Source organism: Spirulina subsalsa FACHB-351, from assembly GCF_026130165.1.
GTDB lineage: Bacteria > Cyanobacteriota > Cyanobacteriia > Cyanobacteriales > Spirulinaceae > Spirulina_A > Spirulina_A subsalsa_A.
This window is the reverse complement of sequence record NZ_JAIHOM010000037.1, coordinates 1-44673: the sequence shown is the minus strand read 5'-3', so window position 1 is coordinate 44673 and position 44673 is coordinate 1. Positions and strand designations below refer to the sequence as shown.

Sequence of the window (44673 nt, the reverse complement as noted above, 5' to 3'; positions counted from 1 at the left end):
GCAAATCTCTGGAACCTACTAGCTTTAAACTTCCAATCCCTTTCTGGTCGATAAAATTAATGTATTTTCGGTTTTCAGATAGTTTCCATCCTGAGACTTTGTATTCTACTGAACGAGTGTTTTTTTTGAATTTAGGATATCCTTTCTTGCCTTGAACTTGGTTTTTACAATTCTCATAAAAACGGTTAACTGCCTTGAGTGTCCTTTCTACAGCAGCTTGACAAGCGTGGGAGTTTAGTTGTTCGACAAACTTAAACTCTTTTCTCAAAATCGTGTTGTATCTAAACATTTCGGGCTGACCGATACCACGATTATCCATCCAATAACGAAGGACTTTATTTCGGACAAATTGGGATGTCCTAATTGCTTCATTAATGGCGGTTATTTGTTGTGGTTTAGGGTAGACCTTAAACTCGTAGACAAACACGGATGATACTGAGTTAATGGATATCAAATATTATAATAACATGGAATTGAAAAATGGGTAATAAAAAGCCGTCCTGAAGGACGGGGCTTGTATCCCATTATTTTCGGTCAACACCCCAACTCACTAGCCAGTCTTCGCAGTGATGACCGTCCCCCCCGAATACGGGAAACCGAAACGCAGATACCTTGTACAAGCAATAACAGACTGTACAAGGTATCCTAAACCCTTGATATATCCCTAAATCCTTGATATATCAAGGATTTAGCTTGAATGGCTCGGGGCAGATTTGAACTGCCGACCTTGGGCTTATGAGTCCCCTGCTCTAACCAACTGAGCTACCGAGCCGTAAAATTTCACTCGCAGTTATTAATCCTAACACAGACGTTTTAAAAAATCTACTAAATTTTTGGGAAAATTGGGCTTTGCGTGGAGAGGAGGTCAAAGATCCGATTCTTTTTTCTGGGCATCCTCAGCCAGAGGAAAGCCCCGTTTAATGCCTAAGCATTAAACGGGGAGACTCAACAGGATTGTATTTGCAAACCGCAGGCAATTCCTAACGATTTCTCGGTAAGAAGGCCATAGGATTCACAGCACCCCGTCCAGCGGGGTGGACTTCAAAGTGCAGGTGAGGCCCAGTGCTAAATCCGGTACTACCCATCAGAGCGATTTTCTGACCTTGCTCGACGCGCTGACCGGGACGGACTAACAGTCGGCTGTTGTGAGCATAACGGGTCATGCTGCCATCGGGGTGGCGGATATCGACTAGGTTTCCGTAACCGCCGGAGTTCCAACCTGCGGTAATGACTTCTCCTGCGGCGGCGGCATAGATGGGGGTTCCGGTCGGTGCGGCGATGTCAATGCCTCGGTGCATCCGTCCCCAACGAGGACCATAACCGGATGTCAGGACACCCCGTGCTGGCCAGATGTAGCCGTTGAATTCGGGGGGACGTTCGGGCAGGTATTGATCCCGATCCTGTAAGGGGGGCAGTTGAGGTTCAACGGCCTGACCAGAAGGCAGTTGTAATAAACGGTTGTAGCCTTGTACCGGAGCCGGTGCGGCGGCGACAACGCTGGGTTGAGGATTGGGACGCTGTACGGTAGTCCGGGTCAATTGAGGTTGACGGACTTCTTCGGCTACAACGGTAGTGGATGGAACTGAACTGGTGCTGGCTTGGGTGCGTTGACGCTGCCATTCGGGGTTAACTGGAGCCGCAGCAGGTTCAGGAGTGGCGGGTACTTGGATGCTGGACTCGTTGGAGTTTTCAGGATAGTTGCTGGTGGCTTGGCGATCGCGTTGAGCGCGATACTCTTCCCGCATCCGGCGAATTTCGTTGGCCATCCGCTCCACGTAGGGGTTAGCCGGATCTTCGAGGTTAGAAGCCACGGTTGCGGCAGGAGTTTGCGCCACAAGGGTGGATTCTGAATCGCTCGTTTCTTCCCCACTGTTATAAATCACAGTTGGGGTTTGACTTACTAAGGTGCGCACCATTTCGGAGCGGGGAATCCGAAGCTCCTGATTAATTTGCAGGTTATGAGGATTCCGGATGTTGTTCGCCTGCATTAATTCGGCGCGAGATACGCCATAACGACTGGCGATGACATCTAAGGTATCACCGGGTTGTACAAGGTACACGGAACCCGTAACGGCTGTAGGAGGAACAAAGACAGAATCGCGGGAGGTGGTGGAGCCACCGACTTGAGTTGCCGCCACAATCACGGATTCGGGATTTTGGGCGACGGGTTGTTCTGCCGTTGTTTCTACAACGGTTTCGGGAATCACGACGGAATCTTCTGCCGGGCGTTCTGTTTGGGTGAATGCCTCGGTATTAAAGGAAAAAGTAGGTGCAGATTCTGGAGAAGAGGAGGCAATGATTCTGGGAACATCCCCTTCACGGTTTCTAGTATTGGTGTCGGTGGAAAGGGTAGGGGTTGTGGGAGAGGCTACCGCTTCACCAATGGATAAAGACTCAAGGGTTGCCGCTTGTTCCTCTGTTGCTCCTTGAGGAGAGGTTAAGTCGAGTTCAGACGCATCCTGACGCGGGTTGAGGAGATGATCAAGGGTTCCTGGAACCACTACGGAATCTTCGGAGACAGATTCGGGAGTGGAGGAAACCAAAGCGCTGGCATCAGGCTGATGACGGGCAACAAGAGTTTCGGCGGGGCGGTCATCTTCGCTGGCAGCAATCCCGTTAACGGTGGGAATTTTCAGCGTTTGACCGATGGCGAGAACGGATTCAGATTGGATGGCGTTAGAAGCGGCGATCGCTTCGGGGGTAATACCGTAGTCTTGAGAGATGTCCCAAAGGGTATCGCCATCCTTAACCCGGTGTTTAATTAAGGCCGGGGTAATCACAGCCGGCGTGGTATTGGCGGTGACGGATTCCTGAACAATCACACTGTTAGCCGCCGCAACGGGGACAGTATCTTCTGCGTCAGAGTTAGCTGTGGTTTTGGTGGTAATCGGCAGGGTATTGAGGGAAGATTCTGCGGCTAGGGCCTCTTCTCCTTGACTGGGGAAGAAAACACCTGCGGAGAGGGCAGCAATTCCTAATACAGTGGCACGAGCGCGACGGGCGACATCATTGTTTAGTTTAGAATTTGTGTCTTCCTTTGCCGAGGGGTTGTTCAGGGTCTCAGGGGAGTCTGCTAGGCAGGGAGGAATAGTTTTGTTTTGTGTGAGTGAGCGTTTCAACAACGACCTCCTAGTGTGTAATAAGCGATTGACTGTCTAGATTAATCTGCGTTTGATGTTACTCCATAAATTGGGTTTTGTAACTTAACGCATTATCGCAAGTGACGACAATCACTGACAGTAAACTCACAGTGAGTAACCTAGGTAAGATTACTCTGCTTTTCCAATTTAGACAAGTCAATCGGAAAAAAAGTTGATTTGAGAGTGAAATTCCCTGATTGAGTTGCCCGAATTGCTCGGGATTCACCTGCTCGTGATTAAACGGCCAACAGCCCGCCAAAAAACCCAGCCCCCAAATTTTAGATGGTCTGAGGTTCTGGAGGTCTGTGCGGTTTAGGATCAGGTGCAACTCTTGGAATAACATACGACTACAGAATGTGGGCTTCCGGAATGACTGACAAACTCAATCGGAGATTATGGAGTGAGATTGTAGCACTGTTTCGAGAGGGGAGGGTAATCTTGAATTTCTTGATCCCTGATGGCAACGATAAGCAGAAACAATCAAGAAAGGGTTAAATGTTGATGGTAGAAAAAGCTCCAAACTTAGGTTATTAAATGCTTTCCCACAGTTCTATAGTTTGAAAATAGTTTTTTTGCACTAGGTGAAAATGGGAGGGTGAGGTCGGTTGGAGGGGGCGGTGTTGTGATAGAAATTTCTTATCAGGTTGCCCCTATTTTGTAACTTAGATAACCTAATTCAGATTGAGAGACACATTATTTATAGTTAGGTTTAAAGATCAGGGGACGAAACGAGGACTAGAACCGTTGAAAAAGCTAGGTTTTAGGGGTAGAGATGCTGGCTTTTTCTAGGTAGCCGAGTTGTCGCCGCGCTTCAAAAAGGGCGACGGCGGCACTGACGGATAGATTGAGACTGCGTACTCCGGTTTCTGTCATGGGAATGTAGAGGGTGCTGGTGCATTGCTGCAAAATCTCGGGGGGCAAACCTTGGGTTTCGCTACCAAACATCAGCCAGTCGTCTTCTTGAAAGGTATATTTTACATAGCTTTGGCGGCCACGGACGGAAAAACCGAGTAGGCGCCCGGTGCGAGTTTGCTGATAGCTTAAGAAGGTTTCCCAGTTTTCGTGATAGTGCAAATCAACGTGAGGCCAATAATCCAGACCAGCGCGTTTGAGATGGCGATCGCTAATTTCAAATCCTAAGGGCGCGACGAGGTGGAGAGGGGTTCCTGTGGCGGCACAAGTTCGGGCAATATTGCCTGTATTGGGTGGAATTTGAGGATAAACGAGGACAACATTGGGCATAGGTCGAGAATGGGGAAATGTGCTATAGGATACGACAGTTTGAGGTCATTCAGGATGGGGGGAGACATGACCTATACATTTTTCTGATATCACAGAATAACCCTCGATTGATTAGTTTTCATTAACTATTGTAAACAGAACCTTAAATTTAGGTGAGCGGTTAATCAGTCAGTCGTCAACACTGGATTTTACCAGCAATGACGGACAAGAGATGACAGGGGCAATTCAACTAGGGAGGTGGGAGTCATCAGTAGTATAGTAGTGTCTCCATTGAGTGACAGGCGACATCTTTGGCTGTCCCCAAGGCTTCCTAGCTGGCTTGACGACATTGTTGGGGTTTTCGGATAATCATCATTGGGAGGTGTGGGTTAATTTCTCTTCTCTCATCATCTACCTTGGGCTGGCATGGGTCTACCCCTAGCCGCTTTTCTTGCCTTTCGAGTCTAAACTTTAGTGATTCCTGTACCTATGTTAACTATTGCCTCTAACCTTGACCTTATTCAACAACAACGCTCTTTTTTTGCCACAGGTAAAACCAAAGATATTGAATTTCGGATTACGCAGCTTAAAACGCTAAAGGCGGCGATTGAAACCCACGAAAGCGAGATATTAGAAGCGTTGCAACAGGATTTAAATAAGCCATCCTTTGAAGCCATTGCCGCAGAATTAACTCTGTGTATTGAAGAAATTAACTATAGCTTGAAACAGATTAAAAAGTGGGCGAAACCGAAAAAGGCAAAGACTTTAATCACCCAATTTCCTGCTTCTGGTCGCATTATGGCTGAACCTTTGGGGGTGGTTTTAATTATTAGCCCTTGGAATTATCCCTTTCAGTTAGGTATTGCACCCTTAATCGGTGCGATCGCCGCCGGAAACTGTGCTATCCTGAAACCCTCAGAACTCGCCCCCCACACCTCTAGCATCATCGCGAAAATTCTCGGTAATAGCTTCCCCTCGGAATACATCGCCGTTGTGGAAGGTGATAAAGAAATTACCCAAGATTTATTACAACACAAATTTGACCATATTTTCTTTACAGGTGGGACAAAAATCGGCAAGATTATCATGGAGGCGGCCGCCCAATATTTAACCCCTGTCACCCTTGAATTAGGGGGAAAAAGTCCCTGTATTGTCACCCCAGACACCCACTTAGAATATACAGCAAGGCGCATTGTGTGGGGGAAATTTATCAATGCTGGACAAACTTGTATCGCCCCGGATTATTTATTGGTTCACCCTAGTATTAAACAGCCTTTAATTGAGGCAATGGTGGAACAAATTAAGGCGTTTTATGGGGAAAATCCGGCCGCCAGTTCTGACTATGCCAGAATCATCAGCGCGGGGCATTTTCAACGGTTAACGGGCTTAATTGAGCCAGAAAAGGTCATTTATGGGGGAGAGTCAGAGCCAGAAACCCGCTATATTGCCCCTACCCTGTTGGATGGGGTGACATGGGAGGATGAGGTCATGGCTGACGAGATTTTTGGCCCCATTTTGCCCATTCTAGAGTACGAGTCGTTGGAAAATGCGATCGCCCAAATTAACCAACGCCCTAAACCTTTAGCCCTGTATCTCTTTACCACCAACAAGAAAACGGAACAACAAGTGTTAACTCAAACCTCCTCCGGTGGGGTTTGTATTAATGACACCATTATGCACATTGCCTCTCCTCAAATGCCGTTCGGAGGGGTAGGAGATAGTGGTATGGGGGCTTATCATGGTAAGGCTACCTTTGACACTTTTTCCCACTATAAGAGTGTTTTAACGCGGTCTTTTCTGTTTGACCTCAAGTTGCGTTATCCACCCTATGAAGGAAAGTTGAAATATATTAAGATGCTTTTGAAATAAAGAATGCTATCTGTAGGTTGGGTGAAGCGACAGCGCAACCCAACAAAACAATTGATAATCAATGATTAATGATTGTTAATTGTTTCGCGATCTCTAGGTTGGGTGAAGCGGCAGCACAACCCAACAAACAACGAGACTCAACTAATTTACCCAATTAACCCAAAATCATCCAATTTCAATAAAAATTGGAGATAATTTGTAGCTGGCATTTCTCAAAAAGATGAAACATAACTGCTAAAAGCTGAGATAACTCGGCTGTTTTGTAATTCTTGGGTTCTCGAATAAATAAATCCCCTTTAAGTTGGCTAAATTGCCAGATTTCCCCGTCGGAAACAATGCCGAATAAAGTCCGTGTCCATTCACCTTGACTGATGCGTTGCACCTTAACCAGTTTGTTTAAACAAACCGCCCAAACATCATCAAAATTCCCTTTTTGTCCCTCACAAAGGAGTAAATAAGGCTGATCAAAAACCGTTTTTCCTTGTAAGGGGGAACGTCTCGCCACAATGTAACTGGGAATCATGGGTTGGGTAAAATTATCATCGGTGGTGACGTGATGCCAGAGGATTAAATGATCTCGGTAGTAATTACAAACCCCACGAATCACCATATCAATGAACAGTTTATTTCGGGCTTCGCGCTGGGAAATATTAACTTGATGATCTGCCATGATGCCTGTCAAGTTCTGGTAGAGTTCTTGACTAGAGAGGGAAGGTTTAAGGGAAGGAAGAAAAGACTGTTCTTGATAGTTTAGATAGAATTGTGCAGCAATTCTTGCACTCAGTGAATTGTTATTCATAACATTAAATCCCCCAAAATTAAGACAGGGTGGGATATATCTAACCTAGGGCGACGATATAGCGGAATAAATATTCCGCGATTTCCACGCGATTGTGAGCTTCTGTGGGGGAAGTTCCCCAGACGGTGACTCCGTGATGACGAATGAGGAGGGCTGGGACTTCGGGACAGGAAACCGAAAAGCGATCGCGGATGGCCTGGGCAATTTTCGGCACATCTAGATAATTCTCGAACACAGGCAGAGAAACTTGAGGATTTTCTTCCCAAATCCCCAACCCTTTAATCATTTCTAGGGGAGGTAAAGTTAAACTGTCTCCCTCACAAAATTGGGTGACTAAATTGGCCTCCACGGAGTGGACATGGTAACAAGCTTGAGCTTCGGGGAATAGGTCGTAAATCGCTTGATGAATGCTGGTTTCTGCCGAGGGGCGATTCTCCGGCAGAGGGCTTTCTAAAACCTGTCCGTGGGGAGCAAGTCGCACAAAATCCTGTTCACTGAGACGGCCTTTTGCCTTGCCACTAGCGGTAATCCAGAAACTCCCGTCGGGGTTTTTCGCCGATAAATTCCCGGCCGTGCCTAACATCCAGCCTAACTGATAAAATTGTTGGGCTGAGGTCACTAAATCGGCTCGAACTGTTGCTGTTGTTGTCATGATACCCCCCATCGTTCAGCTAGGCGATCGCGCACCTCCAGAAAATCCTGCCAAGGAATATAGGGCTTTTGTTCTTGCTCCAAGTAATCAATTAGGCGATCGCGAGCAAACACCAGATCCGCCTGCAATGCCATATTAATATCCGTCAGAGAATCCCCAATCACCACCCGTTCCCCGGCCCCATACTCTTCCATAACCTTCACTTTCGCCACCAATTCCGAACCCGCCTCAAAACGCTGAACCGGAACCGTTAAAAAAGCTTGACCCGGAATGGCGTCCACCTCTAGGGCCGTAATTGAAGCCACACCTTCTATTATAGGCATTTCCCCCACCCTTGTCCGACTCAAAACCCGTTCAACCATTCCCCGCAAGCCCCCAGACACCACATGAAACGGCACCCCCTGAGTCCCTAAAAACTGCAACAACTCCGGCAAACCCGGCCGCAAGGGTTTATCATCCCCATACTCCAACATCGCCTGATAACGAGTAGTCGGAATCGACTCCAACAGTTGCCGCACCCCCTCCCGTAGCGTTAACGTCCTTGCATACATCTGAGGCAAGATAATCGCCGACTGTTTTGGAGCAAACTCCTTTAACATCCCCACAAACGTTTCCACAGCCGTAATCGTGCCATCAAAATCACAAAAAACGGCTCGTTGCGTTGAACCGCCTTCTACTTCCTTAGACAAAGTATTGCCCTCAAACTCACAGATCCCATTTAAGCAGATTTAGCCCCCGTCTCCAATCGGCGCACCATCCCCATCCCCATTGTCGTTTTACGGCCTACCCCCGCATAGAGGGCAAAATCTGCCAAAGCGTTAAAATTCCTGATCTCTTGGGCATCCAACGAGCCGAAAATCCGGTAGGTTAAACTCCCCACACAACCGATAAACTTAGTCCGCCCATCATTAACCATCTCGCTGTGAACCTCAAAAAAACTGGGAAAAATGGCCTCCAAATTGAGAGATTCAATGGGAACCGAACTGTACTTATTCCAACGACTGCGTAAACTGTTAAACACCAACTCCGGCGAAGGAAACGCCGTGTCATATTTTCCTTGACGAAAAGCCATCGGTGTAGCGAAAGAAAAGGCCAAAATTTTATTATCCTCCGAGGCCTGTTCATAGAGTTGTTCATACAAACAAGCATTAGACCAAGGTTGTTGGGGTTGGGGAGTGCCGAGAATACTGGTAATTTTTAAATCCGCCGGGCCCAAATGCCACGGCCGTTCAGGATTGAGATTTAACCAGAGTTGGGTTAAGCGTTTGAATAACCCATCATCCAACAGCGACACCCGCCACCAACAGGGTGTTCCGGGGGGGATAAGGTCTTTATATTGCCATTGCAGGGGCAGTTTTCTCGGCGATTGGATTTGTAAGGGACTGAGGCTAAAGGGCTTATGGGCGGCGGACTCATGGAGATGGGCAGACAGTTCGGGATCCACCGCTTGGACTAAGTTGAGAAAGAGCGCGTGGAAGTGTCTCCCTTGGAGGAAATTGGGGTAAATGGGAGAGGTGGGAGTCAGGTTCAAAACGAGACTATAGGGCATAGTGAATCGGGGTGCAAAGACAACAAGTTAACTTGATATACTCTGAAAGTGCAAAACTTCAATCAAACATAATGGGAGAACAAAACCAACCCCCCTTGAGTAATAGTCAAGCCATTTACCGCATTTTAGATGCTAACCTAGACCGAGCGCGTGAGGGTCTGCGTATTATTGAGGAGTGGTGCCGTTTCGGGTTGAATGATAGCGACCTGACCCAACTCTGTAAACAAATGCGTCAACAACTCGGACAATGGCACAGTAGTGAGTTGCGCCAAGCGAGAGACACCCCCGGCGATCCTGGAACCCACCTCACCCATCCCCAAGAAGTAGAACGGACTGACATTGAACACCTACTCCAAGTCAATCTCTGCCGCGTTCAAGAGGCTTTACGGGTTCTGGAGGAGTATGCCAAACTCTACAACACCCAAATGGCCGCCCGTTGTAAACAGATGCGCTATGAGGTGTATAGCTTAGAAAGTGAGCTTTTGGGCAAGAAACGTCATTATCTGCTGGAAAAATCAGCCTTGTATCTGGTGACTTCCCCTTCTGGGAATCTATTCGCCGTGGTTGAGGCGGCCTTGCAAGGGGGGTTAACGTTGGTGCAGTATCGGGAAAAAAATGCCGATGATACGGTGCGTTTTACCCAAGCGCAAAAACTCTGTCAATTGTGCCATCAATACGGGGCTTTATTTATTGTCAATGATCGGATTGATCTAGCTCTAGCGGTCAAGGCTGACGGGGTACATTTAGGTCAACAAGATGCCCCCATTGCCCTAGCGCGTCAACTGTTAGGCCCCCAGCGTATTATCGGCCGTTCCACGACGAATCCGGGGGAAATGGAAAAGGCGATCGCACAAGGAGCCGATTATATTGGCGTTGGCCCGGTTTACGAAACCCCCACCAAACCCGACAAAGCCCCAGCCGGATTTGAATACATCCGCCACGCCCTCGAAAACTGCCCTATCCCTTGGTTTGCCATTGGGGGGATTAATAGCCAAAATCTACCCGACGTTCTCAAAGCCGGAGCGCGACGGATTGCCGTTGTTCGCGCTATTATGCAGGCGGAACAACCCACCTTGATGACTCAATACTTTCTATCTCAACTGCAACATCCGGTGCATTATGTCTAGTTCAACCTCGCTGATTACCTTAGAAGTCAACGGAGAAAGCGTTAGCTGTCCCGCTAATATTTCCCTCCCCCAACTGCTGACCCAACTGGACTTAAACCCCCGTCTCATTGCCATTGAGTACAACGGCGAAATCCTGCACCGTCAGTATTGGGAAGCCACTATCATCCAAACAGGCGATCGCCTTGAAATCGTGACCATCGTTGGCGGTGGTCTTTAACCTTCCTACCCCCCCTTGGCCATCATGACCCATCCCTCCCCCTCCCAAACCCTCCGCCAAAAAATTAACCTCTCCATCCTCCTCTTCCCCGCCACCTTTTGGCTCATTCTCTTCTTCCTCCTCCCCCTCCTCATCGTCCTCCTCTATAGCTTCCTTGAACGAGGCACCTATGGAGGAGTGAGTTGGGTCTTCACCCTAGAAAACTATCAACGACTCATTAACCCCATTTACTGGGGAGTCCTCACTCGTTCCCTCAATCTAGCCTTCCTCACCACAACCATCTGTCTCCTCGTCGGTTATCCCCTCGCCTTCTTCATTGCCACCCGTCCCCCCCGGTGGCAAAATACCCTACTCCTCTTAATTATCATCCCCTTTTGGACCAACTTTTTAATCCGAATTTACGCTTGGATTATCATTCTGCGCAACGAAGGCGTCATTAACACCCTCCTACAAAGTTTAAACCTCATTAATCAACCCCTTGACCTCCTTTTTAACTCCTTTGCCGTCAGTATTGGCTTAGTTTATGGCTATTTACCCTTCATGGTTTTACCCCTCTATGCCACTCTTGAAAAATTCGATTTTTCCCTCATCGAAGCTTCCCACGACCTCGGCGCAAACGATTTAAAAACCTTAATCCGGGTCGTTCTTCCCCTCACCCTTCGGGGAATTGTCGCCGGATCTTTACTCGTTTTTATACCCGCCGTTGGAGAATTCATTACCCCCGATATTTTAGGCGGCGCAAAATCCATCATGATTGGAAACCTAGTTCAAAATCAATTTCTTGGCGCGAGAAATTGGCCCTTTGGTTCCGTGTTATCGATTGTCATGATGGCCATTGTTCTCGTCCCCATTTTAATCTACTTCCGTAACTCAGAAAACAGTAATCAGTTCTAGTGTCTCTCGGACAGAATAACTTCCGTTGCAGATAGTGAGTAGCCAATAGTGTAGTAGATAAAAAGAAAACTTACCCCCTCCCTCATCACTAATCCCTAACTTGCAGTAAAACAGAAATTATTGTAACAATGACCCACCATGACCGCAAATAGGAATCAATGCTTGATTGTAAATTGCCCTAGTTACCACGCACTGCTATGATCACTTCCTCCCTAGAAAAAAATCAAAAACTAGACCGATGGACTCGAATTATTGGACAAAGATTGCTCGAACTTACCGCCATTCTCAGTATTATTTTTCTCTATCTACCCATCATCATCCTCGTGATTTACTCCTTCAACGAATCACGCTTAAATGCCGTTTGGCGAGGCTTTACCTTGAAATGGTATCAAAGCCTATTTGAAGGAGTTGCCGGACAAGCAGACATTGCCACACAGCAAATCTGGAACGCCCTATTTAACAGTCTCTGGGTCGGGGGAATCTCTACCCTTGCCGCCACCGTAATGGGAACCTTAATCGGACTAGCAATGGAACGGTTTCGATTTCAAGGAAAATCTGCCTTAGAAGCCCTACTTTTCCTCCCCATTATTATCCCCGATATTACAATGGGGATTTCTCTCCTCATATTTTTTAGCCTACTCTTTCAATTAATTCAAACCTTAACCGGAGTCCGCTTAGTTCTCGGTTTACCCACCGTCATTATTGGTCACATTGCCTTTAATATTTCCTACGTCGCCGTCATAGTCAGAACCAGAATTGCTGAACTAGATCCCACCTTAGAAGAAGCCGCCCTAGACCTTGGCGCGAACGAATGGCGCACCTTTTACCGCATTACCTTACCCTTAATTGTCCCCGGTATTATTAGCGGAGCATTATTAGCCTTTACCCTATCCCTTGATGATTTTGTTATTACCTTTTTTACAGCTGGAGTAGGAGCAACAACACTCCCCGTTTTCATCTACGGCATGATTAAATTATCTGTCACCCCAGCCATTAATGCCATTTCTACCCTCATGTTAGTGGCATCCTTAGTTATTCTAGTTTCCTCCCTAGCCCTTCAACGCCAGAAAACCTAACCCTTGATTGCAACAAAATTTAAAAAATATCGCCAAAAGTCAACCGTTCGACACAACCTAAGCTACACTAAAGAAAATTTTATAACAATCAGTGTTTTACTAGCGAGGGAAAGCCTATGAAACGACTGCTCATTTTAGTCCTATTATTCATCATCGGGGTGACATTTCCCGTCGCTTGTGCCGCCAATCGTCCCGGAACTTCTGACGGTCAATTAAGCCGCGCTAGTAACGTCCTGAATGTTTATAATTGGTCTACCTATATTGATCCCGATGTAGTCAGAGAATTTGAGCAAAGATTTAATGTTCGGGTTCAATATGACACCTATGATAGTAATGACACCTTATTAGCTAAAATTCAGCCCGGCAACCCCGGTTATGATATTGTTGTACCCACAGATGATTATGTAGAAAGTATGGCAAATCAAGGGTTATTAGAGGAACTTAATCATGATAATATTCCCAACCTAAAAAATGTAGATCCTCGGTTTTTAGATAATCCCTTTGACCCGGGCAATAAATACAGCGTTCCCTATCAGTGGGGGACTTTTGGCATTGGTTATAATATCCAAGCGACTGGGGGAGAAATTAAATCCTTGCGGGAGATTTTTGATGATAAATACCGGGGGCGTGTAGCATTAATGGAAGACTCCCGCGCTATGTTAGGGTCAGTGTTGATTATGTTAGGGTATAGCCCGAATACTACCAATCGGCAAGAATTAGAAGAAGCACGAGACTTTCTGGTTGAACATCGGTCTGTCGTGGCTACTTTTGCCCCAGATACGGGACAAGATTTATTAGATCAAGGCGAGGTTGATATTGCTTTAGAGTGGAGTGGGGATGTATTTCAAGTGATGGAAGAAAACGAAAACATTCGTTATGTGATCCCGAAAGAAGGGGCGATTATTTGGACGGATAATCTAGCTATTCCTAAAGATGCCCCCCATAAAGAACTGGCAGAAACCTTTATTAATTTCATTTTAGAACCAGAAATTGGGGCAGCCATTTCTAATTACGTGAAGTTTGGCACTCCCAATAAAGCGGCCATTGAACAAGGTTTGATTGATGAAGCAGACTTAGCCAATCCGGGCATTTACCCCCCAGATGAAACCTTAGAGCGTCTGGAATATGCCCGAGACTTAGGGCGAGATACGGCACTTTATGATGATATTTGGACGGAGTTGAAAGTAGCCATCGGAAGCTGAAACGGCAAAGACTCAGAAAAACTAACGTTGGGCTATATTTTTCCCTGAAAATAGGGAATGTTAAGAATAACGGTGATTCGTCAAGCATTGAGCCGTTTTGGAGTGACGCGCAAGGGGTGAATTCTAATGAATGCAGTGGAATTAGTTGGGGTTAGCAAAGTCTTTCTAGGCAAGAATAAGCGAGAATTTCGGGCCGTTCATCAGGTGAGTTTACAGATTCCCGAAGGGGAGTTTTTTTCCTTGCTGGGGCCATCAGGTTGTGGGAAAACAACGATTTTACGGATGATTGCGGGGTTTGAATTGCCCACGACGGGGGAGGTTTATATACAGGGGGAACAAATGCGCGATCGCCCCCCCTTTCATCGTCCCGTGAACACCGTCTTCCAAAACTACGCCCTCTTTCCCCATTTAACCGTCGCTGAAAACGTGGCCTTTGGTCTAGAAATGGAAAATCTCCCCCGGCAACAAATCCGCACCCGCGTCGGAGATGCCTTAGCATTAGTACGCTTGAACGGACTAGAAGATCGTCGCCCCCGACAACTTTCCGGAGGGCAACAGCAACGAGTCGCCCTAGCCCGGGCCATCGTCAAACAGCCTCAAGTCCTCCTCTTTGACGAACCCCTTGGAGCCCTAGACCTCAAACTGCGCAAGGAAATGCAGCTTGAACTGAAGCATATGCAGCAACAGCTAGGCATTACCTTCATCTACGTCACCCACGACCAAGAAGAAGCCCTTACCATGTCCGATCAGATTGCCGTATTGCAAGAGGGAAAAGTCTTACAAGTTGGCACTCCAACGGAAATTTACGAACAACCCAACTGTCGATTTGTGGCCGACTTCATTGGGGAAAGTAACTTTTTAGTCGGTCGAGTCATTGAACAAGATAGTGGGGGTGTCGTAGTGTTAGTCGATGAAACCCTACCCATTTCCATCCCTTGTTCCGAAACCTTTCCCGTAGGGAAAGTTGTCACCTTAGTCATTCGCCCAGAAAAAGCCACCATTCACCCCGCCCATTATTTAGATCAGCCCTGTTTAGCCGGAATTGTAACAGAAGTAGTCTATTTAGGCACAGATACCCGTTTTGTCATTCGCCTCACTCCTCAAAGTACGATTGTTGTACGACGGCAGAATATTTATCGCAGCAATTTAGACTGTTTCGCGATAGGTGAGTCGGTACAGATTCAAATGGCCTCAGATAGTATTCAGATTTTGGGAGAAGGTCAGTTATTACCCTCTCAAACATTCACCGCTTCTCGTCGGGAGAATCGTTAATTCATGAGTTGAAGTTCCCCACCCACAAGGGGATGGGGCTTTCAACGCAACATTGCAGTAAAATACTTAGCCCCGTAGGTTGGGTGGAGCGATAGCGCAACCCAACATGGTGGGGGTTTTCTAATAATTGATGAGGCAAGACTATATTTGGATTGAGGTTTGTTTCTAAATGAGCTTTTAAGCGATTGAGCAGGATTAAAGCATTGGCTCGCCAAGGATTATCCGGTGATAAGACTTCTAGTTCCTCAATCGCTTGAGTTTGAACTTTGCCCCGTCCTAAGACTCTTAAGGATGGAGTTTCTGGGGTACGAGGCAACTGGTGAATCACTACAATTTTACTAACTAAAGCTATCGGGTGAAAAGACGGGACACCCTATCTAAAATCTAGGTCTATAACCATCCTTTTTTGGCTTTAGCAATTTTCGGCGGATGTACGGGTTCTACATCATAAAATGTGCCTAATCCTTCGTACTCGGCTAAATAATCACTTTCATACACCTTACGCTTCCGTCCATGAGGTCGTTCAATTTCAATTTGCGTGGGCATAGTTGCCCCAAACTCATCAATTAAGAAATGATCGGCTAACTGTTTCGATTGTTCCCCATTACTCAACTCTAACGCCAAGTCTTTTAACACGGCTAAATAGGTTTCATCATTGGGAGATTCTGCCATTTGACGCTGCACCTTTACGGACACTTTGTGGGGCGAACTATGAAAAAAGCCCCCAACTTCTTGCCCCATTTCGTAACTGGCGTTTTCCCCTGCTAAAATCGACAAATTATTTAAAATAATTTCCCGGCGCTGTCCTTCTATCCGGTCGAAATAATGAGTCGTTTGGTAGAATTGGATAAACTCCTGTAAGACCTGTTGGGCTTGTTGGGCGACTTGTTGACGTAATCCCTCGGGCATCTCTACCCCTTGGGGGGAAACCTGACATAATAAATCCACAAAGGGCTGATTCCAGCCTTCAATTTTGCGTGCTAACTCTTTCTTTTTCAGCCCCCAGAAATAGGAGATTAAATGACTGACAATAATGACCTGAAAGGGATATAACACAATGCTATCGGCCGGGTAGGTAAAAACGTAGTCGGGGGCATAATCGGGGATGGATTGTAAGGTTTCGCGATCGCTTTCGTGGGCAATAAAGAAGGAAGTGGCGACCCGGGGACCGATTTCACTGGCGGATTTAATCGCCCGGGCATTGAAAAAGGGCCAAGAAGGAGGCGGCGCATTGTGGCCTAAAATTGACCCCAGAGTGTGGCGAGTGCGTCGCTTCATGTGGGCATATTTGCCATGTTGGAACTGGAAAAAATGCCACCCGGCAAACATTTCCTGAATCATTTCGGCGGCTTTGTGGGCTTGTTCTTCTGGCACTCCATCTAAATAGCCTGTATAGACAAAATCGAAGTTTCCCCCTACTAATTCATCACACATCTGTTCAATTTCAGCAATTAACCGCGTGTCGCTGACAATGGTTTCCACTACATCAGGTAACTGGGCTAATTCTGCATAGACTTGGGAGGCATAATCTGGGGAAATATCCCCCCGAATTTCTCCTAAATAAGTGTGTAGGGCTAATTGCCATTGTAAGGATGCCATTGCCGCAAAGGTAGACCCGACACATTCCTCTTCTGGTAAGTTCGTAATTCCGGCTCCAGCCGCAGGCTGAATCACCCCATCTAAGCCCCGCCCAATATTTCCTAATGCGCTGGCTTCAATGTTGGTCACTACATAAATCCAAGGGGTATATTGGGCAATAAAATCCTGTAAATGTTGGGGTAAATCTTGCCGTTTAGTGTCTGGTTTTAAATAGGTTTTAATCTCGGCTAAACGGGCTTTAGCCACAATGACCTCCCCTAACATGGGATCTCGTCGATTTACTTCTTGTTCAATTCGTTCGACTACTGAGGGAAGACTGGCTAACTCATGGGTGAGTTTAATGGTATCGGATGTTCCCCCGGAGTTGGAATTAGCCAGAAACAGGGTTTTATCACTCACGGAAGGGGGAATGGTATCTGACCCGGTAAAGCCATCTAAGTTGACCACAGGCAGGGTATTTAAACAGAGTTTACGGGCTACATTCCCGGCAATCATATTAATTAAAAAAGAAGTCCCTGCTGCTCCGGTGAGGATTTGATTAATTTGCTTAATTCGATGGAGTCGGAGTTCCTCATGTTCTGTTCCCATGACTAAACCGATTCCCTGTTCTCCGCTTCGGACTTTTACTTTTCCGTCGGGGGTTTTAAAGAATAGTTTTTCGGTGTTTTTCCGTAAGGCTAGAGGTTGAATTACAATAATTTCTTCCCCATACTTGTTGTAAGGACAGGGAATTATTTGATTGTTTAAATTGCGGTATTCAATTTTAAAAACTTTGAGAGGAGCAAGGCGTTCTTTTCGGAAGGTTGTGGCACTAATAAATTCTTCTTTTTTCTGTTTTTCAATACTCACTAAGGGGATTTCTTGCCCTCGGTAAATATTAAACATCCGTACATTTCCATCGGGGGTGACTTCTACAATTTCCCCAGGTAATACATCATAAATCGGTGCAACCCCTTCGGTGATGTAAGCTGTGGCTCGTAAACCGGAAAGAAAGCCCAATTCTTGAGCGACTTTTTCCGCTACTTCGATTTTTTCTGTATAAACCGATTCAGATTTAAGCAAAATAACTTGCTCTTTGATGGCATTTTCTTCAGAAGCGGAAAGAAATGCCACTCGGTTATAGTTGCGTAAATCGTAAGGTTTAGGACGATAAAAAATCAGTTCCCCGCCTTCTTCTCCACCCCGTTCTGTTCCGCCGCGTAACATATTATAGGTGCCACCACTCAGTAAGGCTTGGTCGGGCTTACCGAGGGGGGTAAAGGATTGAAAGGTGAACTTGTTTTTGGGGTTAGAATATTCTAAAATTCGGGCGACTAAGGCTGAAGCAATGGTAACTTGTTGCGCTCCAGCTTCGGTGAGTTGTTGGGTTAAGGTTAAGAGTTCTTGGATTTTTTCGGAGGCGGTGGAATAGTCATCATCGCGTAAAAAACCCTGTTGAATAAAGGTTTGAATTTCTTGTCCGGTACTTTGACGGAAGGTGATTTTTTTGCCTTCTAAGGTAACTCGGAGGGTTTTATGGGCAAAGGGTTCTCCGAGGTAATAATAGCCAATATGCCCGCTACTATCGACAACGGCGGTATCTTGGTTTAAATAATCGGGGTCAACGTAGGCGAGACGATGGAGCGCGCCGGGGAGTTGTTGAGCGCGCAAATGTTCGTAGATAAAGCGTTTGAGGGCAGGTTCTACGCAGGAGTCGGAGTTGGAGGAGAAGCGGAATCCTTCGTAGGTGAGAAAGCGTTTATAACGGGCGGCGTCGTTGATGTCGCCGTTGTGGGTGTCGGAGAATAAACTGGGGCTAAGGGTGCGATCGCCTTCGGCAAAAAATAGCTCGCCTTGTTCCGTGACCTGATACAGCCGAATCTTCTCGCTGGCCCACAATTCTTGATGGGGGTGGGCGTTGCTTTCGGAATACATATCCCCCTGAGAGGCTTGGCGCACATGGGTTTCCCAGTTGGTAATAAATTCATGGTTCTCCGGTGCAATGCGATGGAGAAGGGTGTCCCAAGTTTTCAACAAGTCTCCCCCATCTCGGGCGACTTTTACCCCTGTTTCTACTTGCCCTTGAATTTGGGTGACAATCTCCTGCATTTCCCCCACAGCCAATCCGCCATTGTTTTGGGGGTGCTGGGCGAGGAGGTGAAAAATGGGGTCAAGGGGAATGGATGCGATCGCCATTCCCGCCGCATCATAACCCGCCTTGGTGCTTTTCTTAGAACAATCTTCGGCTAAAGCTGTTGCATAATGAATCCGGTCTTGTAAATCCGCCTGAATGACATCACGAGGACGGATATCATAACGCCCCGTTTCTGGATTTTTGGTAAAAAACAAGTGTTCAATTTTGACGGGACTCAGGAAAGCGTTAAAGTTACGGCACATAGTAGTTTTAAGGACTAAAATCCAGAACAGCTTGACATCCTCCAGCGTCCATCCCAGATGGTCGCAGGGATTCCCACATCAGGGGGATGCCCACCCTATTGTATGGAACTCAGGGCAAGGATAACCCCTACCACATTGTAGTTCGCGCTGTGTCAGATCCTATCCGCCTAAATCAATGATTAATTATCAGCCCCATGTCTAATGCTCTTGCCCCTTGGCGATCGCCTTTATCCCATGCCCTCCATCGTAATCGTAGCCAGCCCTTCTCCCGCTACCTCCAACTGGCCACCATTACCCCAGACGGGTATCCCGCCAATCGGACTGTCGTTTTTCGAGGCTTTACCCCCCAAGGAAATGCTCTCAAAATCATTACCGACTCCCGTAGTGAGAAGTTCCAACAATTGCACCATTCCCCTTGGGGTGAAATTTGCTGGTATTTCAGCCAAACTCGTGAACAATTCCGCCTTTTCGGTTCTAATGAAGCTCTCCCCACCTAGTAAGCCGAGGTGGGGGTGTCCTATGCTAATCTCAGACTATCCTCAGTCCAGAGATCACACAGACAAGCCCAGCTTCTAGGCGACCCTCCAGAACGTTGGCTGGAACAGCCCTCACGGTCATTTCTGCGCGTGAGCTTAATAATGCCCCTAGCGGCAATGTTGCTAGAACCATTCAGGTCAGCGTTGTATCGCTTGCCAGAGGAGAATTTGGCGAGTGCGTAATTTTTAGAATCACGCTTAACTATGCCAGAGCCATCGTAGGCCAGCTTCGAGGTATAAGCGGCAACGACATCAATCACCTTGCCGCCCGCCTCTCGCCACTTCATTTCGGTATAGTCGCGAATTTTTGCCTTGAGCCAACCATGAAAGCGTTGACGCAGATTCGAGCGCTTCCGCCCACCTGTCGCCTTCCAACCTTTCAGGTTCTCGAAGACGATTGCCTCTGAGTTGAACTCACTGGCAATCTGGACAATCCGTTTAGCAACGATGTGGCTAATCTGGTTGTTGATGTTCTGGCATTTGTGATAGGTATTGGCGCAAAACCCTTTATGCAGTTTTCCACCTTTACCCATCGTCTTAGAAGCCCGCCTAGAAACGGACTTGAGCCGCTTGTCTCGACGGTCTATGTCTCTTCCAGGGTGAATGAACTCACGATGGATTACAGTACCGCCGAACGTCACGACTGTCACGGTTGCTGTGGTATTGATGCCTAGGTCAACGGCAACAACATTTTCATCTGGCTTCCGCTTCGGAGGAACACAGTGAAACGGAACTGATAGATGACAGGCTTTGTGGTTAAAGATCAGAGATGGCGACAGCATCTTGTTGCCGGGTATCTCATGGCGTTCTCGAAGTCCACTGATCTCAACCGTTGTCCAAATCCAGTCAGACCCCGTAAACACCTTAATCTCAACCCCATCGTAGCCATGCAGCTTGTAGCACTGTCCCTTGTAGAGAGCCGGATAACAGCCAGCATCAGCATTGAGTATGGGTGGCTTGGCATCCCGTCGTTGGCGAGATAGACCACTCTGCCAGTCGCGATGCCGAGTCATGTAGCTGCTAACTTGCCCTATGGCGAAGCTAATTGCAGACCTGCGGTAGTAGCTCGGAAATTTGTGAAACACCCGATTGATGGTCGGATACTTCACGACAGGTCGCTTCGCCGTAGCGTGCATCAACCGCTCTACGGCGGGGATTTGTTCATCCGGCGATAAAACCCCTAACTCGGGCCAGTGGGTCAAGATAATGCCGACCAAATATCTGCACACCCGACGATAGACAGTCACCGTCTCGCCAAACAGATGACGCTGTTCAGCGGTTGGGTTTAATGCCCATTTGTCAGTGCGAATAATCTTGGCAGGCTTTTTGACTTTCATGCCCTTATAATATCACAGTGACAATATTTTGTTTTGGTTGAAAGTATTGATAGATGGCAAATAAGCTCAGGTCGTTTTCTCGCAGTGTCGCCTTGCTTAAGGTGCATATCGTATTCGTCACGAAATACCAGCATCCTGTCATAACTGATGAGATAGAAGCCGACATCAAGGCGTGGATTTAGCGCCATCTCTTGTGGTGGCGCTCCTCTGTCTGTCCTGAAACAGTACATCGAGAATCAGGGCTATGACGATTAAGACCCTGCCGCTCCTTGACCTCCACCTGTTCCGAGGTGGGGGAATGCGTCGCTAACCCCGTTCAAATGATCGATGACCATTATCCCCATGCCACAGGGCAACAACTGCGCTTAGAGACGTGGCAAAGTCTCAGCGATGCCGCCCGTCTCCAATTTGCTTGGCCCACTCCCAAAGCCCCCCGAGAGCCAAATCCCGAAGCTTTTCGCCCCCCTCCCCCCTCCCCAGAGATCCCCCTCCCCACCTTTTGCCTATTGTGTTTGAGTCCCCAACGGGTGGAACATTTGGAGTTACGAGGGGATCCCCAAAATCGTTGGCTTTTTTGGTTAGATGAGGGCAATCTCTGGCAACAGCAAGGGGTCAATCCGTGAATATGGCTTTAACACTGTTAGATAGGGCTTGCTGTACGCGAAGCGTGCCGTTAGGCATATAACTCTACTCGTGGGGCTAGGGAACAGGGAACAAGGGATTGAGGACATTCATGCTGAACGGGTCAAGATTGCACCCCATCTAATAGCGATCGCCCGGACAAAACTGTTGCCCCCCAGACTCAATACATTCGGGAATCAGTTGGCGAACAATGGTTCTTTGAAACTCACGGGCTTTGGTATCCGTGAAATTGGGGATTTCATAGTGGATGCTGTCCCCATCCACATCTGGGCGGTCTAACATCACCCAAGCCTCTTCTTCCCGGCCGAAACGATCCATAATAGAACGGGCTTCGGGGCAACTAATAAACACCTGCCCCATAAATACATCCCCCCCATCGGCTCGATAGTTGAAATATACCCCCCGGGTGGACTGATGATTACAGTAGTGATCTGCCGTCAGGGCTACCATAGTCGCTAAATGGAGATCATACCAACGGGCAGCCCCACCCCGGATAGAGCGTGAGGTGTCGGATTGAGGCACAGTTAAGGTGAGGGTGCGGTGATTAAAGTCTCCGCCCTGACCTGCCACCAGCAAGCTTCCCACGGGGGGACTGCCAGCCGCCCTCACCGCGCCCATGCCTAATTCTTGCTGAATGAGAGCTATGGCTTCCCGGGAGTGTTCCATGAGGTCTTGCCATTCGCTGCGATCGCGAATACTGTCCACTTGCCCTTGTGGTCCCAGTTGGATCATGGTTTCTTGGTCATCTAGGAGAACAAAAAACGTGGTTCCCTCGGGCAGAATCTGCTCAAAGGCGTAAAATTCCCCATCGTCTCGAAACCAGTAGATTGCTCCTGTCTGTTCACCGGGGATAGAGGAAGAAGCCGATAAAATCCGAGTTCTTCCCCCAACACTGGTATCCAGACAAAGTGAGTACAACACAGCTCCAATATTCCGTTCTGGGATCTCTTCACAGCGACGGCTTTTGAGGCGTTGTAACTCCTGTTTGATTGCTGTGGGATTGGACGGGGAGGGGGCTGGGGGTGAGGCGGCGGCAGATACGGGAACTGGATTGGGATTTTCCTCCCCAACAGGCAGAACTTCGTTTTCGGAGGAGGAGGGGGAGACGTTAATCACAAGATTGGGCAGTTGTTCACAGGCTCCTAAGCCTCCGAGAGCCGCGATTAAACTCAGGGTCAAGGCGGATTTAAGGCTGGAGAATATCCAAGGTTGAGACATACTGGAAAACTAATTAACGAAAGGGTAATTGTGAATGGAAAAAAGAAAAGTCGATTGTGAGGACTCTGGGGGAAACAATACTAGAGGAAAGGATTGAAAGTGAGAGGATGAAGGACTCTACAACGCTCATCCTCCCAATTCCTAAAACGTTAGGCGACAAATGAGCAAAGAGGCTAAAATTCCGGTTAAATCGGCTAATAAAGCGGCGGGGAGGGTGTGACGAGTGCGCATAACCCCGACACTGCCGAAATATACGGCCATGACATAAAAAGTGGTTTCGGTGGAACCTTGCATAGTCGAGACGAGATAGGAAACAAAACTATCGGGGTCGTTGTTGACAATTTCCGACATTAAGCCAAAAGCACCCCCACCGGAGAGGGGACGAATTAAGGCCATCGGTAGGGCTTCGGCGGGGAGGGTGATGAGGTTGGTAACGGGAGAAATGAGGGTGGTCATCATGTCTAGGGCGCCACTGGAGCGAAACATTCCAATGGCGACGAAAATGGCGACGAGAAAGGGAATGATGGTAACGGCAATCTCAAAGCCTTCTTTTGCGCCTTCGGTGACGGCTTCATAGACTTTTACGCCTCGGAAGTAGCCTAGGAGTAACAGGCTACAGATAATCATGGGTAATAACCAGTTAGAGATACCTTCCATAAACTGAGTGCTGGTTAAGGTGGGGGTACCTTCAACGGTGAGGCGATAGATGATGGCGACGAAGAAGAGAATGATTAAGCTGCCAAAGATAAGCCGTCCGCTTAAACCGGGGGGATTAAGGGGAGGAGTGTCAGGGCTAGTTTCTTGTTCTGGGGTGGCATTGGCTTCTGATTCCGGTGGGGGGGAGGGGGGGATGGTTTCCGTGCTGCGCTTGGCGAGGAGTTTGGCGGCGATGATGGCGACGGTGGTGGAACAAATGGTGGCGATGAGGGAGGGGAGGACGATGGCTCCGGGGTTGCTGGCTCCGGCGGAGGCTCGAACGGCGATCGCACTAATGGGTAAAATCGTGACGGACGAGGTGTTAATCGCCAAAAACAGACACATGGCATTAGTAGCCGTACCGGGTTCCTGATTGAGGCGATTCAGTTCCGTCATGGCTTTTAACCCGATGGGGGTGGCGGCATTGCCTAACCCCAAGGCATTGGCGGCCATGTTCAAAATCATGGCGGACATGGCCGGATGTTCGGGGGGGACTTCTGGGAAAAGACGCAACATCAGGGGACGAATGAGACGGGCAATCACAGTCATCAGTCCAGCCACTTCAATCACTCGGATAATGCCCAACCACAGGGCAAGCGCACCGATTAAACCAATGGCCAAAGTAACGGCATTAGCTGCCGATTCAAAGACGGCCTCGGTCAGTTCTGACATGGTGCCGTTTAAGGCTGCTACACAGGTGGAGGCGAGAATCATAAACAGCCAAATGCCGTTTAAGGGAGAGTCAGATTTTTTCACGGATTATCGAGGTTAACTAGGAGAAGCCGAAAACTCACCCAATCTTACCGAAAATGATCCAATTCGTCTCTCCCGACTCCCAACTCTGGTTGTAGTGCGGACTGAAGTCCGCTCCGCCTTAGTTCTAGAGATGGCAAAACTAAACCCCCTTGGCTCGTGCTATAACAGGGATATTGACCCCATGGGGCTAATCCCCATCACCAACTTTTACCCAAGAATGAGCGAGAAAGTCATCCAAAATGCGGATCTTGCTGGTGGAAGATGACCCAGAACAACGAGAACCTCTGCAAACGGCGTTGATGCGTTCGGGGCATCTTGTCGATGGTGTGGGGGATGGGGCGATCGCCCAACAGTTACTCAGCGATCAAACCTACGACCTACTCATTCTCGATTGGATGTTACCCGGCACCGATGGCATCACCCTTTGTCGTCAGGTACGCCATGCCCAGCAGGCCACCCCCATCCTCCTCCTCACTGCCAAAGACACCACCGCCGATAAAGTTCAAGGTTTAGATGCAGGGGCAGATGATTATCTGGTGAAGCCGGTGGATGTGGCGGAGTTGTTGGCGCGGGTGCGGGCTTTACGGCGGCGATCGCCCCACTGGTGTGGAGATACCCTCCAAGTGGCCGCCCTCCAGTTACACCTTGATACGCTCCAACTGTGCTACCACGATGCCCAGGTGCCACTCAAAAGCGCTGAATTTCAACTCTTGGAATACTTGATGCGTCATCCCCGCCAAGTCTTAACCCATGGTCAGTTAGAGCAGGCCCTCTGGACTTGGGATGCTATCCCGGAAAGTAATGCGATCGCCTCCCGAATGCGCCGCTTGCGTCAACGCTTGCGGGTCTTGGGTGTAGAAGATTGGATTACTACGGTTTACGGTATGGGCTATTGTTTTCAGCCCCCCTCAGCACCATGAAACGGTTTCAACTCACCCCTTGGCAAACGCTCCCGGTGCGGGTTAGGGGCGGGACAATTATCGCCATCCCCATTGTTTGCCTGATCACCAGTTTGATCGCCGTGGCTTGGTTGAAAATGAGCCTCACAGAAGATGAAATGTGGGTACAACATACCCAGGTGGTGCGCCTTGAATCGAAGCGACTACTTAATGCTCTCATTGATGCAGAAACCGGAATGCGGGGCTATGGCCTCACCCAACGGGAAGAATTTTTAACCCCCTATCACAAAGCCCGCCGAGTGATTCCGCCCTCCCTTGCCCGTCTCGAACAATTGGTACAGGATAACCCCGCCCAACTTGCCCAGATGGAGATTATCCATACCGAAGTCCAGGAAACCCTGGCCTTGTTGGAACAAAAGGTGATGTTACAGCAGGAACTCAAACAACAGGGGCAATCTGAGGAAAGGATGGTGGCGGTGGTGGAACTCTACGATTGGCTTAATGAGGGGAAAGCGGCCATGGACAACACCCGCCAGGCCATTGATCAGTTTGCTGCGGTGGAAGAGCAACTTTTGCGCGATCGCCAACAGCACCAAGACCAATACCGCCAAATTACTTGGCAAGTGCTTTGGATTGCGGGGGGGTTGGGGTTAGTGGGAACAGCGCTAGCGGTACATCTCTTTTGGCAACTGGAAGGAGAACTAACGACCCAAGCCACCCATTTACAAGCCGCCAATCGTCAACTGACGACGGTTTGCAACCAGTTAGAGCGCTTCACTGCCAATGCTTCCCACGAACTCCGCACCCCCTTAGCAGCGATTCTCAGCAATGCCCAGGTAGCCCTGATGGATTTGGCGGACTGGACAGAGGCAGACCCCCAACCACAGGCATTACACCAACGCCTCACCAAAATTGTCGCCCTCACTAAACGAATGAGCGAATTGGTACAGCAATTGCTGTGGTTAGCCCGACAGGAGGGCAATCCTGAGGCTGTCCCCTTTACCGCCCTTGATTTGCGATCTTGGCTGATGCAATGGGCCAGCACCGGGCAACAACAGGCCACGGATGCCGGTTTAACCTTTCAAACCCATTGGCCCGATGAACCCTTGATTATTTCAGGGGATGGGGTTTTGTTGGGACAGGCCGTGACCAATGTCCTCACCAATGCTTGCCGCTACACCCCCGCCCCCGGTGCGGTGCAATTGGGGGTGATTCCCGCTCCTGATGATGTGATTCTGGAGGTGAGGGATACGGGGCGGGGGATTCCTGCGGAGGCATTGCCCCATGTGTGTGAACAGTTTTATCGCGTCCAACCGGGAACCAGCCATGGCTTTGGTTTGGGGTTAGCGATCGCCCAACATATTATTAGGGTTCACGGGGGCAAGTTACGCATTACCAGTGAACTGGGGCAAGGGACAACGGTGGCGATCGCTCTCCCCCGCCTCAAACCTCCGGTTGAATCCGTCTAAGTGTCAACAATCTAGGGGTGAAAAAGTAGGGGCGAAAAATTTTTCGCCCCTACATGGTCATTTTCTGGTCATGATCCCCCCCTACCATACTTCGTAGAGTCAATACTGTCGGGCGGACAGGAATTTAAGCCCTCGGACAGACTACCCACTGTCTATTAGGTGAGAACTTAGTAGATAAGGTAACTGGTTGAACAGGGAATCCCTCGCTTTTAGCGATGGGAGCGTCAAATTGAAAGTCAAGAACAAACCCACAATCATTGCAAGGAGTACACCATGATTAAATTATCCTTATCCCCCATCACCGCCATCACCACCGGATTATTAGGCGCAACCGCCCTCTCCATGACCACGATTAACCATTTTTCCGCTGCCCATGCCAACAATCGCACCTTTACCGGGGTTGTGGAGCGGGTTTGGGAAGATGGTTTTCGTTTACAGGTGGGGAATCGCCGCATTACCACCGATACCTGGGATGTATGCGGTGATTTCACTGAGGATCATGTGAATGTGGGCGATCGCCTCACCGTCGTGGGGGAATTTGAAGGTGGTCAATTTGATGTGTTTCGGATTACCAATGCCTCTGGTGAGCGGGTTTGCCGTTCAGGGAATGGTCAATCTTGACAAGTTAAGACCCAAAGTTAGAAGTTAAGGGAACAGGTAACAGGGTCATAGGGAATCGGGAGTAATGTCATTGCGTTTCCTGCGGAACGCTTCGCGAACGCGTAGCATGACCTTCACGGAGCGTTCCGAAGGAAAGGAAAGGAAGGTACGAAGCAATAACTTGACAAAAGGCACACAAGCTTAACTTGTCAAGACGGCCTATTCCCTTGTTGAGTCTAGCATTGGGCTTTTTCAGCAGACCCTAGTCAAAGATTCCTCTCCCTTTGAAAGACTTTTTCTTGAGCGAGTTTGTCCAATTGAACCGCTTTTAAGAGGGTTTGCCAATCGGTTTGGACTTCAGGAGAGGGGGATTCTTGATGGAGTTGGGCAAGGGCGGCGATCGCATCATACCAAACCCCAGCCGCCGCAAACTCCCGCGCTTGCTCATGGAGGGAGGGATTGCGCAAGGTTGTCCGTAGAGTAGGAGAAACCGCAACAGGGCGAATCCAAGCCCCCGTCTCACCCAAAAACTCATTATTGCGATCGTAAATATAAACCGTCCATTTATAGTTAGTCCCTTCCACTAAAGGCGTTTCCCCTGTCTCTAAAACCACTGGGAGAATTCCCGAATCACTGGGGGGCGTAATTTCCCGGACTAAAATTAATTCCCCTTTTTGATTGGTCACTTCCAATTCCATCATCCCTAAAGGACAGAGACTATTATCTAAACTCGCCACATGGATTAAAACCGTTGGTTTAGCCTGAGTTGTCACCCCAAAGCGGATGGCTTCATCTTCAGAGGAAGAGGGTACAGTGGGGACTAAAGGCGTTAACTGCGGTTTCACATTACAACCACGAGTTCCCCCCGGTTCAGTGCGACCCGGGGAACCAATACCGGAAGGGGGTTGATAGTTAGACTCTTGCCAAATTAAGGGTTGGGCAAAAACCAAACTAGAAGACACACATAGAACAAAAGTTCCACTCAGAACAGCGAAGGTTTTAGTGAAGGAAGATAGGAGTCGCATGATAATAACTTTGTGTTGGATCAGGAGGACAGTCAAAAGCTTGAAAGGGTGAGGGCTGAAGTGCAAGCCAAGGGAAAAAATCCGATTTCCCGTAGTTACATCCCATCCCTATCTTTAATCTAAATGCCTTTTGCCTTAGTGCCATCAGGATTAACCCCTACAAGATACTCTGAGATCACCCTGATCAATTGAGTCTAGGTTTGAATCAGTGACAGCAAACCCTCACCAGATGACTAAGGGGGTCAAATTACCGTCAAACGTTCAGATCGAGCATTGTTAGAATCGGGATTTTGCTAAGTTGGAGGACTTAGGGCAAGATCGAAAGCAAGAAGACTCCGATCTTCCCATTTTTATCTTCACTAAGACAGAGCATGATTCCTGATTCATCTACTTCTTTTGTAACTCAACAAGCCTTAAATGGTCGAACCATCCGGCCTATTGCGGCGGCGACAATCTACGGGATTGCCTTTCGGGGTAACAGCTTGTACGCTCTGGATGCCACCAGTGGCTATTTATTAGAAGTGGATCCCTACACGAACAACACTCGTATCCTCAATTCCCACTGTTGGCAAGATTTTGTCGGGGCGACTGGGTTGGCTATTTCCGGAGACACCCTCTGGTTTACTAGGAATGAAGATGTGTATTTTTGTTCCCTAAACGAAAAATTAGCCCCCCATCTGTTTATTAGTTTGTACTACCCGGCTGATGGCATTGGGGTTTTAGGGTCAACGATTTATCTGACCTGTCAGAAGTCAGGCTATATCCTGATTTATAGCCGGGAAACTCGCCGGGAAATCACCCGTTTCTATGCCCCGGGGATTGGTATTGAAAATATTACCGTGCGGGGGGAGGAACTTTGGATCTGTGATGACTTAGAACAAACGGTCTATTGTTTAGACCGAGCAACGGGAGAGGTGAAATTTAGTGTGTTAACTCCTTTTGAGAATCCCACTGGATTGGCCTTTTATCAAGACCCGGAAACCCAGCAGGAAACGCTCTATGTGGCCTATTCCCACAATGAACCCTATTTGCGGGATAATCCCAATGCTCAACCCAACCACGAGTTACAATATCGCGATCGCACTTTTCTCCATCCCCTTTACTTCCACTACCAAGAAGGTGATCATTACGCCCTCTCTAATGGTTATTTAGTCGAAATGTCCTATGTGGAAGAACTCTCCCCCCTTGACCCCATTGACCTACAAGAAATTGAATGGCAAATCGCCCTCCCCGCAGAAACCCCACGGCAAAAACTGCGCAAAATTGAACCAGTCGGTTTACCCTTTGAGGAACGGCAAGTAGACGGTCAACGGATTGCCGTGTTTAAGTTTGACCATCTCACCTCAGACCAGCGTTATATTTTCGGTTGGAAAGCTACCCTCGAAGTGTGGGGGATTAAGTATCAATTCGACCCAACGGATGGGGAAGATGTCCCCGAATTGCCCCCAGTCTATGAAGCCCGTTATTTAGTCGATAATGATAATTTAGCCATGGATAAGGAAAACATCCAACGGGCCGCCCGGGATGCGGTGGGTGAAGAAACCAACTTGTTGCGCAAAATGTATAACATTCGCAACTATGTTTATGATCGCCTAGCCTATGGCATTAAACCTCACATTGACACTCCTGATGTGGCCTTAGCGAGAGGGGTAGGGTCTTGCGGGGAATATTTGGGGGTTTTATTGGCACTTTCGCGGTTAAATGGCATTGCTTGCCGGACAGTAGGACGTTATAAGTGTCCCGCTAAACCTCTAGAGCGTTTTGTCCCCCTCGAACCGGATTTTAACCATGTCTGGATGGAGTTTTATCTACCGGGATTTGGTTGGTTGCCCATGGAATCTAATCCCGATGATATTAATGAAGGGGGGCCTTACCCCACTCGCTTTTTTATGGGGTTAGCATGGTATCACGCCGAAATGGCTAAGGGCGTTCCCTTTGAAAAGATTTATAGTAAAGATGGTTTACCCATTCCCAAGGAACAAGCCGCTATTGGAGAGTTAGCCATTAATCACGTTTGTTTCACGATTCTGGAGGAGTTATCCCCCGGAAATAGTGATCAATTAACAATTAACAATTAACAACCAATAGTCTGAGGGGGGATTGGTTTCCCCACTCGTCTATACGGTGGGAGGAAAATCCCCCCTCAGAAATGAACTTTGACATCCCCATCTCTCCCGCCACTTTGGTTTTATAATGGAGTAGAGTCCCAGCCATCTAGGAAAAGCAAAAAATGGCAACGAGGCGATTGACATTTCGATTATATCCCCATCCAACCCAGCTTCAAACCTTGTTGGCGGCTCGTCGTCTCTACACCTATCTTTATAATGCTTGCTTGGCTCATCGGTATTATGTTGGGCGAAAAAATCGTCAGTCAATCGATTATTTCACCCAACAGAATGCCTTACCTGCATTTCGAGAATGCTGGCCTGAATATAAGTCATTAAATCTATCTTCTTTGCAAGCCACAGTAAAGCGATTAAGCTCTAATCATACAGACGATGGTGGGGTTATTGAAACCCCGTCCGTCTGTACGGGGGGGTAATTCATTGAGTGTCCTTGCCCTTGGAAGCATCAATATGGATTTAGTGGTGAAAGTGCCACGCTTACCTAGTGTGGGGGAAACCTTAATTGGTCATGAGTTTTTCTCAGCCTTTGGGGGGAAAGGGGCCAATCAAGCGGTAGCGGTGGCTAAATTGGGGGTGCCTGTGTTTTTTGTCGGTCAAGTGGGAGATGATGATTTTGGTCAGACTTTAACTTTGGCCTTAAAAGCGTCTGGGGTGAATATTAGCGGGCTACGCACTCATCGGGAACTCCATTCGGGGGTGGCTTCTATTGTGGTGAGTGAAACGGGAGAGAATACCATTGCTTGTGCGGCCGGGGCTAATGGGGCAGTGGATGAGGTGGAGGTGGAATTTGTGCGATCGCATCTCCCAGAAACTCAAGTCTTACTCCTAGAATTAGGCATCCCCTTCCCCGTCGTCCTCGCCGTCGCCCAAGCCGCCCACCAAGCCGGAGTTACAGTTATTTTAGACCCCGCCCCCGCCCCCGATAATTTACCGGACTCCTTCTATCCCCTCATTGATATTTTGACCCCCAACGAAGTAGAAGCCAGCCATTTAGTCGGTTTTCCCGTGGAAGACCGCCCCAGCGCCGAACAAGCCGCCCAAATCCTACAGGACAAAGGCGTTCAGAACGTAGTCATTACACTAGGAGAACAGGGCGCCCTCTGGCACAGTTCCCAAGGGACAGTCTGGTATAATTCTTACCCCGTCACCGCCATTGACACCGTAGCGGCTGGAGATGCCTTTAATGGAGCCCTCGCGGCGGGCATAGCTTCCCAGAAGCCCTTAGAAGAAGCCTTACACTGGGGCATGGTTGCCGGGGCATTATCAGTCACCAAAAACGGCGCACAGCCCTCCCTGCCCGATCGGAAAACTTTCTTCAGCGCCTTGGAAAGTTGGCCGCTTGCAACGCCATAGTTCAGTTCAAGTTATCCATCAAGGAAGATAAGGTATAACGACGGCGCAAGTCCATCTGTTCAGCCAAGTTGCCCGAAACTGGAGCGCTTTCGCCGTTATGACCCGGATAGTCAAGGGGTGTCACCATTTCCGGGGGAACAATGGTGATCTGGGGTTCAACGGTTCGGCTGACATTTCTAGAATAAGGGACTGAGGGCACCTGATGGGATACGGGCCCAGCGAAGTTTCTAGACTGGGGTGAAGAGACTCTAGGAGTTGTCACACCCCTTGGCATCTCTCTAGGAGGAGCGACGGGACTATATTGAGGATAGTCAAAATTTCGTTCAACTTCCGGATAACGGGCAGGCGGCAGTTGATAGACCGGACGGGCGGGGGGCAATTGTTTGAGACGCTGACGAGGACTACAAAAATGGCGTAAAACCAAAGTCATGATCAGGGAACTGGCAGCACAACCAAGGGAGATCAGGCTGACTAACCAAAAGGGGAGGATCTCCAAGGGGTTGAGGGAACGCTTAGGCGGGTTGGGATCATAGGGACGGAGGGCGCGTTCTGGGGCATCGCTTGCCCGCTCATTGAGGTCTTCGGTGGGAGTGGAGTCTTCCCGACCTTCTGGGGTCAAGCTAGCGGGGAGGGGTAAGGGCTCTCTAGCAGGTTGTATGGCAGGGTTCAGCAAACTTACTGTTGCCCCCACTGTTAGCATCATGGCGATCGCCCACAAACTTCCCCAAAAGAAGATCGGATAACGGGCGATCAGGGTTTGCAATAGCAATTGAGCCAGTGTTTTCTTTTTCCGTTTGCGTTTACGCTTGACAGGATTAACCATGAGTTTGTTTTCAGCCCTGAGAAAATCTAGGGGGGACGAAGGGTGCGATCGCCTGACCGAGATGAGTCTGCTAACAGATTAGCAAAAATACAGGGAGATTGAACTACCCCACCCTCTAGACGAGTTGGATTGGGAGTCGGGAATCGGGAGTCGGGAGTCGGGGAGCGGGGGAGCAGGGGGGCAGGGGAGCAGGGGAGCAGGGGAGAGGGGGAGCAGGGGAGCAGGGGGGCAGGGGAGCAGGGGAGAGGGGGAGAGGGGGAACAATTATCAATTATCAATTCCCTATTCCCTATTCCCTATTCCCTTGCCTCTAGCGTTGGGCTTTTTCAGCAAGCCCTAATTAAGCCGCCCTGGGCAGCCTATGAGCGGCCAGAACGTCTTGATAATAGCCTTTGAGTTGACGAGTGGCCGCCGCCCATCCCCAGCGTTCCGCCTCTTGACGCGCCTTCGCCCGCAGGGTTTCCCGTTCCTCTGATGCCGCAATCAGGCGCTGGGTGGCTTTAATCGCCCCTTGGGGATCTTGGGGATCAAACAAGTAGCCATTTTCCCCATCGGTGACAATATCCGGAATGCCCCCAGAATTAGCCGCCACCACTGGACAGCCCGCCGCCATTGCTTCCAACACCACCAAACCGAGGGTTTCCGTGCGGGAGGGGAAGACAAAGGCATCGGCCGAGGCAAAGGCTGACGCTAACTCCATCCCCCGTAAATAGCCCACAAAATGGGTGGGAGTGCCTTGAAAATGCTGTTCTAAAGCGGCTCGGTGGGGACCATCCCCCACAATGGCTAAACGGGAACCGGGGATGGCTTCCAGAATGGGTTTAATTTGTTCAATTTCCTTCTCGGCTGAGACGCGCCCCACATAGAGGAGTAAGGGACTGTCGGGGTGGCCTTGGGAAAGGCGATCGCGCATTTTCGCCGACGCTAAACTCGGCACGAACATATCTGTATCTACCCCCCTCTGCCACAAATCCACTCGCTCAATCCCATGATGACTTAACTCATTCACCATCGCAGTCGAGGTGCAAAGGTTCAATTCTGCCTGATTATGAGCCGCCTTAAGCAACTCCCAAAGAAACCCTTCTAAAGATCCGAAACCGTAATGATGCAAATATTGGGGCAGATGGGTATGGTAAGAAGCCACCAGAGGCAAATCCAACATTTTGGCATAATAAATCCCGGCCAATCCTAAAATCGCCGGGTTCACCACATGGATTAAATCCGGTTGAAATTTATCTAAAGCTTTCCGAATAGAAGGTCGAGGGAGAGCGACTTTTAATTCTGGATACATCGGTAACGGAAACGCCGATAACCCGTAAATTTTGGCCCCGTGATAGTCTTTCATCCCACCATCAGGACAGACCACAAGCACCTGATCCCCTTGGCGTTGTAACTGTTCAACAGTATGACGCAAACGGGTTACAATGCCATCAACTTTGGGTAAAAAAGTTTCTGTAAATAAGGCAATCCGCATCTTGATTGAAAAGGTTAATTTGAATGGGTACGGTCAAATTGGGGAAAACTGATAATTGATAATTAAAAAATGGATTCAATTAACCGCGTCGCCAAGACACTTTAGGTAAGATTTGCTGTTTATCTACCCGGTGCTTATAACTAATCGCAAACGCTAACAAAGAGTCTAACAACGAGTCCGATAAATAATGGGGTTGCAGACCTAAATCCAGCAATTTGGTATTTTTCGCATTGAAATAATGCTCTTCCAATTCCACCCGAGGATTATCCAGATTTTCGATTTGGACATGATCTAACCCCAAAGTGACCGCCGCTTGTTTCACTTTCATGGCTAAATCCCCCACACTGAATAATTCCGTGAATTGGTTAAACACGCGGAATTGTCCGGGTTCTGCGGGATTCGCAATGGCTAACTCCATACAGCGCACCGTGTCGCGAATATCTAAGAAACCGCGAGTTTGTCCCCCTTTACCATACACAGTCAGAGGGTGTCCGATGGCCGCTTGAATACAGAAACGGTTTAACGCGGTGCCGAACACCCCGTCATAGTCCAGACGGTTAATCAGCATCTCATCCATGCCCGTTTCTTCGGTTAAAACCCCATAAACCACCCCTTGGTTTAAGTCTGTGGCACGCAGACCCCAAATCTTACAAGCAAAGTGGATGTTGTGGCTATCGTGGACTTTAGATAAATGGTAGAAACTGCCCGGTTGTTTGGGATAGGGGAGCGTGTCTTTCCGTCCGTTGTGTTCAATGGTGATGTAGCCTTCCTCAATGTCAATGTTGGGGGTGCCGTATTCTCCCATTGTGCCGAGTTTCACCAGATGAGCGTCGGGGAAATGCTCTTTCATGGCGTAGAGAATATTTAAGGTGCCGACGACGTTATTCACTTGGGTGAAAACGGCGTGTTCCCGGTCAATCATGGAGTAGGGAGCGGAACGCTGTTCCCCAAAGTGAACAATCGTTTCCGGTTGAAACTGCTCCATGGACTTCAGCAGAAAATCATAATCTGTAATATCGCCAACAAACAGATCAATCTTTTTCCCTGTAAGATCGTGCCAACGTTGCAGTCGTTTTTGAATGGGGGCAATGGGGGTTAAAGTGTCTACGCCCAGTTTGCTATCCCAGTAGCGTCGCACTAGGTTATCTAAAATGGCGACTTCATAGCCTCTGTTCGAGAGATGGAGGGCTGTTGCCCAGCCACAGTAACCATCTCCACCAATAACTAGAACTCTCATATCGTCTACTTTTTCTATTTTTACCGATACAGGCTAAATTTATCAGGTCTTGGTGTCCCTTGGGACAGTGTATTGTTAATCTGCCTTAACTGTGTTTTTCTATACCTTGGAATCGGTCAGAGGTTAATACAGTAAGAGAATTCCGTCAAGCGTTAGCTCACTGGGGTGGCTGGGGGTTAGGGGACGGAAATAATGGTACAATGAGGGCATCTCAGACGGTAAAGTAAAGGGCGGGAAACACTACCCGAATCACTGGAGACGCGACCATTTGAGAGGGCGTACTAAAGGGATAAAACTGTGGTATTGAAAATTGGCTTATTGGGACTGGGTACTGTTGGCACGGGAACGGCCGAGATTTTACTGGATTCGGCTGGACGCAACCCCCTGATTAAGCAGATGGCAATTCATCGGGTGGGGGTTAAGTCCCTTGATAAACCCAGAGCGGTTGATTTGCCTCGGGAGTTGTTCACCACGGATTTAGAGTCCATTGTCACAGATCCGGAGGTGGATGTGGTGGTGGAACTCATTGGAGGGATTGAACCTGCTAGATCCCTGATTTTAAAGGCGATTGAGGCGAAAAAACATATTGTTACGGCCAATAAAGCTGTCATTGCTCGTCATGGGGATGAAATCTACACGGCGGCTAATGAGGCGGGGGTTTATGTGTTGTTGGAAGCGTCTGTGGGGGGGGGAATTCCCATCATTCAACCCCTGAAACAGTCCCTGGGAGCGAACAAAATTCAGCGCGTGACGGGGATTATTAACGGCACAACGAACTATATTTTGACCCGGATGCAGACGGAAGGGGCGGATTTTGATGAGGTGTTGGCCGATGCGCAACGGTTGGGCTATGCGGAGGCGGACCCGACGGCGGATGTGGATGGATTTGATGCGGCGGATAAAATCTCGATTCTGGCCTCTTTGGCCTTTGGGGGCCGGATTCACTATGAGGATATCGAACGGGAAGGGATTCGCCAAGTGAGTGTTACGGATATCACTTATGCTGAGGATTTGGGCTTTGTGGTGAAGTTGTTGGCGATCGCACAACGGGATGAACATACCCACGGTTCCCTACAGGTGCGCGTTGGACCGACTTTCGTCCCAAGAGATCACCCCCTCGCCAGTGTCAATGGGGTCTATAATGCCATCTTGGTGGAAGGAGAACCCCTCGGACAAGTGATGTTCTTCGGCCCCGGTGCGGGGAAAGGGGCTACAGCGAGCGCTGTTGTCTCGGATTTACTCAATCTCTTCAGTTTGTTGGCTAGTGACCAGAAAAATCCTCTCCTCGGTTGCTCTCATCAACACTACTGCACTATCACCCCCATTTCTGAACTGGAAACTCGCTTTTATGTCCGTTTCCTCTGTGGAGATCGTCCGGGGGTGATTGGACATCTCGGAACCTGTTTTGGCCATCATGGTGTCAGTTTAGAATCGATCGTACAAATCGGTTTTCAAGACCATCTCGCTGAGGTGGTTGTTGTAACTCACGATGTTCAAGAGCAGAATTTCCGTGATGCTTTAGCTGAAATTCAAGGGGAATCGGCGAGAGATATTAATATTGCTAGTATTCTTCGGGTTCTATAGAGTTTACGGGAAAGCATCGTGTTAACTTGTCAAAAATTACTCAATAAACACACAGAACTCTGGCAAAAAGCCACCATTCACCCCTTTTTAGGTCAGTGTAAACTCGGCACAATCCAACCTATTCAATTTAATACTTGGCTGGTGCAAGACTATCTCTTTGTTGTCGAGTTTACCCGTCTAGTGGCTCGCATTTTAAACGCCGCTCCTGTACAACATTTTGATAGTATTTTGGGGGGATTAAATGCCCTCAAAGATGAGTTAAACTGGTTTCGAGATAAAGCGGCTGAACGGAATTTGGATTTGTCTACCATAAAACAATCAACTTGTCAAGAGTATTGTAATTTTTTGTTAGAAATTACCGAGATGTCCTATCCGGTGCAAGCGGTGGGATTATGGGCTATTGAGTTGGCCTATAATCAAGGTTGGCAACTTCCGGGTCCTATGCCAGAACCCTATGCAGAATTTGCTAATCGCTGGGGAAATGTAGCGTTTACGGAATATGTCAGAATCTTGGAAAAACAAGCCGATAGCGCGTTAGAAACGGCCTCGGAAACGGTCGAACAACAGGCAGAATCGGTCTTTATCCAAATTGCTCAACTAGAGAATTCTTTCTGGCAAATGGCCTTTACTGGCGGGCAGTAAACCCGCTAGAATGACTGATTACCCCCATTCTCCTGAGAACAAACTCCTTCTGGAGGTGATGTGCTAATTGTTCTCATGGGATGGGGTTTGTCCTTTCTATTCGTTGACTTAAACCTGATGCTAGAACATATTGTGTTGTTTAAATGGAAACCGGAAGCCACTCCAGATGCGATCGCCTCGATCTTAGACGATTTCAACCATATGCCGGGGAATATCCCTGAAGTGGTGAGCGTATCTTGTGGGGAAAACTTCACGAACCGTTCTCAAGGGTTTACTCATGGTTTAGTGGTGCGTCTCAATGTGCCGGAAGAATTGGAGCGCTATCAACAACATCCCTTTCACCAAAAAATTGTTCAAGAGAAGATTAAGCCGATTTTAGCCGATATTTTGGCGGTAGATTACCAGTTTTGAGCCACGGGACAGGAGAAAATCTGAGAATCCTTAACAAACAGTTACAATAAAAGGAGGGGGTTATTCCCCGAATGAGAGGACAAAGCGTACACTGGAATTAGACGGATGTCTCGATCACAACCACCGGAAAATGACCTGCTCAAACAGATTCTCGAACCCTTACTGGAGGATTTCCAGGACTGGTTTGGGCGATCGCAAACCTTGTTAGAATCTCAGAAAATACCATTTTTGACCGACCAAGAGCAAAACGAGCTTCTCTTAAGGCTACAAACTGCTAAAAAGGAAGTCAGTGCCGCTCAATTACTTTGCCAAACCATGAATCATCGTGTAGGCATTGAGATGACCACCCTCGTCCCTTGGCATCGTTTAGTCACAGAATGCTGGCAAGTCTCCCGACGTTGGCGAGCTTGGCAAGCTGATCTGGGGGATAATAACACAACCTTTTCTTAAATCACGGTTTTTTCATTACTAGCTTATAGTCATTGATCAGAGCAACCGATGAATTTCTGCTTGATTCCCCAATTCCACTGCTGTTAATTCCCTATTGTTCAATGGTTCAGCTACTTTAAATGTCTTTTAACAATCAACCACTGTGAGATCAAAATAATTAAGGGGGTTTCCTGATTATGTTACATATTCTTTACATTCTGGCCTTTACGGTCATTGCCTTTTTGGCCATTAGTAATCTCATTCGCAGTTTAATTACGGTGAGTACAGAGTCCACTCGTCGCAACAGTCCCCCCGGACGAACTCCAGTTAATCGCACCCCCCAACGGGTATCTCATCCAGAGTTATTAGACGAAAATGGTCAACTGACGGATGAACCCCTCTTAATTATGCGGTCTGTCAATGTTGAAGATGCTAGGGAGCAACTAGATGCCATTTATAACGCTTCTCCCGGCACTCCGAGCGACACGACAGAAGAATAATCCCCTCTAGTCGCAACAATCTGATTGAGTTCGCCTTCATTGTTTTCAGGCATGGCGAATTCAAGAAGGTTGTGCTGGGAATTGGTGCGGTTTGCCTCTCATCCCCACTTCACTTGCAGGATGGGAAATTACTGGCAATCTGGCGAAAAACAAGAACCCCCTCCGACCTAGGTGGAGAGAGTTGAATTGACCGAACTAGCTCAAGGTCGAAGGAAAAAAGTCAGCAGAACCTCTAAAAGCTTAGACTGCTCAGGCCCGATGCAATGCCAAGGACAACTGCAATCGAACGGCTAATCTGAAGGGAAAAAACCCCTTTGATTCGGCCAGCAAGGAACGGCACAATGAGCAATAGTCCAATAGCTAACTTTAGTGACTAGCTAACTTTAGTGACTAGCTAATTCTAGTGACTAACTAATTCTAGTGACTAGCTAACTTTAGTGACTAGCTAATTCTAGTGACTAACTAATTCTAGTGACTAGCTAATTCTAGTGACTAGCTAATTCTAGTGACTAATGGTTAAGTTGCCATAGTACGAGGCGCACCCTCTAAAGCTTCCTCTTCTTCTTCAAAAATGTCAAACACAGAATCCATCATGGTCACTTCAAAGACTAACTTGGCTTCTGGGTGAACATTACAAATCCTAAAACTGCCCTTTACTTTATCCGCATCTCGCATCCCAGCCACCAGTGAAGTTAGGCCAGAGCTATCAATAAAGTTCACCTGGCTGAGATTAACAACAACATGGGGACTAAGCTTAGAAATACATTCTTGGAGTTTCAAACGAAACTGCCAAGCCGTCGTAATGTCCAAACGACCCGTCGGTGCTAGAACGATGACAGTGGTACCGTCTTTGGTTGTGTGGTTTTTTTGTTCGATATGAATCACTCGTCAATTAGCCTCAAGAACTCAAGTGGTAACTTCTGTTCAGCCAAGGCGGGCTTGAGCGGCTTTGGTCTGAGTCTCAATACTTAGGTTATACCTAGTGACTCTTCATACAGCTTACCATTTTTACTGGCCTGTTCAACCCTTGCCACCAAGACGAGGAATTAAAATCCTGAAACGGCTGATTGGCCTAGGGAAGGAGAAACCCGCCGGAGATTTGCTCTTGACTCTCCGGGGGGACAAGCTGGGGGCTTAGTGGGTTGACCAGTTGACCCAATCCTGTGCTTTGAGGAACGTTTGATATAACTGAGCCTCGGGGGTATTGGGTTCCGGTTGATATCCGTATTCCCAACGCACAAGGGGGGGAAGAGACATCAAAATTGACTCGGTGCGACCATTGGTTTGGAGCCCGAAGATCGTGCCACGATCATAGACCAGATTGAATTCTACATAACGTCCGCGACGATAGAGTTGGAAATTTCGCTCGCGATCGCCATATTCGGTATTCCGTCGTTTTTCGGCAATGGGGACATAGGCTGGCAGGAAGGCCTTGCCACAATCTTCCACAAAACTAAATAAAGCGTCCCAATTGCGGGGTTCAATCGCCCCCACTTGGTGACTATATTGGGCGGCCTCTCCTTGGTCATCGGGGCCGCGATAGAGTTCCCCTTGACCGTCTTGGTAATCAAAGAAAATCCCCCCAATGCCTCGGGATTCTTGACGGTGTTTGAGATAGAAATATTCATCACACCAGCGTTTAAACACTGGATAATATTCCCCATGATGGCGATCGCACGTCTCCTTCAGCGTCCGATGAAAATGTTGGGCATCTTCAGCAAAAGGATAATAGGGCGTTAAATCCGCCCCACCGCCAAACCACCACACCGGACCCGCTTCAAAATAGCGATAATTCAAGTGAACCGTTGGGATGTAGGGATTGCGGGGATGGAGAACCATTGAGGTTCCCGTAGCATAGAACCCATGACCTGCTGCTTCCGGGCGTTGTTTGAGAATCGACGGAGGCAATTGATGACCCCACACCTCAGAGAAATTCACCCCTCCCTGTTCAAAAACCCCTCCTTCTCGAATCACACGCGATCGCCCACCCCCACCTTCTTCCCGTTCCCAAGAATCCTCTTCAAACTTATTCTGACCATCTAAAGCTTCCAGCCCTTGACAAATTTCATCTTGTATGCCCCTCATAAAAGCACTCACTCGCTCACGAGAATCGGCAGGCGGAGCCGCTTGCTGTGGAGTTGGGATATTCGGTGAAGCAACAGTCATAAAACTTTGAAAAATTAACGATTAAACCTTTGGACTATGATTTTCCCATACTCCGTTTCCCCTCCAGTCCCTCGCTTATCAATTTGAAATATAAGCTTTTGTCCTGATGTTCTTGAGTCCCAATCCGTATAAAGTTTTAGTCAGAGCCTCTAAACTTTCTGCCGACCCTCCCGGAAATGGCATCTGATGCTATACCTTAGTAGGGAAATGCCAACATTATTTTCACATCTAAGCTGTTAATCATTTAAATTTCTGTCTCAATCCAAGCTAGCTAAAGGGTTCGGCTTTTAAAAGAGGCGATTTAAATGCCAACTAGCTTAACCGTTCAAGTCTCACAAATCCAGAACCCCCTAGCCGTTTTCCAAGTGCTGTTCGTTCCTTCAACTGGTTATGCTCAACAAAACCCAAAACAAATTCTTACACTGGAAACTGTTGCTCCGAGGATGGCAGCAAATCGACTGGATTCTGATGACCCTAGTCGTTATCTTAACCTTCTTAGGTGGAGTCAGCATCCGTTCAGCCGCACTAACCTCAACCCGAGGAACCGACTGGTGGCAACACTGGTTAGTCGGGTTGATTGGCGTAGTCATCGCCTTTGCCATTGCCCGTTGGCAATATAAAGCCTTTCTCCACTGGCATTGGTTGATTTACGCCATTAGTAACATCACATTGATTATTGTGATTTTAATCGGTGTAGAAGCCAACGGCGCCCAACGTTCGATCAACATCCTGAACTTCAATATTATCCCCTCAGAATTTGCCAAAGTTTCTTTAATCATCACCCAGGCGGCCATTCTGCAAAACCGCTCGAACCCGAAAGTGACCCTTCTACTCCAAGCACTAGGTGTCACCATTATTCCTTGGGCATTAGTTGTCTTGCAGCCAGACCTCGGAACATCCCTAGTCTTTGGTGTAATTACCCTCAGTATGTTGTACTGGGCCAACGTGAACCCCGGATGGTTAATCTTAATGGGATCCCCCATGATTGCCGCCCTTCTCTATAATCTCTATCTTCCCAGTTGGTTTGTCTGGGTCGGTCTGATGAGTTTACTCGCTTGGTTTACCATCCCGTGGCGCGTAGTCGGAACATTTTTTGCAGTTCTCACCAACGTTACAGCCGGGGGGATTGGGGGATTTATGTGGGGACTGCTCAAAGACTACCAAAAAGACCGCTTAACCCTCTTCCTACAGCCAGAAAAAGACCCATTAGGGGGAGGCTACCACCTCATTCAATCTCGCATTGCCATCGGTTCAGGTTCCATGTGGGGGAGAGGCTTACATCAAGGGACCCAAACCCAATTAAACTTTATTCCTGAACAACACACCGACTTTATTTTTTCCGTCATTGGTGAAGAATTGGGCTTTGTCGGTAGTGCCTTAGTGCTAATTGCCTTTTGGTGGTTGTGTCTGCGTTTAATTTTAATCGCCCAAAATTCCAAAGAGGATTTTGGCTCTTTGCTCGCCATTGGAGTATTGTCCATGATTGCTTTTCAGGTGTTGATTAATGTCGGAATGACTATTGGACTAGCTCCTGTTACGGGTCTTCCTCTCCCCTTCCTCAGTTATGGCCGTTCGGCTCTCCTAGCGAACTTTATCGCCTTGGGATTAGTGGAAGCCGTTAGTAATCATCAACCCCGTTGGCATTTTAGGGATTAACGTACCCCAAAACTGGGGATTCTCCTTGTGTTCACGTAGCATTCTGAAGGAAGGCTTTTTGAGAATCCCTGCCAACTCTACACGAAGTCCCGTACAATAAGAAACTTGCCGGATTGTTGCTGGGGGAAGGGTGTTATGATTCTTCACTTTTCATTTAAACTGTTGGTCAGTCGCCGGAAAATCTTCTGTCGTTTTTCCCTGAATAAGCAGTATCGCGTTCTTTGCCATGCTTCAGTCGATACCCTATGGCAAAAAATTATTAACTTGGCCGATGTGTCTTGGCATCCCATTATTAATCAAACCAATGTCCCCAATGGGTTAGTTCCCAAACCGGGCTTAATTTATCAGGTGGTGACACGCTTCACGCCGATTCCTATTCGGATTTTTGTCGAGCAAGTTTGTCCTCGGGAATTGCTCAGTGTAAGGTTTCTCGCCATTCCGGGCATTGAAAACCGGGTGACTTATCAAGTGGAATCTACGGTCTGCGGGACTTATGTTTCCTATTCCGTCACCCTGCGCGGTTGGTTATCGCCCTTTCTCTGGTGGGTGATTCGTCCCTATGTGGCACGAGTGGCGGCCAATTTAGCTCATGCGGCAGAGAGAGTCGCGGCCTGAGTTCCGGTAAGATGAAGCCAGAGAACACATGATTAGATCACAATAAAAATGCTTGATAGGGATTCCGTCTTAGAGGTGTTGCGTCCGGTTCAAGACCCTGAACTGCAAAAAAGTCTGGTCGAACTCAACATGATTCGCAATGTGGAAATTGAGGGGTCAAAAGTCCGTTTTACTCTGGTATTAACAACGCCTGCCTGTCCGTTGCGGGAGTTTATTGTGGAAGATTGTCAGAAGGCGGTTAAGCAGTTGTCTGGGGTGGAAACCGTTGAGGTGGACGTGACAGCCGAAACCCCTCAGCAGAAGTCTTTACCAGACCGTCAGGGTGTGGATGGGGTGAAGAATATTATCGCGGTGTCTAGTGGGAAAGGCGGTGTCGGGAAAAGCACTGTCGCCGTGAATTTGGCTGTTTCTTTGGCTCAAGCGGGGGCGAAAGTGGGGTTGTTGGATGCGGATATTTATGGCCCCAATGCGCCGACGATGTTGGGTTTGACGGGGGCCCAGGTGCAGGTGCAAAAGGATGGCCAAGGTCAGGATATTCTCGAACCGGCGTTTAATCACGGGATTAAGATGGTGTCGATGGGGTTTTTGATTAACCCGGATCAACCTGTGATTTGGCGGGGGCCGATGTTAAATGGCATTATTCGCCAGTTTCTCTATCAGGTGAATTGGGGGGCGTTGGATTATTTGGTGATTGACTTGCCACCGGGGACGGGGGATGCTCAGTTAACCTTGGCTCAAGCGGTGCCTATGTCTGGGGCGGTGATTGTGACGACTCCTCAAACGGTTTCTCTGTTGGATGCTAGACGGGGTTTGAAAATGTTTGAGCAGTTGGGGGTGAAGGTGTTGGGGATTGTGGAGAATATGAGCTATTTTATCCCGCCGGATTTACCCGACCGCAGTTATGATATTTTTGGGTCTGGGGGCGGGGAAAAAACGGCGCAGGAGTTACAAGTTCCTTTGTTGGGTTGTGTGCCGTTGGAAGTGCCGGTGCGGGAAGGGGGCGATCGCGGAATTCCCATTGTCGTGGCTCAACCGGATTCGGCCTCGGCTCAAGCGTTGCGTGCGATCGCCCAACAAGTCGCCGCCAAGGTGTCCATTGCTGCCCTCACCTAGGGCTTGCTCAAAAAACCCAACGCTAGAGGCAAGGGAATAGGGAATAGGGAATTGATAATTGATAATTGATAATTGATAATTGTTCCCCCTCTCCCCCTCTCCCCTGCTCCCCTGCTCCCCCTCTCCCCTGCTCCCCTGCTCCCCTGCTCCCTGAGAACCCCCCAGAACGTGACTGATTCGACGGGGTGGGTCTGCCCTCTGCCTTCACCAAAACTAATGGGTCTGAAGCCCCGCCCTTCCAGGGCGGCTTTTTTGTCGGAGTCTATCGCCCCAATCCTCTCTATCTTTGGTATCCTAGCATCATGAAAAGCCGATATCAGTACAGAATCTATCCCACCCCAGGTCAGCAAACCGAGTTAGCCAAGCTGTTCGG

General features: G+C 48.4%; 41 protein-coding genes, 1 tRNA gene and 2 pseudogenes. 25 read left to right on the top strand and 19 right to left on the bottom strand.

The window, feature by feature from the left end; genetic code table 11:
* From K4A83_RS09455 to trmL, 4 genes and pseudogenes are all read right to left on the bottom strand, one after another.
* Nucleotides 1–427: pseudogene (locus tag K4A83_RS09455) on the bottom strand (RNA-guided endonuclease TnpB family protein); the annotation flags it as partial.
* Nucleotides 428–698: 271 nt separating this feature from the next.
* Nucleotides 699–772 (bottom strand) — tRNA-Met (locus K4A83_RS09450).
* Between the two features lie 208 nt (nucleotides 773–980).
* Complete coding sequence (locus K4A83_RS09445) at nucleotides 981–3119, bottom strand: peptidoglycan DD-metalloendopeptidase family protein (RefSeq protein ID WP_265264257.1); 2139 nt, start codon at nucleotides 3117–3119, stop codon at nucleotides 981–983.
* A 774-nt stretch (nucleotides 3120–3893) separates the two neighbouring features.
* Nucleotides 3894–4382: a tRNA (uridine(34)/cytosine(34)/5-carboxymethylaminomethyluridine(34)-2'-O)-methyltransferase TrmL gene (gene trmL / locus K4A83_RS09440; RefSeq protein WP_265264256.1), complete on the bottom strand. Its 489-nt coding sequence runs from the start codon at nucleotides 4380–4382 to the stop codon at nucleotides 3894–3896.
* A gap of 468 nt (nucleotides 4383–4850) precedes the next feature.
* Between trmL and K4A83_RS09435 the strand changes: the two genes are divergently transcribed.
* A complete protein-coding gene (locus K4A83_RS09435) occupies nucleotides 4851–6230 on the top strand; it encodes an aldehyde dehydrogenase (RefSeq protein WP_265264255.1) in 1380 nt (459 codons plus the stop codon).
* 175 nt (nucleotides 6231–6405) lie between these two features.
* Here the strand turns inward: K4A83_RS09435 and K4A83_RS09430 are convergent, their stop codons facing one another.
* From K4A83_RS09430 to cas6, 4 genes are read right to left on the bottom strand one after another with little or no spacing between them, the layout of a single operon-like run.
* Nucleotides 6406–7029 (bottom strand): hypothetical protein, encoded by a 624-nt coding sequence (locus tag K4A83_RS09430; protein WP_265264254.1) that lies wholly within the window; start codon nucleotides 7027–7029, stop codon nucleotides 6406–6408.
* A 40-nt stretch (nucleotides 7030–7069) separates the two neighbouring features.
* The gene (gene mtnB / locus K4A83_RS09425) at nucleotides 7070–7681 is read right to left on the bottom strand and encodes a methylthioribulose 1-phosphate dehydratase (RefSeq protein WP_265264253.1); all 612 of its coding nucleotides are present in this window, start codon (nucleotides 7679–7681) and stop codon (nucleotides 7070–7072) included.
* Nucleotides 7678–8370 carry an HAD-IB family phosphatase gene (locus K4A83_RS09420; protein WP_265264252.1) on the bottom strand — a complete coding sequence of 231 codons (693 nt, stop codon included), beginning with the start codon at nucleotides 8368–8370 and terminating at the stop codon, nucleotides 7678–7680. Before K4A83_RS09420 ends, mtnB begins: the two co-directional genes overlap by 4 nt.
* Before the next feature lie 29 nt (nucleotides 8371–8399).
* Complete coding sequence (gene cas6 / locus K4A83_RS09415; protein WP_265264251.1) at nucleotides 8400–9230, bottom strand: CRISPR-associated endoribonuclease Cas6; 831 nt, start codon at nucleotides 9228–9230, stop codon at nucleotides 8400–8402.
* Between the two features lie 71 nt (nucleotides 9231–9301).
* On the opposite strand from cas6, the gene K4A83_RS09410 reads away from it, so the two are divergent.
* The 6 genes from K4A83_RS09410 (at nucleotide 9302) to K4A83_RS09385 (ending at nucleotide 15018) form a co-directional block, all read left to right on the top strand.
* Entirely contained in the window at nucleotides 9302–10357 is a 1056-nt protein-coding gene (locus K4A83_RS09410; protein WP_265264250.1) for a thiamine phosphate synthase, read from the top strand.
* The gene (gene thiS / locus K4A83_RS09405) at nucleotides 10350–10574 is read left to right on the top strand and encodes a sulfur carrier protein ThiS (RefSeq protein WP_265264249.1); all 225 of its coding nucleotides are present in this window, start codon (nucleotides 10350–10352) and stop codon (nucleotides 10572–10574) included. Before K4A83_RS09410 ends, thiS begins: the two co-directional genes overlap by 8 nt.
* A 24-nt stretch (nucleotides 10575–10598) precedes the next feature.
* Nucleotides 10599–11468 (top strand): ABC transporter permease, encoded by an 870-nt coding sequence (locus tag K4A83_RS09400; protein WP_265264248.1) that lies wholly within the window; start codon nucleotides 10599–10601, stop codon nucleotides 11466–11468.
* A 197-nt stretch (nucleotides 11469–11665) separates the two neighbouring features.
* Nucleotides 11666–12544: an ABC transporter permease gene (locus K4A83_RS09395; RefSeq protein WP_265264247.1), complete on the top strand. Its 879-nt coding sequence runs from the start codon at nucleotides 11666–11668 to the stop codon at nucleotides 12542–12544.
* Nucleotides 12545–12660: 116 nt separating this feature from the next.
* Complete coding sequence (locus tag K4A83_RS09390; RefSeq protein ID WP_265264246.1) at nucleotides 12661–13746, top strand: polyamine ABC transporter substrate-binding protein; 1086 nt, start codon at nucleotides 12661–12663, stop codon at nucleotides 13744–13746.
* 126 nt (nucleotides 13747–13872) lie between these two features.
* Nucleotides 13873–15018 (top strand): ABC transporter ATP-binding protein, encoded by a 1146-nt coding sequence (locus K4A83_RS09385; protein WP_265264244.1) that lies wholly within the window; start codon nucleotides 13873–13875, stop codon nucleotides 15016–15018.
* A gap of 1 nt (nucleotide 15019) precedes the next feature.
* Here the strand turns inward: K4A83_RS09385 and K4A83_RS09380 are convergent, their stop codons facing one another.
* Both K4A83_RS09380 and K4A83_RS09375 read right to left on the bottom strand, forming a co-directional pair.
* Nucleotides 15020–15346 (bottom strand): hypothetical protein, encoded by a 327-nt coding sequence (locus tag K4A83_RS09380; RefSeq protein ID WP_265264243.1) that lies wholly within the window; start codon nucleotides 15344–15346, stop codon nucleotides 15020–15022.
* 62 nt (nucleotides 15347–15408) lie between these two features.
* On the bottom strand, nucleotides 15409–18993 hold the full coding sequence (locus K4A83_RS09375) for a hypothetical protein (protein WP_265264242.1): 3585 nt from the start codon (nucleotides 18991–18993) through the stop codon (nucleotides 15409–15411).
* Nucleotides 18994–19187: 194 nt separating this feature from the next.
* On the opposite strand from K4A83_RS09375, the pseudogene K4A83_RS09370 reads away from it, so the two are divergent.
* Nucleotides 19188–19466 (top strand): annotated as a pseudogene (locus tag K4A83_RS09370) (Npun_F5749 family FMN-dependent PPOX-type flavoprotein); the annotation flags it as partial.
* 44 nt (nucleotides 19467–19510) lie between these two features.
* Here the strand turns inward: K4A83_RS09370 and K4A83_RS09365 are convergent.
* Complete coding sequence (locus K4A83_RS09365) at nucleotides 19511–20866, bottom strand: IS200/IS605 family accessory protein TnpB-related protein (protein ID WP_265264239.1); 1356 nt, start codon at nucleotides 20864–20866, stop codon at nucleotides 19511–19513.
* A gap of 53 nt (nucleotides 20867–20919) precedes the next feature.
* On the opposite strand from K4A83_RS09365, the gene K4A83_RS23135 reads away from it, so the two are divergent.
* Both K4A83_RS23135 and K4A83_RS09360 read left to right on the top strand, forming a co-directional pair.
* Complete coding sequence (locus K4A83_RS23135) at nucleotides 20920–21048, top strand: transposase (RefSeq protein WP_407809978.1); 129 nt, start codon at nucleotides 20920–20922, stop codon at nucleotides 21046–21048.
* A 138-nt stretch (nucleotides 21049–21186) separates the two neighbouring features.
* Nucleotides 21187–21489, top strand: a complete 303-nt coding sequence (locus K4A83_RS09360) for a hypothetical protein (RefSeq protein ID WP_265264238.1) — start codon at nucleotides 21187–21189, stop codon at nucleotides 21487–21489.
* Nucleotides 21490–21628: 139 nt separating this feature from the next.
* On the opposite strand, the gene K4A83_RS09355 is transcribed toward K4A83_RS09360, so the two are convergent.
* Both K4A83_RS09355 and K4A83_RS09350 read right to left on the bottom strand, forming a co-directional pair.
* A complete protein-coding gene (locus tag K4A83_RS09355; protein ID WP_265264236.1) occupies nucleotides 21629–22726 on the bottom strand; it encodes a hypothetical protein in 1098 nt (365 codons plus the stop codon).
* A gap of 141 nt (nucleotides 22727–22867) precedes the next feature.
* Nucleotides 22868–24178 carry a nucleoside recognition domain-containing protein gene (locus K4A83_RS09350; RefSeq protein WP_265264235.1) on the bottom strand — a complete coding sequence of 437 codons (1311 nt, stop codon included), beginning with the start codon at nucleotides 24176–24178 and terminating at the stop codon, nucleotides 22868–22870.
* A gap of 239 nt (nucleotides 24179–24417) precedes the next feature.
* Between K4A83_RS09350 and rppA the strand changes: the two genes are divergently transcribed.
* The 3 genes from rppA to K4A83_RS09335 all read left to right on the top strand — a co-directional run bounded on the left by rppA (nucleotide 24418) and on the right by K4A83_RS09335 (nucleotide 27167).
* Nucleotides 24418–25098, top strand: coding sequence for a two-component system response regulator RppA (gene rppA / locus K4A83_RS09345; RefSeq protein ID WP_265264234.1), 681 nt, complete (start codon nucleotides 24418–24420; stop codon nucleotides 25096–25098).
* The gene (locus tag K4A83_RS09340; RefSeq protein WP_265264233.1) at nucleotides 25095–26546 is read left to right on the top strand and encodes a sensor histidine kinase; all 1452 of its coding nucleotides are present in this window, start codon (nucleotides 25095–25097) and stop codon (nucleotides 26544–26546) included. The genes rppA and K4A83_RS09340 overlap by 4 nt, the downstream gene beginning before the upstream one ends.
* 273 nt (nucleotides 26547–26819) lie before the next feature.
* Nucleotides 26820–27167: a hypothetical protein gene (locus K4A83_RS09335; protein WP_265264232.1), complete on the top strand. Its 348-nt coding sequence runs from the start codon at nucleotides 26820–26822 to the stop codon at nucleotides 27165–27167.
* Between the two features lie 245 nt (nucleotides 27168–27412).
* Here K4A83_RS09335 and K4A83_RS09330 read toward each other — a convergent pair whose 3' ends face one another.
* On the bottom strand, nucleotides 27413–28171 hold the full coding sequence (locus tag K4A83_RS09330; protein WP_265264231.1) for a DUF928 domain-containing protein: 759 nt from the start codon (nucleotides 28169–28171) through the stop codon (nucleotides 27413–27415).
* A gap of 371 nt (nucleotides 28172–28542) precedes the next feature.
* On the opposite strand from K4A83_RS09330, the gene K4A83_RS09325 reads away from it, so the two are divergent.
* The 3 genes from K4A83_RS09325 to rbsK all read left to right on the top strand — a co-directional run bounded on the left by K4A83_RS09325 (nucleotide 28543) and on the right by rbsK (nucleotide 31650).
* Complete coding sequence (locus K4A83_RS09325) at nucleotides 28543–30249, top strand: transglutaminase-like domain-containing protein (protein WP_265264230.1); 1707 nt, start codon at nucleotides 28543–28545, stop codon at nucleotides 30247–30249.
* A 152-nt stretch (nucleotides 30250–30401) separates the two neighbouring features.
* Complete coding sequence (locus K4A83_RS09320; RefSeq protein WP_265264229.1) at nucleotides 30402–30713, top strand: hypothetical protein; 312 nt, start codon at nucleotides 30402–30404, stop codon at nucleotides 30711–30713.
* On the top strand, nucleotides 30670–31650 hold the full coding sequence (gene rbsK, locus K4A83_RS09315) for a ribokinase (protein ID WP_265264228.1): 981 nt from the start codon (nucleotides 30670–30672) through the stop codon (nucleotides 31648–31650). The genes K4A83_RS09320 and rbsK overlap by 44 nt, the downstream gene beginning before the upstream one ends.
* Nucleotide 31651: 1 nt before the next feature.
* On the opposite strand, the gene K4A83_RS09310 is transcribed toward rbsK, so the two are convergent.
* The 3 genes from K4A83_RS09310 to K4A83_RS09300 all read right to left on the bottom strand — a co-directional run bounded on the left by K4A83_RS09310 (nucleotide 31652) and on the right by K4A83_RS09300 (nucleotide 35184).
* A complete protein-coding gene (locus tag K4A83_RS09310; protein ID WP_265264226.1) occupies nucleotides 31652–32473 on the bottom strand; it encodes a hypothetical protein in 822 nt (273 codons plus the stop codon).
* A gap of 340 nt (nucleotides 32474–32813) precedes the next feature.
* A complete protein-coding gene (locus tag K4A83_RS09305; RefSeq protein ID WP_265264225.1) occupies nucleotides 32814–33947 on the bottom strand; it encodes a glycosyltransferase in 1134 nt (377 codons plus the stop codon).
* Between the two features lie 79 nt (nucleotides 33948–34026).
* Entirely contained in the window at nucleotides 34027–35184 is a 1158-nt protein-coding gene (locus tag K4A83_RS09300) for an NAD-dependent epimerase/dehydratase family protein (RefSeq protein WP_265264223.1), read from the bottom strand.
* 297 nt (nucleotides 35185–35481) lie between these two features.
* On the opposite strand from K4A83_RS09300, the gene K4A83_RS09295 reads away from it, so the two are divergent.
* From K4A83_RS09295 to K4A83_RS09275, 5 genes are all read left to right on the top strand, one after another.
* The gene (locus K4A83_RS09295; protein WP_265264221.1) at nucleotides 35482–36768 is read left to right on the top strand and encodes a homoserine dehydrogenase; all 1287 of its coding nucleotides are present in this window, start codon (nucleotides 35482–35484) and stop codon (nucleotides 36766–36768) included.
* Nucleotides 36769–36783: 15 nt separating this feature from the next.
* Complete coding sequence (locus K4A83_RS09290) at nucleotides 36784–37410, top strand: thiaminase II/PqqC family protein (protein WP_407809979.1); 627 nt, start codon at nucleotides 36784–36786, stop codon at nucleotides 37408–37410.
* 117 nt (nucleotides 37411–37527) lie between these two features.
* Nucleotides 37528–37821: a Dabb family protein gene (locus K4A83_RS09285; protein ID WP_265264219.1), complete on the top strand. Its 294-nt coding sequence runs from the start codon at nucleotides 37528–37530 to the stop codon at nucleotides 37819–37821.
* A 105-nt stretch (nucleotides 37822–37926) separates the two neighbouring features.
* Nucleotides 37927–38271 carry a DUF2605 domain-containing protein gene (locus K4A83_RS09280; protein ID WP_265264217.1) on the top strand — a complete coding sequence of 115 codons (345 nt, stop codon included), beginning with the start codon at nucleotides 37927–37929 and terminating at the stop codon, nucleotides 38269–38271.
* A gap of 176 nt (nucleotides 38272–38447) precedes the next feature.
* Nucleotides 38448–38750: a DUF2973 domain-containing protein gene (locus K4A83_RS09275; RefSeq protein WP_265264215.1), complete on the top strand. Its 303-nt coding sequence runs from the start codon at nucleotides 38448–38450 to the stop codon at nucleotides 38748–38750.
* Nucleotides 38751–39266: 516 nt separating this feature from the next.
* Here the strand turns inward: K4A83_RS09275 and K4A83_RS09270 are convergent.
* A complete protein-coding gene (locus K4A83_RS09270; RefSeq protein ID WP_017303618.1) occupies nucleotides 39267–39635 on the bottom strand; it encodes an STAS domain-containing protein in 369 nt (122 codons plus the stop codon).
* 249 nt (nucleotides 39636–39884) lie between these two features.
* Nucleotides 39885–40916: an oxygen-dependent coproporphyrinogen oxidase gene (gene hemF, locus K4A83_RS09265; RefSeq protein WP_265264213.1), complete on the bottom strand. Its 1032-nt coding sequence runs from the start codon at nucleotides 40914–40916 to the stop codon at nucleotides 39885–39887.
* Nucleotides 40917–41306: 390 nt separating this feature from the next.
* Here hemF and rodA point away from each other — a divergent pair, with 390 nt between their 5' ends.
* The 4 genes from rodA to K4A83_RS09245 all read left to right on the top strand — a co-directional run.
* Nucleotides 41307–42572, top strand: a complete 1266-nt coding sequence (gene rodA, locus K4A83_RS09260; protein ID WP_265264212.1) for a rod shape-determining protein RodA — start codon at nucleotides 41307–41309, stop codon at nucleotides 42570–42572.
* Nucleotides 42573–42707: 135 nt separating this feature from the next.
* On the top strand, nucleotides 42708–43187 hold the full coding sequence (locus tag K4A83_RS09255; protein ID WP_265264211.1) for an SRPBCC family protein: 480 nt from the start codon (nucleotides 42708–42710) through the stop codon (nucleotides 43185–43187).
* 48 nt (nucleotides 43188–43235) lie between these two features.
* Entirely contained in the window at nucleotides 43236–44300 is a 1065-nt protein-coding gene (locus tag K4A83_RS09250; RefSeq protein ID WP_265264210.1) for an Mrp/NBP35 family ATP-binding protein, read from the top strand.
* Between the two features lie 185 nt (nucleotides 44301–44485).
* Nucleotides 44486–44673: helix-turn-helix domain-containing protein (locus K4A83_RS09245; RefSeq protein ID WP_265264209.1), on the top strand; the 188-nt coding region annotated here is incomplete at its 3' end.

Excerpts from the sequence above, each read along its gene's own strand:
- trmL (WP_265264256.1), bottom strand. The coding sequence starts at position 4,382 with ATGCCCAATGTTGTCCTCGTTTATCCTCAAATTCCACCCAATACAGGC.
- K4A83_RS09435 (WP_265264255.1), top strand. The coding sequence starts at position 4,851 with ATGTTAACTATTGCCTCTAACCTTGACCTTATTCAACAACAACGCTCT.
- K4A83_RS09430 (WP_265264254.1), bottom strand. The coding sequence starts at position 7,029 with ATGAATAACAATTCACTGAGTGCAAGAATTGCTGCACAATTCTATCTA.
- mtnB (WP_265264253.1), bottom strand. The coding sequence starts at position 7,681 with ATGACAACAACAGCAACAGTTCGAGCCGATTTAGTGACCTCAGCCCAA.
- cas6 (WP_265264251.1), bottom strand. The coding sequence starts at position 9,230 with ATGCCCTATAGTCTCGTTTTGAACCTGACTCCCACCTCTCCCATTTAC.
- K4A83_RS09410 (WP_265264250.1), top strand. The coding sequence starts at position 9,302 with ATGGGAGAACAAAACCAACCCCCCTTGAGTAATAGTCAAGCCATTTAC.
- thiS (WP_265264249.1), top strand. The coding sequence starts at position 10,350 with ATGTCTAGTTCAACCTCGCTGATTACCTTAGAAGTCAACGGAGAAAGC.
- K4A83_RS09400 (WP_265264248.1), top strand. The coding sequence starts at position 10,599 with ATGACCCATCCCTCCCCCTCCCAAACCCTCCGCCAAAAAATTAACCTC.
- K4A83_RS09395 (WP_265264247.1), top strand. The coding sequence starts at position 11,666 with ATGATCACTTCCTCCCTAGAAAAAAATCAAAAACTAGACCGATGGACT.
- K4A83_RS09390 (WP_265264246.1), top strand. The coding sequence starts at position 12,661 with ATGAAACGACTGCTCATTTTAGTCCTATTATTCATCATCGGGGTGACA.
- K4A83_RS09385 (WP_265264244.1), top strand. The coding sequence starts at position 13,873 with ATGAATGCAGTGGAATTAGTTGGGGTTAGCAAAGTCTTTCTAGGCAAG.
- K4A83_RS09375 (WP_265264242.1), bottom strand. The coding sequence starts at position 18,993 with ATGTGCCGTAACTTTAACGCTTTCCTGAGTCCCGTCAAAATTGAACAC.
- K4A83_RS09365 (WP_265264239.1), bottom strand. The coding sequence starts at position 20,866 with ATGAAAGTCAAAAAGCCTGCCAAGATTATTCGCACTGACAAATGGGCA.
- K4A83_RS23135 (WP_407809978.1), top strand. The coding sequence starts at position 20,920 with ATGGCAAATAAGCTCAGGTCGTTTTCTCGCAGTGTCGCCTTGCTTAAG.
- K4A83_RS09360 (WP_265264238.1), top strand. The coding sequence starts at position 21,187 with ATGATCGATGACCATTATCCCCATGCCACAGGGCAACAACTGCGCTTA.
- K4A83_RS09355 (WP_265264236.1), bottom strand. The coding sequence starts at position 22,726 with ATGTCTCAACCTTGGATATTCTCCAGCCTTAAATCCGCCTTGACCCTG.
- rppA (WP_265264234.1), top strand. The coding sequence starts at position 24,418 with ATGCGGATCTTGCTGGTGGAAGATGACCCAGAACAACGAGAACCTCTG.
- K4A83_RS09340 (WP_265264233.1), top strand. The coding sequence starts at position 25,095 with ATGAAACGGTTTCAACTCACCCCTTGGCAAACGCTCCCGGTGCGGGTT.
- K4A83_RS09335 (WP_265264232.1), top strand. The coding sequence starts at position 26,820 with ATGATTAAATTATCCTTATCCCCCATCACCGCCATCACCACCGGATTA.
- K4A83_RS09330 (WP_265264231.1), bottom strand. The coding sequence starts at position 28,171 with ATGCGACTCCTATCTTCCTTCACTAAAACCTTCGCTGTTCTGAGTGGA.
- K4A83_RS09325 (WP_265264230.1), top strand. The coding sequence starts at position 28,543 with ATGATTCCTGATTCATCTACTTCTTTTGTAACTCAACAAGCCTTAAAT.
- K4A83_RS09320 (WP_265264229.1), top strand. The coding sequence starts at position 30,402 with ATGGCAACGAGGCGATTGACATTTCGATTATATCCCCATCCAACCCAG.
- rbsK (WP_265264228.1), top strand. The coding sequence starts at position 30,670 with ATGGTGGGGTTATTGAAACCCCGTCCGTCTGTACGGGGGGGTAATTCA.
- K4A83_RS09310 (WP_265264226.1), bottom strand. The coding sequence starts at position 32,473 with ATGGTTAATCCTGTCAAGCGTAAACGCAAACGGAAAAAGAAAACACTG.
- K4A83_RS09305 (WP_265264225.1), bottom strand. The coding sequence starts at position 33,947 with ATGCGGATTGCCTTATTTACAGAAACTTTTTTACCCAAAGTTGATGGC.
- K4A83_RS09300 (WP_265264223.1), bottom strand. The coding sequence starts at position 35,184 with ATGAGAGTTCTAGTTATTGGTGGAGATGGTTACTGTGGCTGGGCAACA.
- K4A83_RS09285 (WP_265264219.1), top strand. The coding sequence starts at position 37,528 with ATGCTAGAACATATTGTGTTGTTTAAATGGAAACCGGAAGCCACTCCA.
- K4A83_RS09280 (WP_265264217.1), top strand. The coding sequence starts at position 37,927 with ATGTCTCGATCACAACCACCGGAAAATGACCTGCTCAAACAGATTCTC.
- K4A83_RS09275 (WP_265264215.1), top strand. The coding sequence starts at position 38,448 with ATGTTACATATTCTTTACATTCTGGCCTTTACGGTCATTGCCTTTTTG.
- hemF (WP_265264213.1), bottom strand. The coding sequence starts at position 40,916 with ATGACTGTTGCTTCACCGAATATCCCAACTCCACAGCAAGCGGCTCCG.
- rodA (WP_265264212.1), top strand. The coding sequence starts at position 41,307 with ATGCTCAACAAAACCCAAAACAAATTCTTACACTGGAAACTGTTGCTC.
- K4A83_RS09255 (WP_265264211.1), top strand. The coding sequence starts at position 42,708 with ATGATTCTTCACTTTTCATTTAAACTGTTGGTCAGTCGCCGGAAAATC.
- K4A83_RS09250 (WP_265264210.1), top strand. The coding sequence starts at position 43,236 with ATGCTTGATAGGGATTCCGTCTTAGAGGTGTTGCGTCCGGTTCAAGAC.